Origin of the sequence: Chitinophaga sp., from assembly GCF_035538455.1 — a bacterium.
GTDB lineage: Bacteria > Bacteroidota > Bacteroidia > Chitinophagales > Chitinophagaceae > Chitinophaga.
Map to the genome: position 1 here is coordinate 1 of NZ_DATLKJ010000096.1, position 57,671 is coordinate 57,671.

At 44.2% G+C, this 57,671-nt stretch carries 45 protein-coding genes and 1 tRNA gene (1 of these 46 running past the window's edge); 17 read left to right on the forward strand and 29 right to left on the reverse strand.

What is annotated here, in order from left to right:
• Positions 1-75: 75 nt before the first annotated feature.
• Positions 76-2,469 carry an alpha/beta hydrolase family protein gene (locus tag VM802_RS11210; protein ID WP_325530383.1) on the reverse strand — a complete coding sequence of 798 codons (2,394 nt, stop codon included), beginning with the start codon at positions 2,467-2,469 and terminating at the stop codon, positions 76-78.
• Positions 2,470-2,549: 80 nt separating this feature from the next.
• Positions 2,550-3,251 (reverse strand): sterol desaturase family protein, encoded by a 702-nt coding sequence (locus VM802_RS11215; protein ID WP_325530385.1) that lies wholly within the window; start codon positions 3,249-3,251, stop codon positions 2,550-2,552.
• A gap of 66 nt (positions 3,252-3,317) precedes the next feature.
• On the opposite strand from VM802_RS11215, the gene VM802_RS11220 reads away from it, so the two are divergent.
• From VM802_RS11220 to tatA, 12 genes are all read left to right on the forward strand, one after another.
• Complete coding sequence (locus VM802_RS11220) at positions 3,318-3,992, forward strand: FadR/GntR family transcriptional regulator (protein ID WP_325530387.1); 675 nt, start codon at positions 3,318-3,320, stop codon at positions 3,990-3,992.
• 42 nt (positions 3,993-4,034) lie between these two features.
• Positions 4,035-5,261 (forward strand): MFS transporter, encoded by a 1,227-nt coding sequence (locus tag VM802_RS11225; RefSeq protein ID WP_325530389.1) that lies wholly within the window; start codon positions 4,035-4,037, stop codon positions 5,259-5,261.
• Positions 5,262-5,295: 34 nt separating this feature from the next.
• Positions 5,296-6,201 (forward strand): EamA family transporter, encoded by a 906-nt coding sequence (locus VM802_RS11230; RefSeq protein WP_325530391.1) that lies wholly within the window; start codon positions 5,296-5,298, stop codon positions 6,199-6,201.
• Between the two features lie 73 nt (positions 6,202-6,274).
• Complete coding sequence (locus tag VM802_RS11235) at positions 6,275-6,925, forward strand: tetratricopeptide repeat protein (RefSeq protein ID WP_325530393.1); 651 nt, start codon at positions 6,275-6,277, stop codon at positions 6,923-6,925.
• Positions 6,926-7,023: 98 nt separating this feature from the next.
• Complete coding sequence (locus VM802_RS11240) at positions 7,024-8,970, forward strand: TonB-dependent receptor plug domain-containing protein (protein ID WP_325530395.1); 1,947 nt, start codon at positions 7,024-7,026, stop codon at positions 8,968-8,970.
• A 21-nt stretch (positions 8,971-8,991) separates the two neighbouring features.
• Entirely contained in the window at positions 8,992-9,585 is a 594-nt protein-coding gene (locus tag VM802_RS11245) for a DUF6580 family putative transport protein (protein ID WP_325530397.1), read from the forward strand.
• Positions 9,586-9,748: 163 nt separating this feature from the next.
• A complete protein-coding gene (locus VM802_RS11250) occupies positions 9,749-11,068 on the forward strand; it encodes a DUF5074 domain-containing protein (protein WP_325530399.1) in 1,320 nt (439 codons plus the stop codon).
• A 72-nt stretch (positions 11,069-11,140) separates the two neighbouring features.
• Positions 11,141-11,650: a bifunctional adenosylcobinamide kinase/adenosylcobinamide-phosphate guanylyltransferase gene (locus tag VM802_RS11255; RefSeq protein WP_325530401.1), complete on the forward strand. Its 510-nt coding sequence runs from the start codon at positions 11,141-11,143 to the stop codon at positions 11,648-11,650.
• A complete protein-coding gene (cobT, locus tag VM802_RS11260; RefSeq protein WP_325530403.1) occupies positions 11,647-12,696 on the forward strand; it encodes a nicotinate-nucleotide--dimethylbenzimidazole phosphoribosyltransferase in 1,050 nt (349 codons plus the stop codon). Before VM802_RS11255 ends, cobT begins: the two co-directional genes overlap by 4 nt.
• Entirely contained in the window at positions 12,693-13,469 is a 777-nt protein-coding gene (locus VM802_RS11265) for an adenosylcobinamide-GDP ribazoletransferase (protein WP_325530405.1), read from the forward strand. The genes cobT and VM802_RS11265 overlap by 4 nt, the downstream gene beginning before the upstream one ends.
• Entirely contained in the window at positions 13,454-14,011 is a 558-nt protein-coding gene (gene cobC, locus VM802_RS11270; protein ID WP_325530407.1) for an alpha-ribazole phosphatase, read from the forward strand. The genes VM802_RS11265 and cobC overlap by 16 nt, the downstream gene beginning before the upstream one ends.
• Before the next feature lie 132 nt (positions 14,012-14,143).
• Positions 14,144-14,356: a Sec-independent protein translocase subunit TatA/TatB gene (tatA, locus tag VM802_RS11275; protein ID WP_325530409.1), complete on the forward strand. Its 213-nt coding sequence runs from the start codon at positions 14,144-14,146 to the stop codon at positions 14,354-14,356.
• Between the two features lie 135 nt (positions 14,357-14,491).
• Here the strand turns inward: tatA and VM802_RS11280 are convergent, their stop codons facing one another.
• From VM802_RS11280 to VM802_RS11295, 4 genes are all read right to left on the reverse strand, one after another.
• The gene (locus VM802_RS11280) at positions 14,492-15,811 is read right to left on the reverse strand and encodes a DUF5690 family protein (RefSeq protein WP_325530411.1); all 1,320 of its coding nucleotides are present in this window, start codon (positions 15,809-15,811) and stop codon (positions 14,492-14,494) included.
• Positions 15,812-16,047: 236 nt separating this feature from the next.
• Positions 16,048-17,634 carry a SusD/RagB family nutrient-binding outer membrane lipoprotein gene (locus VM802_RS11285; protein WP_325530413.1) on the reverse strand — a complete coding sequence of 529 codons (1,587 nt, stop codon included), beginning with the start codon at positions 17,632-17,634 and terminating at the stop codon, positions 16,048-16,050.
• Between the two features lie 26 nt (positions 17,635-17,660).
• Positions 17,661-20,870, reverse strand: a complete 3,210-nt coding sequence (locus VM802_RS11290; protein WP_325530415.1) for a SusC/RagA family TonB-linked outer membrane protein — start codon at positions 20,868-20,870, stop codon at positions 17,661-17,663.
• Positions 20,871-20,998: 128 nt separating this feature from the next.
• Positions 20,999-21,583, reverse strand: a complete 585-nt coding sequence (locus VM802_RS11295) for a helix-turn-helix domain-containing protein (RefSeq protein WP_325530418.1) — start codon at positions 21,581-21,583, stop codon at positions 20,999-21,001.
• 89 nt (positions 21,584-21,672) lie between these two features.
• Between VM802_RS11295 and VM802_RS11300 the strand changes: the two genes are divergently transcribed.
• Positions 21,673-22,239 carry a MarC family protein gene (locus tag VM802_RS11300; protein ID WP_325530419.1) on the forward strand — a complete coding sequence of 189 codons (567 nt, stop codon included), beginning with the start codon at positions 21,673-21,675 and terminating at the stop codon, positions 22,237-22,239.
• 47 nt (positions 22,240-22,286) lie between these two features.
• Positions 22,287-22,361 (forward strand) — tRNA-Arg (locus tag VM802_RS11305).
• 513 nt (positions 22,362-22,874) lie between these two features.
• Here the strand turns inward: VM802_RS11305 and VM802_RS11310 are convergent.
• Entirely contained in the window at positions 22,875-23,102 is a 228-nt protein-coding gene (locus VM802_RS11310) for a class I lanthipeptide (protein WP_325530421.1), read from the reverse strand.
• A gap of 258 nt (positions 23,103-23,360) precedes the next feature.
• Between VM802_RS11310 and VM802_RS11315 the strand changes: the two genes are divergently transcribed.
• Positions 23,361-24,488, forward strand: coding sequence for a hypothetical protein (locus tag VM802_RS11315; protein ID WP_325530423.1), 1,128 nt, complete (start codon positions 23,361-23,363; stop codon positions 24,486-24,488).
• A 62-nt stretch (positions 24,489-24,550) separates the two neighbouring features.
• Here the strand turns inward: VM802_RS11315 and VM802_RS11320 are convergent, their stop codons facing one another.
• From VM802_RS11320 to VM802_RS11380, 13 genes are all read right to left on the reverse strand, one after another.
• Positions 24,551-26,455 (reverse strand): ABC-F family ATP-binding cassette domain-containing protein, encoded by a 1,905-nt coding sequence (locus tag VM802_RS11320; RefSeq protein WP_325530425.1) that lies wholly within the window; start codon positions 26,453-26,455, stop codon positions 24,551-24,553.
• Between the two features lie 251 nt (positions 26,456-26,706).
• Positions 26,707-28,296, reverse strand: a complete 1,590-nt coding sequence (locus VM802_RS11325) for a hypothetical protein (protein WP_325530427.1) — start codon at positions 28,294-28,296, stop codon at positions 26,707-26,709.
• 200 nt (positions 28,297-28,496) lie between these two features.
• Positions 28,497-29,576 carry a mannose-1-phosphate guanylyltransferase gene (locus VM802_RS11330; protein ID WP_325530429.1) on the reverse strand — a complete coding sequence of 360 codons (1,080 nt, stop codon included), beginning with the start codon at positions 29,574-29,576 and terminating at the stop codon, positions 28,497-28,499.
• A gap of 1 nt (position 29,577) precedes the next feature.
• Entirely contained in the window at positions 29,578-30,513 is a 936-nt protein-coding gene (gene fcl, locus VM802_RS11335) for a GDP-L-fucose synthase (protein ID WP_325530431.1), read from the reverse strand.
• A 1-nt stretch (position 30,514) separates the two neighbouring features.
• Entirely contained in the window at positions 30,515-31,627 is a 1,113-nt protein-coding gene (gmd, locus tag VM802_RS11340; protein WP_325530433.1) for a GDP-mannose 4,6-dehydratase, read from the reverse strand.
• 61 nt (positions 31,628-31,688) lie between these two features.
• Positions 31,689-32,810 (reverse strand): glycosyltransferase family 4 protein, encoded by a 1,122-nt coding sequence (locus VM802_RS11345; protein WP_325530435.1) that lies wholly within the window; start codon positions 32,808-32,810, stop codon positions 31,689-31,691.
• Positions 32,811-32,841: 31 nt separating this feature from the next.
• The gene (locus tag VM802_RS11350; RefSeq protein ID WP_325530437.1) at positions 32,842-33,636 is read right to left on the reverse strand and encodes a glycosyltransferase; all 795 of its coding nucleotides are present in this window, start codon (positions 33,634-33,636) and stop codon (positions 32,842-32,844) included.
• Complete coding sequence (locus VM802_RS11355) at positions 33,621-34,499, reverse strand: alpha-1,2-fucosyltransferase (protein WP_325530439.1); 879 nt, start codon at positions 34,497-34,499, stop codon at positions 33,621-33,623. The genes VM802_RS11350 and VM802_RS11355 overlap by 16 nt, the downstream gene beginning before the upstream one ends.
• Positions 34,489-35,664, reverse strand: coding sequence for a glycosyltransferase family 4 protein (locus VM802_RS11360; protein ID WP_325530441.1), 1,176 nt, complete (start codon positions 35,662-35,664; stop codon positions 34,489-34,491). The genes VM802_RS11355 and VM802_RS11360 overlap by 11 nt, the downstream gene beginning before the upstream one ends.
• A complete protein-coding gene (locus VM802_RS11365) occupies positions 35,661-36,737 on the reverse strand; it encodes an O-antigen ligase family protein (RefSeq protein WP_325530443.1) in 1,077 nt (358 codons plus the stop codon). Before VM802_RS11365 ends, VM802_RS11360 begins: the two co-directional genes overlap by 4 nt.
• Before the next feature lie 138 nt (positions 36,738-36,875).
• Entirely contained in the window at positions 36,876-38,111 is a 1,236-nt protein-coding gene (locus VM802_RS11370) for an oligosaccharide flippase family protein (protein ID WP_325530445.1), read from the reverse strand.
• A 35-nt stretch (positions 38,112-38,146) separates the two neighbouring features.
• Entirely contained in the window at positions 38,147-39,238 is a 1,092-nt protein-coding gene (locus tag VM802_RS11375; protein ID WP_325530447.1) for a lipopolysaccharide biosynthesis protein, read from the reverse strand.
• A gap of 30 nt (positions 39,239-39,268) precedes the next feature.
• Positions 39,269-41,749, reverse strand: a complete 2,481-nt coding sequence (locus tag VM802_RS11380) for an SLBB domain-containing protein (protein WP_325530449.1) — start codon at positions 41,747-41,749, stop codon at positions 39,269-39,271.
• A gap of 559 nt (positions 41,750-42,308) precedes the next feature.
• On the opposite strand from VM802_RS11380, the gene VM802_RS11385 reads away from it, so the two are divergent.
• Both VM802_RS11385 and VM802_RS11390 read left to right on the forward strand, forming a co-directional pair.
• The gene (locus tag VM802_RS11385; protein WP_325530452.1) at positions 42,309-42,809 is read left to right on the forward strand and encodes an RNA polymerase sigma factor; all 501 of its coding nucleotides are present in this window, start codon (positions 42,309-42,311) and stop codon (positions 42,807-42,809) included.
• A gap of 148 nt (positions 42,810-42,957) precedes the next feature.
• Positions 42,958-44,082 (forward strand): acyltransferase family protein, encoded by a 1,125-nt coding sequence (locus tag VM802_RS11390; protein WP_325530454.1) that lies wholly within the window; start codon positions 42,958-42,960, stop codon positions 44,080-44,082.
• On the opposite strand, the gene VM802_RS11395 is transcribed toward VM802_RS11390, so the two are convergent.
• From VM802_RS11395 to VM802_RS11435, 9 genes are all read right to left on the reverse strand, one after another.
• On the reverse strand, positions 44,067-45,284 hold the full coding sequence (locus VM802_RS11395) for a sterol desaturase family protein (RefSeq protein WP_325530456.1): 1,218 nt from the start codon (positions 45,282-45,284) through the stop codon (positions 44,067-44,069). The genes VM802_RS11390 and VM802_RS11395 overlap by 16 nt on opposite strands.
• A 216-nt stretch (positions 45,285-45,500) precedes the next feature.
• Positions 45,501-46,913: an RtcB family protein gene (locus VM802_RS11400; RefSeq protein WP_325530459.1), complete on the reverse strand. Its 1,413-nt coding sequence runs from the start codon at positions 46,911-46,913 to the stop codon at positions 45,501-45,503.
• Positions 46,914-46,963: 50 nt separating this feature from the next.
• A complete protein-coding gene (locus VM802_RS11405) occupies positions 46,964-47,716 on the reverse strand; it encodes a hypothetical protein (RefSeq protein ID WP_325530461.1) in 753 nt (250 codons plus the stop codon).
• 116 nt (positions 47,717-47,832) lie between these two features.
• Positions 47,833-48,900 (reverse strand): AAA family ATPase, encoded by a 1,068-nt coding sequence (locus VM802_RS11410; protein ID WP_325530463.1) that lies wholly within the window; start codon positions 48,898-48,900, stop codon positions 47,833-47,835.
• 794 nt (positions 48,901-49,694) lie between these two features.
• Complete coding sequence (locus VM802_RS11415) at positions 49,695-50,261, reverse strand: DinB family protein (protein ID WP_325530465.1); 567 nt, start codon at positions 50,259-50,261, stop codon at positions 49,695-49,697.
• A 649-nt stretch (positions 50,262-50,910) separates the two neighbouring features.
• Entirely contained in the window at positions 50,911-51,993 is a 1,083-nt protein-coding gene (locus VM802_RS11420) for a PA0069 family radical SAM protein (protein WP_325530467.1), read from the reverse strand.
• Between the two features lie 68 nt (positions 51,994-52,061).
• Entirely contained in the window at positions 52,062-53,870 is a 1,809-nt protein-coding gene (locus tag VM802_RS11425; RefSeq protein ID WP_325530469.1) for a MutS-related protein, read from the reverse strand.
• A 77-nt stretch (positions 53,871-53,947) separates the two neighbouring features.
• Entirely contained in the window at positions 53,948-55,378 is a 1,431-nt protein-coding gene (locus VM802_RS11430; RefSeq protein WP_325530471.1) for a glycoside hydrolase family 125 protein, read from the reverse strand.
• 63 nt (positions 55,379-55,441) lie between these two features.
• Positions 55,442-57,671, reverse strand: partial view of a bifunctional YncE family protein/alkaline phosphatase family protein gene (locus tag VM802_RS11435; RefSeq protein WP_325530473.1) — the 3' portion only. Its footprint extends 200 nt past the window's final position; the window shows 2,230 of its 2,430 coding nt (coding positions 201-2,430); its start codon lies beyond the right edge, outside the window; the stop codon is at positions 55,442-55,444.

Genomic DNA, 57,671 nt, shown 5'->3' on the forward strand with positions numbered 1-57,671 from the left:
AACTATTAACCCTCAGCTATTCAGTAGCATACATTGCCCTGAATAGCTGAGGGTTAATCATATATACTGCAGCTATTATTTACAGTACTTCATCAGCCATTCATCCATTTCCCACAGCATATGCAGAATGCTTTCTTTAGCTGCATAGCCATGGCTTTCCTGAGGCAGAAATACCAGCCTTGCCGTACCGCCATTACCTTTGATGGCATTATACAAGCGCTCACTCTGAATGGGAAAAGTGCCGGAGTTATTGTCTGCCTCTCCGTGGATCATCAGCAGCGGTGTCTTAAGTTTATCAGCATAAGAGAATGGCGACATCTTGTAATATACGTCAGGCACCTGCCAATATGTACGCTGTTCATTCTGGAACCCGAATGGTGTAAGCGTACGGTTATAAGCGCCGCTGCGGGCGATACCGGCCTTGAACAGATTCGTGTGCGCGAGCAGGTTAGATGTCATAAAAGCGCCATAGGAATGGCCACCAACAGCGATGCGATCCTTATCACCGATACCCATGCCGGCGATCTTGTCTACGGCAGCTTCCGCATTCATAACCAGTTGCTCTAAGTAGGTATCGTTTGGCTCTTTGTCTCCCTCGCCGATGATCGGCATTTCAGTAGCATCCATCACCGCAAACCCACGGGTAACCCAGAAGATAGGCGAACCGTAAGTTACACGGGTAAATTTATAAGCAGAGCCGCGCACCTGTGCAGCATCGCTTGCAGACTTATACTCACGGGGATATGCCCACATCAGTACAGGCAGGCGCCCATCTTTCGCTGGGTCATAACCTTTGGGCAAATACAGCATTGCAGTGAGGTCTACTCCGTCTTTGCGTTTGTACTTCAGCTGTTGCTTCTGTACACCCAGCAGCAATGGCTGTGGATGCGGGAAAGCAGTGAGGGCTACGGCTGTTTTCTTACGAAGGTTCTGCAGGTAATAGTTGGCCGGAGCAGTTACTGATTCACGTGTGGTTACCACCATCAGCTTTGCCGGATCTATCACATTGGACACCTCTTCATAATAAGGCGCCTGTGAACGCCAGAGAATGTGTTGCTTACCATCTTTCAGGCTGAAGCTGGCCAGGAAAGGGCGGTCGCCTTCCGGAGATGCACCCGGCGCCTTCATCAGCAATTCATTCGCAGTGGAGATATATAATACGGGACGATTGTATTCATTCTTCGTCATCACCGGCTCTCCGGGATCATTGTAGCGGTCATTTTCAGAGCGGTCTATTACAGTTAGCGGCGCTTGTCCCGGATGGGAAGGATCAATACGCTGTACAACCACTTTCTGTTTAGTATCGTTAGAATACATTACCAATGCCGTCTGGCTGTTGCCCCAAGCGATGCCGGAGAAGCGGTCTACTGTTTTTGCCAGTTCAACAGGCGCTCCATTGAAAGGCGCTTCCTGCACATTGATTACATCGCGGAAAGGGACTTCTTTCTTTGGGTCACCGCCATCCAGCGCCTGTACCCAGTATATAGTTGCGGGAGCATCGTTACGCCACGCAAAAGCACGGGGATAATTGCTGGTAGCATCAAAGCCTTTGGGCCGCGCCTCATCCAGTGGTCTGCTGGAGAGGGTTTTCACCTTTTCTCCGTTAATCTTCCAAACTTCTGTTTCCGCGGGAAAACGGCTGCTACCTACCAGGTAAGAGTATGGACGATGCAGTGTTTCCACCAGCAGGTATTGTTTATCGGGAGACGGACTGGCAGTTGTGTAAATGCCCGGCTTACCAATTACCTGTTCGGTGCCGTTGCCTATAATCACCGGCTCAGACCGGAAATAATAATCAAACAGCTGTTCATCATACGGGTTTTTCAACATATCCTGAAAAGTGGCTGCAGGAGCAGCCATCCCGCTTGTCTGCTGAACGGTGGGACCTTCCGGCGCCAATGGTTTCTCCGGCGCCTTACCAACAGATGAAGGCACAGCCAATACAAAGATACGTTCTTCATCCAGCCATACCAGGTCGTCGTGTAAGGTAGTGTTCAGCCTGCGGTTGCTCACTTGCTTCGCGACACCGCTCACGACATCAGCTCTCCAGAGTGTGATAGAATTGTCGTCACTAACGGTGAAGGCTATACTCTTTTGTAGCGGAGACCAGGTTACATTGCTGATGCGTGCATTGGCAGGCAATCCGGTAACCATGTATTCCTTTTTGCCGTTCACTTCCTTAATACGAATGGAAGTCAGGTAGTTACCTCGGCTGTGACCAAAGTTTGCCGGGTTAATGCGCTCTCCTGCCAGACGGTATTCCGGCAGCGACAATTCTTCAATGGTTGGATAGGCACTGCGCTCCATGATCAGCATCTGATCACCTTTACCACTGAAACTTACGGCCGGTAATGGTTGGGCCATCGCCAGCTCCATAATGCTCTGCGGAGGTGTCTGATATTTTAACGCATCCTGGGCATAGGCACGGAAGGAAATAAATAACGATAATGTTAGAACCAGTTTTCTCATATAGCAAATAAACATTAAACACGCACGTATGAATCTGGCCAAAATAGAAAATTATTCCGGAGGAAGTGCCATTAATGTGATCAGCGGGATTGATAAGTACGAAAAAGACGATCCCATATGCTGGTATAAAAACCGAAGTTCTCTTTTTCCTGCTGATGATGATGGTGATGAAAAGAAGATGTACCGAGGTATTTAAAACCCGGCCATTGACAAACCCTTTCGGGCAACGGCTCCATACCCAGGTGTCCCATCATGCCGAAGAAGACATTTATGGCCAGGTAAATCATGATACCATAGATATTCATGCGGAAAAACAGGAGCAGCATCAGCCATAGTGCGCCAAAGCAAAGGGTTTCTACGGGATGAAGAATAAACAGGTCTATAGGCTGCGGATCAACGGCTTCATGGTGCAGCTGGTGCAGCCAGCGGTAGAGAAATGTTTTATGAATGATGTAATGAAAGATATACATCAGCAGATCCATGGCGAGAAACAGAAATACCGCATCTGTGATGATCCTGAATGACAGTGATGTAGTAATGATAATGTACCCCTGTTTCCAGAGCCAGTACCCTGCGTAGGTGACAACAGTATTCAGTGCACACGTGAGCAGGCAGATACCCCATTGCCGTTGGGTATACACAAACATCAGCTGACCAGGCTTCCCTTGCAGCGCATTACCCCAGGCCAGTACTCCCAGCATAATAAGGAGGTTCTCAGTCAGGAAGATAGACCAGAGTTGCCAGGCGGGCATTTGCAGTAAGGTATCCAGGATGGGTTGCATATCAGTTAAAATATCTGTTGTGTCAAAATTCCCAAATAATATCTACCTTTGCAAACATCTGATGATATGATGAATAGTTTAAGCAATCCGATAAAGCGTTTAAGTCTTGCCGAAGAAGTGGCAGGACGTATCCGGGAAATGATCATGTCCGGCAAATTTGCTGTTGGCGACAAGTTGCCCACAGAACCGGAGCTAATGCAGCAGTTTAGCGTTGGGCGTTCCAGTATCCGGGAGGCCGTAAAGGCTTTGTCGAATCAGGGACTGGTACGTGTGCAGCAGGGCCTGGGCACCTTTGTACTGACGCAGACCTGCTGTAACGAGCCGCTGACAGCCCGATTGCAGCGTGCTGCATTTGAAGAGCTCAATGAGGTGCGTTTCCTGCTGGAGGTGAAAATTGCCGAAAAAGCGGCGGTCAACCGCACCAGCAGAGATATTGAAAAGATGAAGGGCTTCCTGAAGAAACGCTATGAGTATGCTATTGCCAATGACCTTGAGCCATGTATACAGGCCGATATTAATTTTCATACCGCCATTGCGGAGGCATGCAAAAACGAAATGATGCTGGATCTTTATAGAACGGTAGCTAGCCACCTGAAACAGTCTTTCGTGCTCCGTTACGGGGATACGTCCTCATTTACCGACTCTCAGCATCTGCACGATGCGCTGCTGCAGAGCATTGTAGACAAAGACCCTAAGAAGGCATTTCACTGGGCTACCAAAATAAGTAGCCACTCCAAGTAATTTTTTTATTCTAAAACATCTGATGATCTGATCTCAATCAAAATGGAAACGACATTAACAGAGGAAACCAAAGCTATGGCCAGCAAAGCGGCGCAGCAAACTGCTTTCTCGATATTAATTGCACTGAGCTTTACACATCTGCTGAATGATACCTTGCAATCGTTGATACCAGCCATTTATCCACTTGTGAGGGAATCACTGCATCTTAATTATTCGCAGATAGGATTAATTACACTTACTTTCCAGATGTCTGCTTCGTTGCTGCAGCCATTGGTAGGGCTATACACTGACCGTAAACCACAGCCATATTCATTAGCAATAGGCATGAGCTTTACATTACTGGGATTAATCAGCCTGGCGTTTGCCCATTCATTTGTCATGGTGCTGGTATCTGTATGTCTTACTGGTATTGGCTCTGCAGTGTTTCATCCGGAAGCTTCGCGACTGGCTTACATGGCTTCAGGCGGTAGACATGGTATGGCGCAGTCATTATTCCAGGTGGGCGGTAATGCAGGCAGCTCCCTGGGGCCGTTGCTGGCAGCCTTGATCATTGCGCCGCTGGGGCAGTTCCATGTAATATGGTTTTCGGTAGCCGCATTGCTGGCCATCGTAGTGATGCTCAATATCAGTAAATGGTACAAGGCCAACACACACCGGCTGAAGCCGAAGAAAGTTGTACAACAACTCGACCAGTCGTTGCTCCCGAAGCGCACTGTTATCCTGTCGCTGGGTATTTTGCTGATACTGGTGTTCTCAAAATACTTCTATATGGCCAGCATGACCAGCTACTATACCTTCTACCTGATAGACCGTTTCCATGTGTCTGTACAAAGTGCGCAGGTGTACCTGTTCATCTTCCTTTTTGCAGTAGCAGCAGGTACTTTCATCGGCGGGCCTGTGGGTGATAAAATAGGCCGCAAGTATGTGATATGGATTTCCATACTGGGTGTAGCCCCGTTCTCTTTGCTACTGCCACATGCTAACCTGATGTGGACAGCCATACTCAGCGTATTCATTGGAGTTATATTGTCATCTGCTTTCTCAGCGATACTCGTATATGCACAGGAACTGGTGCCGGGCAAGGTTGGCATGATTGCAGGGCTGTTCTTCGGGCTGGCCTTTGGTATGGGTGGCGTTGGTTCTGCACTGCTGGGCAAGCTGGCAGATGCAACCAGTATCACCTATGTATACCAGGTATGCGCTTACCTGCCGTTGATAGGATTACTGACGGGATTTCTACCTGACCTGGAGAAATGGAAAAAGAAGTAATTCACTTACATTCGCAGGCTAAAATGGAAATGCTATGTGGAAAGGAATAGTACTTGTCCTGCTGGGTGCATGCAGTTTTGGTATATTATCCACAATTGTTAAGCTGGGCTATCAGCAAGGATTTACACTGGGAGAGCTTTGCAGTGTGCAGGCGGGCTTCGGAATGATAGCCCTGTGGACTATTCACCTGCTTTCACGCGCCAGGACATATGGCCTGAAAAATAAAGATGTGCGGACTTCCTTTATACTGGGAAGCTCCACCGGCCTGGTAAGTATCACTTATTACCAGAGCGTGCAATATATTCCGGCGAGTATCGGTATTATACTGCTTATGCAGTTCACCTGGATGAGTATGCTGGCAGAGTGGGCATTTTATAAAAAGAAACCTACCCCTATCCAGTGGATTGCCGTATTATTCATCCTCGCTGGCACACTGCTGGCTGGCGGCGTGTTTAGCGGCCAGAGCGTACATCTCGACTGGCGGGGCATCGGATTTGGCCTGCTGGCAGCCTTGTTCTATACCATGTTCATTGTAGTGAGTGGCCGCGTAGGGCACACACTTACACCGGTGCTTAAAAGCGCCTGGATCGTAACCGGCGCCTTTCTGTTGATTACGTTGATATTTCCACCAGTATACCTGGCAAACGGTCGTTTCACTGGTTCATCATTATGGTTGTGGGGCCTGCCCCTGGCTGCTTTTGGTACAGTATTGCCGCCGTTCCTGTTTTCTAAGGGGATGCCCCAGACAGGAGTGGCGCTGGGCGCCATTCTCAGTGCAGCGGAATTACCCGTGGCCACCATAGCTGCCACCTTGCTGCTCCATGAATCTGTGACGCCTTTGCAGGTTGCCGGTGTGCTGATCATACTGGGGGCTATCGTGGCAGCCAACGTGAGACGCACACTTAAGCCAGCAGCGACGGTTCAGGGGGTTAAAAGCTAAAACAATAAAAGCTCTTTTTTTATTTATCTTTGCCCCCGCTATTAGAACCAAGTGATTTACGAACAGTTTATTCATGAAAGCATTTAACTTCTTTATTTTATACCGTTTCCCTATCGGGATCGTGTTATTGTTGGGCGGAATTGCGCTGGGCTTCACTGTAGGCTGGTGGGAAGCCACCGTAGTGCTGGTGCTGGCCGTAATATGCCTCGTAACACACATCCTGTTCGGGCCTATGAGATTGGTACAGGAAGCGGTGGAAGCCGGAGACATTGAAAAGGCTACCGCCCTCATGAACATGGTAAAGTTCCCCAAACTGCTGTATAAGCCTATCCGTTCCGTATACTACTTTATGCAGAGCAATATGGCGATGTACTCCAACGATCTGGATAAAGCAGAAGCAACTATCCGCCAGAGTATACAGTCAGGCAGCCCGATGAAAGAATATGAAGGTATGCAGTACTTCCAGCTGGGAACAATTGCCTACCAGAAAAATGATCTGAAAACTGCTGACCAGAACCTGAAGAAAGCTGTGCGTATGGGTCTTCCGGATAAGGAAAATACCGCTGCGGCGCTGCTGACACTGGCCTCCATTGCTATGAGCCGTCGCGATTTCAAATCTGCAAAGGACTATTTCCGCAGGGCAAAAGCACAGAAGCCAACCACTGCGCAGATTGTAAGCCAGATCAAAGAAATGGATAAATACATCTCCCGTATGCCGGGCTGATAATAAAAGATGAACCACACCGGAAGCGGGGATAAAAGCAGATGACCTTCATCGTTTTCATCCCCGCTTTTTTTATATTCCTGATAGAAAAACAACTAATGAAGATAAAACTTTACTCCTTCCTTCTTTTACTTGCAGGCATCAGTGCCGAAGCACAGGACAGCAGTCGCGTGAGTCAGCTAAACGGGATTACGGTTACCGCCGTAAAAGGCCCGCAGAAAGCCAGTGAAACAGGCAAAGTGATCACTATTCTCTCACATGAATACCTGCAACAGAATAGCGGCAAATCCATTGCTTCTATCCTGAACGAGCAGGCTGGCCTCGTGATCAACGCAGCAGAAAACACCCGCGGCTCCGCCCAGGATGTATATATGCGTGGCGCTACCAACGGCAATGCACTAATACTTGTTGACGGACTACCCGTTAACGATGCCTCTCAGATTGCCAACACCTTTGACCTCAATTTCATCACCCCCGATATGGTGGAGCGAATCGAAATCCTCCGCGGGAGCCAGTCTACATTATATGGCTCTAATGCCGTTACCGGTGTGATCAATATCATTACGCGGAAAGCCGGCGACAAAAAACTGGGCCTTGGTGTTAATGTAGGTTATGGCAGCTACAAAGACCGTCAGGTTGGTGTGAGTTTGCATGGTCATCTGCAAAACTTCTCTTACCTGCTCGGCTACAGATACGAAAAAACAGCAGGCTTCTCTGATGCTTACGACTCCACACGTCATGCTGATTTTGATAAGGACGGATTCAACCAGCGCAGCGTGTTTGTGAAGCTTGGTCTGCAAGCCGGCGAACGTTGGACCCTTCAGTATCTCTTTAACTGGAGTCAGTACAATCACGATCTTGACGAAGGTTCCTTCCTGGACGACAAGGATTACAGCGGAAAGTTCAGATACCTGCTGAATGGCTTCAGCAGCGAATATAAATTCAGGAAGGGCAGCTGGCATATTCTTTACAGCTACCAGGACACCCGCCGGGAGCTAACAAATGATTCGGCTGATATTGCACCAGGGCCATGGTCCAGGAAATATGATTTCTCCCGCTTTACCTCCAGTACACACAATGTAGAGTCATATGTGAACTGGGACATTAACGACAAACTGCGGCTGATTGGCGGCGGCGCTTTCACTACCTCCCGCAATGACCAGTACAATAATACCTTACCCAAAGGTCTGGTAACTCCTTATACTGTACGGATTTCAGACGATAGCGCCCATACAAATCAAACCAGCGTATACGCGTCACTATTACTGTACAACATGAACGGTTTTAACCTGGAAGCTGGCGGCAGGCTCAATTATCATAGCATTTACGGGAACAATCAGACGTTTTCTATCAATCCATCTTACCTGATCAACAATCGTCACAAACTCTTCATCAACATATCTTCGGCCTACCGCGTACCCTCCCTGTACCAGCTGTACGCAACACCTTACGGTAACAAAGATCTCAAGCCGGAGCTGACGACCAGTTATGAAGCCGGATACCAGGCCACTGTAGCTCACGATGCCGTGGATTTCCGCATCACCGGGTTTGCACGCAACACACATGACCTGATCATCTTTTATTTCAATCCGGTTACTTTCGAAGAAGGATACCGCAATGCTGATAAGCAGAAGGCCTATGGCGTGGAAGTGGAAGGCAACTGGCGTATCACCCGCGACCTGGATCTTACACTCAATTACACCTATGTGGATGGCCGCATTACTCAGCGCCTGGAAAACAAGTCAGATACTTCCTACTACAACCTGTACCGTATACCCAAACATGCATTGAATGCAACACTGGGCTATCATATTACACCAGCACTGTATACAAGTGTGACCTACAAATATACAGGGCAGCGCTACCAGGGCCCCACGCCAATGGGGGATTATTATACCCTGGATCTCTATGGTGAATATAAATTTGGTAACTTGCTTAAAATTTTTGCCGGCTTCAGAAATATTACAGATTATCAATATTTTGATATACTCGGTTATAATTCCCGGCGATTTAACTTTAATACCGGTATTATTTTTAACTTGTAAACATAAAAACCAGCATAGATAATGTCATTAAAGAATCTTAATCCCCGGTTTGGTGTGTTGCTGCTGTTCATACTGGCAGCGGGCGTAATCCGTGTAGTATTGGGAGCAGATACCAATATGTCTCCTATAGCTATGTTCACACCAGTAGGCGCAATGGCCCTGTTTGGCGGCGCTTCCTTTTCTGAAAAATGGAAATCCTACGCGTTCCCTTTATTAACATTATTCATCAGCGATATTATCCTGATGCAGGTCTTCCACAGACAATATGCGGAAGGTCTACTGTATAAAGGCTGGATATGGAACTATGTGAGCTTTGTGTTCATGGTACTGTTGGGGCAGCTGCTCATTAAGAAAGCAAGCGTTGGCAACATTGTGCTCGCGTCCGTAGGTGCAGCCCTGATTCATTTCCTCTTCTCCAACTTCGGTGTATGGCTCAGCGGTTCTACAGATATTACCACCGGCCAGCCGTTCACCCGTGATGCTGCAGGTCTGCTCAAATGCTATGCACTGGCTATACCGTATATGCAGTACACACTGATCGGTAACCTGATCTACAGCACTATCTTCTTCGGTAGCTTTGAACTGGTGCGCCGCAGAATGCACTTCGCGAGATAGTAAAACTGATACCACATTTACTTTAGGGATTTTCTGATTTGCGGACTTCCTCTTTTTCGATGCACTAAACTGTTTTTTCTTTGACGAAACTGGTTATTGCATCCAAAAATGAAGAAATTCGTAACTCAAAAAATCCCTAAATATTTAAACACTAAATATAACCATGCACAAACTTCGACTTTCGTTTCTTCTGGCAATTGCAGCCATCCTGACTTTCACTGCCTGTCAGAAAGATAATAATGTTGCAGAAATAATTGTTCCTGTTATCAGCAATCCCGGCTTGAAAAACGGACTGGACACTATCAATGTGGGTGAAACCCGTGTATTGAGACCACAACTAACCAACTCCAAGAATCCTACTTTTCTATGGCTGGTAAACGGTACTGTCGCGGGGACTGATTCTACCTATACCTTCACTCCTGCTGCTACCGGTGATTATACCATCTCATTTAAGGTTAGCTCCGGTAATAGCCTGTCGTCTTTCTTTTACCGCATCAAAGTTGTTGACAAATACGATAATGGTTTCTTCATTGTAAATGAAGGTTGGTTCGGACATGACGGCGGAGAAGTGAATTTCTATCGTTATGGCGCCGACACGTTGCACCAGCGCATATTTGCGCGTGAGAACCCAGGTAAAACATTGGGTACCACCACAGAATATGGAGCTGTTTTCAACAAACGCCTGTACCTCGTATCTAAACAGGGTCCGCTGGTGGTAGCAGATGCTTACAATATGAAAGAAGTAGGCAGAATTGCGCAGCTGCCAGATGCTGGCAACGCATTCTGTGGTGTTGATAATAACACAGGTCTTATTTCCACGACCAATGGTGTATATCCCGTAAACCTGCAAACGCTCACAGTAGGCGCGAAGATCAATGGTGTGATTGGCCAGGTAGGAGGTATGATCAAGGCTGGTAACTATGTATTGGTAATGTCTCAGCAGAATGGCATCATCGCCCTCAACAGTAATGATTTCAGTGTCGCACAGACGCTGGTAAAAGCAGACGTTGGTTTCTGCCAGACCCCTGACGGCACGGTGTGGGCTGCAGCAGGTAAATCGCTGTATGCTATCAATCCACAGACACTGAGCGTTAGTAACATTGATGTTCCTTTTGATGTGTATGGTTCCTGGGGGGCATGGAATGCAGGTATGCTGAGCGCTTCCACAACAGAGAATGCGGTGTTCATCGGTAAAACCAATTCGTGGGGCGCCGGCGGCAGGGAAATCTACAAGTATGCAGTTGGTAATCCATCATCATTGCAAACTCCTTTTGCAACGCTGCCAGCAGGTCTGGAGCTCTATGGCGCAGGTTTCAGATATAATCCCAATAACAACACACTGATTGCAACTGCCGTGGAATCCGGCTATGGCGACCATTACCAGCAGAACACCCTGTTCATCTATCATGCAGGTACCGGTGCTACCCAGAAGAGCATTGCCTACACTGGTTATTTCTTCCCGGCTATACCAGTATTCAGATAATAGTAAGCAGTTAGCTACTGGTTGCTGGTAGCTAACTGCATGCTTCTCTCATCATATAAAATCTATCTCTACATGATCCATCTGATCACCGGCGGCGTAAGGTCCGGAAAAAGCAGATATGCACAGGACATGGCTTTGTCGCAGAGCGCACACCCTGTATATGTAGCTACAGCCAAAGTTTGGGACAACGACTTTGCGCAACGCATAGAAAAGCATAAAAATGACCGCGGGCCGGCATGGATCAACTACGAGGAAGAAATGTATGTGAGCAACCTCCCGTTGGACGGGCACACCGTGGTGATAGATTGCGTAACGCTCTGGCTTACCAACTTCTACACAGAAAATGAATATGATCCAGAGAAGACACTGGCCGCCATGAAGCAGGAAGTACAACTGCTGCATCAAAAAGCAGGCACCTTTTTTATCGTCTCCAACGAAATAGGAATGGGCATACACGCGGACACCGTGGTAGGACGCAAGTTTGCAGATGTTCAGGGTTGGATCAATCAGCATATTGCGCATATAGCTGATACCGTTACACTAATGGTATCAGGCATCCCGGTTGTAATAAAAAAGTCATGATGAAAGAAATTATAGTGACTCCGCTCTCACAGGAATTAAGAGAATCACTGCAAGACAAGATCAATCAGAAAACCAAGCCTCCCGGCTCACTGGGAAAGTTGGAAAAGTTGGCATTGCAAGCCGGATTGATTCAGGAAACGCTTACACCGGCGCTGAAAAAACCCGCAGTTATTGTATTTGCCGGCGACCACGGCATTGCCGCTGATGGAGTTGTGAACCCATTTCCGCAGGCCGTAACAGCACAGATGGTTTATAATTTTCTGCAGGGAGGCGCCGCTATCAATGTATTCTGCCGGCAGCATCAGTTGCAGCTCATTGTGGTAGATGCAGGTGTTAACCATGTTTTTCCGCGACATCCTATGCTCAAGGACAGGAAAATTGCAATGGGTACACAACATATGCTGCGTGGACCAGCTATGTCACAGGACCAGTGCAGATTAGCAATGGAAGCCGGGGCGGAAGAAGTAAGGATGTTACATGAAGGGGGCTGTAATATTATTGGATTTGGAGAGATGGGTATCGGCAATACATCTGCCGCAGCACTGCTGATGAGCCATTTCACCAGTATTCCTGTGGCCGATTGCACGGGCGCGGGCACTGGCAGTAATACACAGCAGCTGGCACAGAAGAAAGCTGTACTACAACAGGTGATCCAACATCATCCGTCACCACGCACCGCTTTGCAGGCCCTGGCCACTTTCGGAGGCTTCGAGATTGCGATGATAACAGGCGCCATCTTACAAGCAGCCGCACTGAAGATGATAGTGGTGATCGACGGGTTTATTGTAACCTCCGCCTTACTGGCAGCGGTGGCAATGCAGCCTGCAGTAAAAGATTATTGTGTTTATGCACACTGTTCTGAAGAGAAGGGACATAAGGCCATGCTAGGGTTCCTGGGAGTGCAGCCATTGTTACAGCTGGATATGCGTCTGGGCGAAGGCACCGGGGCCGCAATAGCCATTCCCGTTATACAAAGTGCCGTGCTGTTCCTGGAAGAAATGGCCAGCTTCAGCAGCGCGCAGGTATCAAACCGTAACAGCATATGAAAAAACAATGGCAGCTGATACTTACAGCTATCATGTTCTATACACGTTTACCCGTTCACGTTAACATGCCTCACAGCGAGGAGGCCCTCAATAAAGCTACCCGTTACTTGCCGCTGATAGGCTGGCTTACTGCTGCTATTATGACGGCTGTGCTCCTCGGTTTCGGAGAGATCGCTCCCAGAATGGTATGCATCCTGCTGGCACTGATTGCCGGCATATGGGTTACCGGCGCGTTTCATGAAGATGGCTTCGCCGATATGTGTGACGGCTTTGGCGGCGGCTGGACTAAAGAACGTATCCTGGAAATCATGAAAGACAGCCGGATCGGCACTTTCGGCATGCTGGGACTGCTGCTCCTGATGACGCTCAAATTCACCTCACTCCTCTCATTACCCCTGGATCACGTAGCGCTGGCTGTTTTCATTGCGCAGCCGCTCAGCCGCTTTGTGGCCGTTACCGTTATTTATACACATTCTTACGCCCGCGAAAATGAAGACAGTAAAGCCAAACCAGTATCCAAAGGTATTACCTTGCAGGACTTACTGCTGGCAGGTATTTTTGGCATTACCCCGCTCATTATCGCTATGATATACCTGCAGAATTATACCCTCCTTCTTATCATTCCGGCACTCGTGCTGGCCCGCTGGTATATGGTCCGCATGATGAGCAAATGGATAGGCGGTTATACCGGCGACTGCCTCGGCGCCGTTCAGCAGGTATCCGAAACAGTCATATATTTGTGCTTTTGCATACTCACATGGAAATATACCTGATACGCCACACCACTCCCGCTATCGAAAGCGGTATCTGTTACGGGGCTTCTGATATTGATGTAGCCGGTACTTTTGAAGAAGAAGTCGCACAGATCAAAGCCAAACTGCCTGCGGGCGATTTCGACGTATATACTAGTCCATTAATTCGTTGCCGGAAGCTGGCCACCACTCTATTTGGTGACAATATCACTACTGACGACCGCCTCCGTGAAATGCACTTTGGCGAATGGGAAATGCTGCCCTGGGATAATATTGACAAAGCTGCTTTGCAGGCATGGGCAGATGATTTTGTACTGGCAAAAGTACCTGGTGGAGAAAGTTATGAAGAGCTCTATACCCGCAGCATGGATCTGGTGACAGAACTGATAGAGAAAGGCAACAATACAGTGCTCGTTACACATGGAGGAGTGATCAGATCTATCCTGGCGCACGCTACCAATACCCCGCTGGTAGACTCATTCGACCTGAAAGTACAGTATGGACGGATTTCCCACCTGCATGTGGAAAACGAAGATATAAAAGTGATATTTTATAATTCATAACAATTTAAAAATCTGTTTATTATATCAAAATTTCTAAATATCTGGCTAAAAAACGGAAAAACTCGTATTTCGTGCTAACTTTATGTGTGGAATACACAACTCTATAAGTAGAACAACATAAAAACTGTGATAATGACAACTACATTTTTGAATATCCCGCTTTTGTTTCTGCAGGAAATTGGTATCAAAGAATTGCTGCTGATTGCGCTGGTGGTATTGCTTTTATTTGGTGGTAAAAAGATTCCTGAATTAATGCGTGGTTTGGGTAGCGGTATCCGTGAGTTCAAAGATGCAAAAGACGAGCCTAAAAAAGAAAGCAAACCTAATACTGACGCTAAGTCCTGACACTGACTCTTTGTGATTGTTTCGATTTTCACGATGTGTGCAGATCAAAGCGACTGAATAGTTGGAGATAAATAATTTCATAAGAAAGCCTGTTCTGGTTTACACCGGAACAGGCTTTCTTATGTCTGGTCGCTGTTATATCAGGGCAGCAGTAGCTTCTTGCTGACCAGGGGTATTGTTCACTGCATCATATCTTTTTTTAAAGTATAGGGAAGACACAATCATCATCACGATACCGGTAACACATACACCGAAAACCGCGTTCATGAAAAACTGGCTCCACGACAGATTGATCCCGCCACAATTCTTCGCCAGCATCACTCCTACGCTGCCGAGGTAACCAAACGAGTCGGCCACATACATAATAAAGCCAACATTGCTTACGTATTTAAATACTGCAATTAGTCTCTCAAAAAATATACAGTTAAACGGAATGTATCCCATATACAAACCCAATCCGGTGAGTGTCATCCACCATACAGGATCCAGACGATGCTGTCTGAAAAGAAGGGTGCTGATCAACGCAATGAGAAAACCTGTGATCACAATAAAATGATTCAGCATAAATGCATGGAAATTATTTTTTACAAACACCAGCATTCCCAGTATCACTATAATAGCCACAGATATGGGTATTTCTGTTTGGGTGAAGATGCCGGCTGCAGAACCAAATCCCAGGTCTTTCCAGATGTCGGCAGCAAAATTATCGCGCATATCACGCAGAACAGTAAGTAATACATAACTACCTATCAACAGTATTAACCCCGGTAAAAAAGCATGCAGAAACTTCTTCCGCTCCTGCTTATTCATGGGAGCACGTTTTGTGCGGAGAGCCTCATCTGCTGTGCTGGGAGCCGGAATCTGCTCCAGTAATAGAATAAACAACAGTATCGGTCCAATAAAAACCAGGCCTGTAACAAAGGGCATCCAGGTTTCCGATATGCCCCAGTCGACCACCGTCATTTTACCCACAGATTTCACAAACCCAGATGAAAAGATGAAACTGATTGAAAGCACCGCCCCCATGAACTCGGTGCTGCGCCTACCTTCCAGATAGCTGAACACCAATCCCCATATCATCCCTAATGGGAAACCATTGATAAAAAGAAATACAATATTCCAGGGAGCCGGCGCCAGCGCAAAACACAGCAACGCAATCCATGCAATCAATATCAGCACAATTATACTCTGTGCCCTCTTGTTGCCTTTCATTTCTGCAATAAACCTTATCCCATAAAATTTACTGCAGGCATACCCTATTGTCTGTGCTATCACCAGCCATATCTTGTAATCCACCCCCAGGAAAGACATTCCTTCGAAAATAGCCGCTGTAAAGGGCTTCCTGAAGGCATACATACAGGAATACGTTCCGAACGCTACCAGCGCGGCATACAGGGAAAAAGTAACATGATGCGCTCGCTGCAGCCGCCGCTGTATCCAGGGAATATTCAACATGATTTCAAAAACGATTTGGGTCAAAGGTGATATTCCTATGTAAACAGAATGTTAACAAACACTAAACTTATTATTAATTTTTGTTAACAACAAATATAGTAGCGGAGGTAAAAGCGAAAGGCCCTTCCTGCTGTGCGTTTCAGCAGGAAGGACCTTCCAATTTTTATTTCTAAACTATAAACCTTTACAATCTTCGCCCATCACAACAATCAAACTAATCACATAAATCACAGTTCTTATTTAATCAACCACATCTGAGCATTGATATCATCAGTACCAGAGCCAAATTGACTTTGCAGTGCAGATGTCCAGTTAGTGGTATTGGATGCTTTTTCGTTATCAGGATACTTGAAGCGTTTAGGGATCATACCGCTGTTGCCGGTACCGCTGCCAGTGCTGAATACTGGTACACCGGTTCTGCGCTGATTGAAATAAGCCTCCCAACCTGAGTTCTGGAAGAACGCCAGGTACTTCTGGGTAAGTATTTGTGTGAGCCCGTCAGCATTGTTGCCTTTATAGCTTACTGTCGGTTGCTTATAATACACGTTCTCAAAATCAAATGGGATGTCATAACGCACACCGCTATATGTTTTTGCCACATTGCCTGCAACATTCACCGGTATGCTATAAAAACCAAGAGAAGCCTTGATGCCTTTTTTATACCATGCCTCTGCATCTGCGTCTATCCAGCCACGGTTGGCAGCTTCCGCAATGTTGAAGCAAAGCTCCGCATAACCGATGATCACACCCGGTTCGGCGGTATAGCTGCTATAGTAGCGGCTGCGACTGCGTAGGGAATAAACGGCAGTATCCACATTCGACATTTTGGACGACATATTATCGAGGCTTTCACCAGACGGAGCACCTACATAAGCGGTAATGTCTGTAGGCTTTTTATGGAATTTGTTCAATTGCTCCGTAGCTGGTTCAGCTGTAACATAGGCCCTCGGATCGTTGAGCGAAACAAGTGTATTCAGGTAACTAGCCGACATGTTATAACGCGTAGCGTCAAAGCCCAGATTATCTGGGTTTACAGGGTATTTATTGATGTTGTTATAGATGAACTGCAGGTTCTGATCCATACTTTCTATCAGCGGGTATTTTGCCGGGTTGGAGATGATATCCTTGAACTGCTGTGCTATCTTCAGATCAGCATCTCCCGTTTTCTTACTTAATGCGATCAATACCCGTAAACGGAAAGTATTCACTGCACGTTGCCATTTGGCAAGGTCATTACCAAAATAAAAATCACCTTTCAGTATTTGTCCATCTGCACTGGCGCTTTTATCCGGGTTGGCAACCAGCGCGGTCAGCTGAGTGTTGGATTCTTCCAGCCAGCTGAGTATTTGCAGAAACACAGACTTTTGTGAATCGTAAACTGGTTCCAGATCACCCTTACCCTGAACAGCTTCCTTCAGCGGCAAATCGCCAACCAGGCTGGTCATGCGGTAGTAGAAGTATGCACGGAAGAATTTACCGAGTGCAGTATAAGGGTTTACGGCCTGACCACCAAGGCGGGCAGCCTCCTGTTCCATTTGCTGCACATTGGAAAGAGAGAAGTAATTACCGAGGTCTGCCCCGCTCCAGTCGTAGCGCTGATCACCGTAATAGTTATAGTTACAGCAATCGAACTGGTTCCAACGCATAACATTGCTCCACGGCTTGTCACTGTTGACATCACTCAACACACCACCCAAAGCCAGGCTTGGTGGAACTTTGGAAGGCTTGTTGGTATTAATGGAGTACTCGTCAAATTTTTTGTTGCAGCTACTGAAGGCAATACCAGTCAGCGCAGAAAGTGCAACTATTTTAAAGAATTTCATACAAAGCATGTTTAAATGGTCAGTGATCAGAAAGTAACATTTACGTTAAAGCCATAGCGGCGTGTGGTAGGTGTCTGCAGTGTAGAAGAGTTCTGGTCGCCGCCAGGATACTGATCCAGATCTACGTCCTTGTCCTTTGCAAAATAGAGCAGGTTCCTGCCTACGAAAGAAACGTTGGCCGCCTTGATGAATGTGCCTTTCAGCAGGCTTTGCGGTAGTGCATAGCCGATGGTCACCTCACGCAGTTTGGCAAATGTTTTACTGATTAAGTTAGCTTCGTTTGTTTTATAATAGATGCTGATATAATCCTGCAGGTATGTTTTGGTACCATTTGGAGCAAATTGCATTTTATCAGCATTGGTTACATTACCATAGTTGTCATATTGAATCGGTACACCGTTGCTGATCTGCACACCTTCACCCTGCCATGATTTCACACCTTTGTAGTCCTGATAACGGGCATCACCCATCGCGCCCTGTGTTGTGAGGATATTGCGGCCGCCGCGGAATGTCTGCTGCTGGATATAATCGATCATGCTACCGCCAACGCGTCCATCAAACTGGAAGCTGAGAGATACGCCTTTATAGCTGAAGGAGTTGTTGATACCCCATACCCAGTCAGGATTAGCGTAGCCCAGGAACTGGTTGGTAGGATTCACGATAGGACGACCATCTGCACCATTGACGATTTGGCCATCAGGAGTTCTAACGAATTTAGTTCCATAGAATTTATCAGTGCGGTCGCCCACACCCACGAATGCATCCAGTTTATCACGGCCAGAAATAATGCTTACATATTTCTCGTTGAATGTAGACCAGTTCACCAGTACATTCCAGTTAAGTCCATTCGGGTTCCTGAGAGGATTGGCATTCAATGACAGCTCTATACCCTGTTTACGTGTAGATACGCCGTTTAACTTATATGAATCAAAGCCGGTGCTGGCTGGCGTAAATATGGTATAGATACGCGGACCATTCTTGGCATTGAAAAAGGTTGCATCAAGACCGATACGGTTATTCAGGAAGCGGATGTCCATACCAACCTCAGATACCTTACTGGTGAAGGGGTCCAGGTTATCGCTGTAAAGTACTTTTGTAAAGAAGGCCCCAGCCTGGTTGCCATACACCTGTTTTACATCATACACCATAGAGCTGTACAATGGTCCATCGTATGCAGATTCATACTGTGTGCCATAACCAAGTGGGTAACTGGCTTCAGGTGTTGCACCAATGGTAGGAGCTGTTTGTCCACCTTTCACATTAGCATAAGAGCCGCGGAACTTCAGGAAAGAGATGGCTTTCGGGAGTTTTACATAATCAGATACTACTGTACTGAGAGATGCTGAAGGATAAGTATATGACTGGTGGCCAACAGGAAGGTTGGATGCCTTATCCATCCTGTCTGTCAAAGACACCGTTGCATATTTTCCCAAATCAATATCCACATAACCGTAGGCACTCAATACCAGCATATTTGCTTTATAGTTGGTTGCATACAACGGATCACGGGTATTGGCAAAGCTGTACCACCCTGGTGCATTCAGATAGTTGGTGCTTACGTAGCTGGAATTGTATTTATATGAACGTGCGTTACCACCCACTGAAGCATGCAGACGTATTTTGCGGGGGAAAGTGTTAGTATAGGATAACAAAACATCGGTATTGTTATCGAAGAGTGTACGTTTATCTTCCCTGTAATCACCTTTACCTTCCTCACGGCCATAAGGGTGCGCAGAGTAAGGCATCTTCTCATTCCTCATCAGATCGTAAGTGGAGATCTGTGTGCGGGCCTGTATTTCCAGGTTATCAGTAATCTTATAGTTCAGCTTCGCGTAACCGTTGATATCGGTTTTGTAGTGACCGCGCAGCCACTCGTAGCTCATAAACCAGGGGTTGTGATAACGCTGATATTCTGCGTAGATAGACTGAATACCCTCTTTACCAGGCTGCCAGTAGTTGCGCATGTCATCCATACTCCAGTCGGCGCCGGCCCATATCAGTGTATTATATATAATACTGTTGGGACCATAGGCTACATCCGGGAAATTGTCTGAGAACTGGCGGCTGTAGTTCATGTAAGCATCGAGACGGAGACGTGGTGAGAAGTTATATCCTGCAGAGATGTTGAAATTAGTGATATTGAGCTGTGTATTGGGTACAATACCTTTCTGATAGGAATTAGACAGGGAAAAACGCAGATCTGCCTTATCAGTATGAGAGGATACAGCGAGGTTGTTAGTGCTCAGCATACCCGTACGCAGGAAGCGTTGCAGGTTGTTTTTACCACGGGCAGTCCAGGGGGTACCAGTACGCTTGCCTGTGGCGGGATCTACGGGGCTGTCATACTGAGGAATGAGTTGTCCTTCAAATTTAGGTCCCCATACATCGTAGTCGGCATCGTTTACACCGGCACCTTTACCATCCACGAAAGCATATTTACCGTGGTCGCCTGGACCATATTCATCCTGTACCTTAGGGATGGCATTGAAGCCATTCTCGAACATAGTGCTGGAGTTAAAATCAATGGAGAAGCCTCTTGCGTCTTTTGATCCTTTTTTGGTGGTGATCATGATAGCGCCGAATAAACCGCGGGAGCCATAGAGAGCGGAGGCGGTGGCGCCTTTCAGTACAGTATAGCTCTCGATATCATCCGGTGAAATATTCCAGGTATCTGAGTTAATAGGAACACCGTCCACCACATAGAGAGTGGCTTTGTCGCCACGAAGCAATACCAGTGGTGCAGACAGCAGCTCAGCGGAAGCACCTACAGTGAGACCTGCCACCTTACCAACGAGGCCGTTCACCGGGTTGGGCTCACGGGCTTTGATGAGGTCTCCACCTTTTACTTCCTGTACGGCATAGCCCACACGTTTTACTTCTTTTCGTATGCCCAGCGCCGTTACTACGACTTCGCTGAGGGCTTTTTTGTCCGGGTCCAGTGTGATAGTAATGTTGTTGCCGTTGTTGACTGGCTGAAGAGCAGTGAGGTAGCCGATAAAGCTGACCTGGAGGATGTCTGTACCGGCGGCGGCGATACTGAAATTACCCGATGCGTCGGTTACTGCACCGCGGTTGGCGCCTTTAACCTTAACAGTGGCGCCGATGACCGGTTGGTTATTGTCTGCCCCAATAACCTTACCTGTAACAGTTTGCTGGGCGTTGGCAGCGAGCCCAATGAAAAGTAGCAGCAGGAAAGCATACAGCTGCCTGAGAAAGCGATGTAGATTTAAGTGCATGGCAAAATTAGATTTGCTTGATAAAAGTTTACCATGCAAAGGTTAAGCTCGTATATGATGCGAATGTTAAGTTATACTAAAGTTTATGTTAAGTATTTGTATATTATATGTTACAACGTCCAAATATGCTATTTATCGCTTTCCAGGAAGAAGTATACGACAAGAATAAGCGCATCATCATTACCGACATTGGCGGGTTTATGTCCAAGCCGGCCATCAAAGAAGAGTGAGTCCCCTTCTTCGAGGATATATTTTTCATTATCTATCAGGTACTCTACAGTGCCTTTGATAATATATTTATACTCATAGGCATCTGTTTTTACGATCTGGGAACGGCGTGCGCCTTTCTTCAGCTCGAGCATTACGATGTCCACAGGGAAGTTTTTGATACTTTTAGTGAGGACCCGTTTGTAGTGGAACCCTTTTGCGGGTTCCTTTTCGAAGGGCTGATAGGAAGACTGCTGTTTGATGATAACCTTGGCGCCTTTGGGTTGCTGGTCAATTTCGTTGAAGAACTCGTTCATATCGAGGTTCAAAGCCCTGATAATGTTGATCAGTACCAGCAATGAAGGCACTGTACGGTTGTTCTCAATTTGTGAGATCAACCCCTTACTTACTTCCGCCTTATCTGCCAGCTCCTGGATGGTGATCCCTTTGGCTTTCCGTTTTTCCTTGATCTTATTACTGATCTGGATAATTATGTCTTCCGTCATAACAGGTTTCAGTTATAGCAAAGATAGGCAGAAAGGCTTAAGCATAAAACCTTACCGCTTTCTGGTTATATTTACACAAAAGAAACAGCATGTTCAGTATCGACCAAATTCTGGCTATTACTTTTACGTTATTTGCTGTGATTGACATTGTGGGCTCCATACCCGTATTGGTTTCCTTAAAAGAAAAACTGGGACATATAGAGGCCGGCAAGGCCACGCTGGCATCAGGCTTCCTGATGGTATTATTTCTGCTGGTGGGCGAACCCTTCCTGAAACTGCTCAGCGTTGACGTACATTCGTTCGCGGTAGCCGGTTCCATTGTGATATTCGTGATCGGGCTGGAAATGATCCTGGGGATAGAATTCTTCAAGAGCGAAAAGGACACCCAGGCCGGAAGCATCGTACCAATTGCCTTTCCCCTGATAGCTGGTTCCGGTACACTCACCACTATTATGTCGTTAAAGGCGAACTTTGGCGAATACAACATTCTTGCAGGCATTATCCTTAACCTCATCATCATATTTATTGTGCTACGCTCACTGAATTACATAGAACGCCTGCTCGGCAAAGCCGGACTGATGGTAGTACGCAAGTTTTTTGGGGTGATACTGCTGGCCATCGCTGTGAAAATATTCAAAAGCAATATCAATCTTTAGATCAATTTTGGTTTTTTACTTATAAAATGTAGCTTTGCAGCCTTGCTGGCCTCGTAGTACAATGGATAGTATAAGAGTTTCCGAAGCTCCAGATTCAAGTTCGATTCTTGACGAGGCTACCAAAAAGATAATCCGCCCAATTTCAGCTTTACTGAGATCGGGCGTTTTTCATTACTGGACGTGGGTTTTAGAGGAAAGAGCGAAAAAGGGAAGTAAAGAGAAATTAACCGTCCGTGTACCCCGGCGTGTACCCCCATAGCGATAGTATATTCACCTTATTTATCAATTCCAAACATACGCCTACCCCTTCCTGATACCCATTACTACAAACATATCTATGGGATAGATCCGCATCAAGTCCCCCTTAACTTTGGTGTTAATTTACTATACATACGACTACCATATGGTAAAGCTATATCATAAGTAACCCTTTTTCTTCATTTCAATTTCACAAGGAAGAAGTGTTATCAAATTTTCAACCAAATTTTCAATCTGATTCTATCGGAGTAAAATGGCAAATGATCAATATAAATGTATTGCGAAGAGATGATCCGTCATAACATAAAAAGGATAGACCCAAAGTAAATCAATACTTCTGGTCCATCCTTTTTTAGCATTGCTGAGACTAGTTCAGCTTAACATCTGTCACGGATATCCGTCAGACAGTCAATAAAGCGAGTTTGCACAGGGCAGCTCGTGTTCGGTCTGTTGGACGTCGCCCCCGGGCAGTCGCAGATAGTTCTTACCCTGGTTTGACAACCAATAGTCGTCCAGTCGCCACCACCGGTAATAACGTTCTGCTGTAATTCAGCAATAGTTTTCTTGTGCAAGGTTAATTTTGAAATGAGTGTTTTCTTTTTCATACTATAGAATTTAAAAAAATAGAATGCTGGTTAACGAATAAGGCACTATTGCAATTCTTTTGGATTAACGTTCCTGGTATTTCATAGTCAACAATATTATTTTCCCTTTTATCTGAGAAAGCCCGAAACAATAACCTTATATTTCTCAAATTTGCATTAATACCTACTGCCTGACAATACCGGGATACAGGTATTTTAAACCTGTTAAGCCATACGGCATGATAATAACTGCTAATGATTCACTTTAAATATTTATCTATGAAAAAGACTTTCTTTACCCTTTCTTCCATTACCCTCCTATGCTTCATTCAATCAAGAGCACAGGCACAAGATCTGAAATCAGTAACTACCAATGGTAATACAACTGATAAGTTAATCCGTATAGAAGGTTCTGACAAAATTCCTGCAACAGGCTCCGGGCTGGAACTTTACTACATGAGTAACCAGGGGTATCTGCAAAGCCGAAACAGAGACGGGAATGTAAATACGGTACTCAATCTTGCCGGATCCATCATCAATACTACAGACAGAACGCTTATCAAATCTGCCCCCGATGACGGGACCACGGTTCTGCAAGTTAATGGCGGCGTTAAAACCTATGGTACTAACTATCGCGCCTTTTCGGCCAATATCCTCAATGGTTATGGCACAATAGATCTTTCAGAAAACAATCAGAGAAGAGCTTTCATGGGATATAACGCCGGTTATAATGCCTATGCCACCTTTGGCGTAGTAGATGACGGCGGAGCAGAAAGAGGTATTTTTATACAACGTGTATCCGGCAACGTTGGTATTGGTACATCTACTCCACAGGCTAAACTCGCAGTCGATGGGAACGTATTTACAAACGGTCAAATGAAAACCAGCGGATCTAATTATCGTGCGTTTACAGCCGACATCACAGGAGGATTCGGCACAATAGACATTTCAGAAAACAGTAAAAGAAGGGCCTTCATAGGATATATCACCAACGACAGCTATGCCACATTCGGCGTTGTCGATGATAATGGTACTGAAAGAGGGATATACCTGCAACGCGCCACAGGTAATGTTGGCATTGGCACCACTAACCCACAGGCCAGGCTGGCCGTCAACGGAGACATGTTCGCCAAAAGAGTAAAAGTAACGGTCACTGGCTGGCCTGATTATGTTTTCCAGGATAACTATCAACTTCCTTCCTTAAAGTCAACTGAGCTATACATAAAGGAACACAAGCACCTTCCTGAAATACCCTCTGCACAAGAGGTTTCCAAAGATGGAATTGATGTGGGTGAAATGAATAAAAAATTGCTGCAGAAAATTGAAGAGCTGACACTTCATTTGATCAGACAACAGAAGGAGATAGATGAATTAAGCAAGTGGAAAGAAAAAATGGAGAATAAATAGAGCACCACTAAATCATTATTAAGTAAGAGGCAAAACAGTATACTATTCTGCCTCTTACTTTACTAATTTTCTATCTCACTCAATTCCAACCAACGCATCCCTTTTTCATCAAGTAATTGCATGATCTCTCCCATCCGATGCGTCATGGGTTCTATCTTTTCAAATGATAGCTGGCCACTGGACAAATCTGCCTCAATGATTTTCTTTTCCTGCTCCAGTTGTTCGATGTCTTTTTCGAGCAGCTCAAATTCTCTTTTCTCCTTGAAAGACATTTTGCGGGCTTTCTGTCCAGCGGCGGGAGTGGTGTTATTCACAACAGGCTCCACTTTATCTTCTTCTTTTTTGAGCACTGATTGCTTACGTTCTTCTTCCCGCTCCCACTCTCGATACTGTGTATAGTTCCCAGGATAATCTCGCACTTTCCCTTCTCCTTCAAAAACAAACAAATGATCCACGAGCTTATCCATGAAGTAACGATCGTGGCTCACGATGATCACACAACCTTGATATTCCAGTAAAAAGGTTTCCAGGATACTGAGTGTGGGCAGATCGAGATCATTGGTTGGCTCATCGAGCACCAGGAAGTTAGGATTGCGGAAGAGAATGGATAGCAGATGCAACCTTCTTTTCTCTCCTCCGCTAAGCTTGGAAATATAAGTATATTGTTTCTCCGCCGGGAAGAGGAATAGCTCAAGAAACTGAGCGGCGCTTACTTTAGTACCATCTGCGAGCGGAAAGTTTTCGGCAATATTTTTTACAAACTCTATTACGCGCATGTCTTCCTTCACTTCAAGTCCCGTCTGGGAATAATTGCCAAATACAATTGTCTCCCCCACATTGATCTTACCGGAATCAGGTTGCTCGCTTCCCAGGAGCATATTAAGGAAAGTGGATTTACCTACTCCATTTTTACCAACAACGCCTACACGCTCTCCCTTTTTGAAAGTATAGTCAAATCCTTTCAGGATCACATGATTACCGTAGGCTTTATACACTTTTTTCAGCTCCAGTATTTTGCCCCCCAGCCTGGTCATCTTTACGTTCAGTTCCAACTGCTGATCCTGTATACGAGTAGCCGCCCTTTCTTTCACATCATAAAAAGCATCCTGGCGGGATTTGGACTTGGTTGTACGGGCCTTCGGTTGCTTACGCATCCATTCCAACTCTTTACGATAAAGATTCCGGGCCTTTTCCACGCTGGACTTATCACTTTCTTCACGAGCAGCTTTCTTTTCCAGGTAATTTTCGTAATCCCCCTTATAGATGAAAAGCTGCTCTCTGTCAAGCTCCATGATCTCATTGCAAACACTATCCAGGAAATAACGGTCATGGGTAACCAGCAACAAGGTTACACGTTCCTGGTCAAGGTAGTTTTCCAACCATTCGATCATACCAACGTCGAGATGGTTGGTAGGTTCATCCATAATGAGCAGCACATGTTTATGCTCAAACCCTATATCAATCAACACCTTAGCGAGGGCGACCCTTTTTTGTTGCCCTCCGGAGAGAGAGCCTACCGGTTGGTCTAGCTTATGGATATTAAGTTTGCCGAGGATCTGCTTCACCTTGGAGTCAAAATGCCAGGCATTGAGCTCATCCATCTGGCTGATAGCAGCAGTGAGCTTCTCCATATCCGGTTCATGATCAGCTTCGGTAAGCTGTTCATAGTTTTTGATAGCATTAAGAACAGGATTGTCGTGGTCAAAAATGTTTTCCAATACAGTCTTGTTCAGATCAAAACCATGTTGTTGTTCCAACATCACCACTGTCACGTCCTTGTGGATCCATACCTTTCCTTCATCCGGCACTTCCTTACCGCACAAAATGCGCAACAGGGTTGATTTCCCTGTACCATTGAGCGCAACCAGCGCAATTTTGTCTCCTTCTTCTATATGGAAAGAAATATCCCGGAATAACGGTTTGGTGCCAAAGGATTTTGTAAGCCCTTCTACTGTAACATAATGCATTCGGCGAAGTTATAAATATTCGTGAAAAGTCCATTAAATACTGAATTATGTATTTGATATTATGATTTTTTTCGTATATTCAATTAAGGATATAAGCGGACAGGTCGGGTTTTCCTGCACCTAATGAAAAAACTCTTTTTGCTGTCAGTTTTGTTTCGGCCTTTGTCCATTATCCTGCCCCTTTTTGCGTAAAAAATAAAAAGCCCTTACACGTATAGTGTAAGGGCTTGCGTGCTAATATAGCGAGTGCTTTAGAAATCGTAATAGAACTGTCTGAATGAACTTCTCAGCCCAAAGTTAAAGATCAGGTCTGTCTTGCTGCCGGTAATATCATTCTTCAAACGACGGGCAGCCAGGCCAGCTTCCAAACGCAAGTTATATTTAGGATTCAGTACATAAGCTACTGTTCCCTGAGCGTACAACAGGTTGGTTTTAATACCCTGACCTATCCAGTTGCCGTATTCTTTAGGATGCGTGGTATATGGCTTAGAAATGTCATGACCATAGTTTGTTTGCGCATCAGGATCATCCCCATATTTGGCGTACATCAACTCACCACGGCCATACCAACGTTTAATACGGTAGGTAGCAATCCCCAGCACTTCCCAGAAGTTGGCCCCCAACGGATGAGCCAGTGATTGATTGTAATGTTCGTAGTTGATGAGGGTACTTTTGTATGAATAGGTATATGGTCTTACTACATTCAGTTCTCCCTGCAGATCCAGGTTACTTACCCGGAACAGGTCAAACGAGCGGAAACCCAGCTGCATGGACTGTTTATTGGCCCACCAGCCTCTCCCTTTGAGCACTTCCTTCACTCTCATTTCGTCGAGGACTAACTGTCCGTAAATAGTGGTTTTGGGGAATAATTTGAATTTCGCATTCATACCCACCAGCGCATTATCTGAGGAGCCTTGTGAGAACTCAGCTGAGCGGAGGAAGATGATCGGATTCATATAGCTCCAGTCAAATCCGCGTTTGCGGCCAGAAGAATCTGCATCAGGCCAGATAACGGCGTCAAAGAGGCCAATAGTAAGCCGTTTGCTCACATTCCAGTCCAGGAAGTGGAATACCCCCCATTTTTTGTAGAAACCCAGGTCATTGTAAGCAGTAGCAAAATCTTTACTGTGCTTATCCATAAACTGCGCCCACATAGCGGTATATTGAACGCTTCCGAGGTTACCTGTAATCTTCAGGTAAGGATAGCTGAAGGTGATATCTGACAGGATCAATGAGCGATAGCCATCTCCGATAAAATTCTGTCCGTAACCTGCGGTGACATTCAGGTATTTGTTCGGCGTATAAGACAACAGGGCGCTTGCATAGTTGAAATCAAATGCCTTGCCTTCGCTATAGTCTTTAATTCCACCCTGCCCCGGAACAATATCATTTTTACGAATATACTGATCCAGGTAAAGCGGGAATTTACCCTGATTCTCATAAAAAGAAGATTCAAAATAGAATTTTGGACCAATGTTAGCCTGAATGATGGCTCCACGTGTATTCAACCACGTAGTCCTGCTACCATCTCTGCTTTTTCCAATCTGGAAGTCTGGCAGGAAGTCAATGAATACATTATACTCTTTGTTCCTGAACTCCAGCAGATGTTCATCAAATAGCTTTCTATGTCCCAGGCTGCGTTTGGTGGTATCGGGCCGTGTGTACATAGCGCTGGTGTCCACATGCAGGATAGGCTTAAAAGCCGTATGATGGTTATTTGAATCCAAATAGAGTTCCCGGATATTTTGTGAATTGTAAGGTACCACAACCGGGAGTTTTTCCTGTGCACTTACAGCACAGGCGAGCAATAGCATTGCTGTCATCCAAAAAAGATGCTTCATTAATTTTCTTTTGAGTTCAGTTTAAAAAACACACGAAGTCAGGCGTCACAAACACTTTATAATAACCTTGCAAAGTGGATAAGATCCACTATAGCCGAGGTTGCCAAGATGCAAAGATAATATTTTCAATAAATTAGGATGACAGTAAGGGAGAAAACAAAAATATACCCTGCCGCAATAACGGCAGGGCTATAAAAAAATTATAAATAATGAGATTGATTATTAGCTTTAAGAGACTCCGTAATCTTCTTGATTTCCTGTTCTTCTTTCTTAGGGTAGATCAACAATACATCGTTATCATCGACTACAATATAATCCTTCAATCCTCTGATTACAGCGAGTTTCTCTGCAGGTAAATGAATAATACAGTTTTCTGTATCCTGCAACTGCAAGGTGCTGGCTGAGATTGCATTGTTAGTAGCTTTTTTATCGGCCACTTCGTATAGCGAAGCCCATGTTCCCAGGTCACTCCAACCGAAATCAGCGGGAATCGTATATACGTTATCAGCTTTCTCCATGATTGCATAATCCACAGAGATATTGGGAGATAACGGATAATGGGCATCAATGAAACCCTGCTCCTCAGCTGTATTGTATGTACCTTCTCCTTTTTGAAAAAGATTGAACACTTCCGGAGCATGTTGCTTAAAGGCAGCCAATGCTGCTTTCACGTTCCAGATAAATATTCCGCCGTTCCAGACATAGTCTCCACTTGCCAGAAACTCCTTGGCAGTTTCAAGAGGAGGCTTTTCTGTGAAACGCTCCACTTTATGCAGACTGTTGCTTCCTCCCTTCTCATATTTAATATAGCCGTAACCAGTATCGGGTCGGGTCGGCGTAATACCTAGTGTAAGCAAGATATTTTTTTGCGCGACGACTTCCAGACCGGCTTTAATTTTATCAATAAAGATATCCTCATACAGAATAAAATGATCTGACGGTGCCACCACCATATTTGCATCCGGAGCACAGGCTGCAAGCTTGAAGGCAGCATACGCAATGCATGGCGCAGTATTGTTACGGGAAGGTTCACAGAGAACGTTACTTTGTTTTATGGCAGGCAACTGCTGTTGTACAAGTGATTTATATTGTTTATTCGTAACGATATAAATATTTTCTTCCGGTACAAGCTTTCGGAAACGTTCGTACGTAAGTTGCAGCAATGACTTTCCAATACCAAGTATGTCAATAAACTGCTTGGGGAAATTATTGCGGCTTTTTGGCCAGAAGCGGCTGCCAACGCCACCTGCCATGATGAAAACATGGTTATTTACTTTCATGTTATGCAGACCAGTTAGTCTTCGTTACTTCTTCATATACCCTACGAATACCTTCTTCCAAATTAATGGCAGCTTTCCAGCCATAACTGTGTAGTTTGGTTACATCCATCAATTTACGGGGAGTTCCATCAGGCTTACTGGTATCAAATACAAGTTCTCCACCAAATCCTACTATCTTCTGAATTAGCTTTGCCAGGTCTCCAATGCTGATATCCTCTCCTACCCCAATATTTACAAAGCCCTGCTCATTATAATGCTGCATCAGGTAAAAACATGCATCCGCCATATCGTCTGCATGGAGAAATTCGCGTTTAGGCGTTCCCGTTCCCCAGATAGTCACCCGTGGATCGTTATTCTCTTTTGCCTCATGCATTTTCCTGAGCATTGCAGGCAGCACATGTGAATTGACAAGATCATAATTGTCATTAGGGCCATATAGATTAGTGGGCATTACCGAAATGAAATTACATCCATACTGGGCCCGATAGGCATCGCACATTTCAATTCCAGCAATTTTTGCTATTGCATATGGCTCATTGGTAGGTTCAAGTGGACCTGTAAGCAGGTATTCTTCTTTCAGGGGTTGTGGCGCCATCTTTGGATAAATACAGGATGAACCGAGGAACATAAGTTTTTTAGCCCCATTCAGATAGGCCTGATGAATGACGTTGTTCTGAATCATCAGGTTCTCATATATAAATTGTCCCCTATAGGTATTATTCGCCATAATCCCGCCCACTTTAGCAGCAGCCAGAAAAACATATTCCGGTTCTTCCTGTTCAAAGAATTTTGCAACTGCAACCTGGTCACGAAGATCAAGCTCTGCGGAAGCACGCGAAACAATATTTGTAAACCCCTCTTTCTGAAGGCGTCTTACAATAGCAGAACCAACCATCCCACGATGGCCGGCAACATATATTTTATCCTGAAGATTCATACTATTCAAATTGATTCAATACCTTATAACCTGCATCTTTCAGGAGTTTTTCGCGTTTAAAAAGCTCCACGTCAGCAGCTACCATTTCCTTTACCAGTGCGGGTAATTCATATTTAGGTTTCCAACCTAATTTAGTCTTTGACTTGGTAGGATCCCCAATAAGCAAGTCCACTTCAGTAGGTCTGAAATAACGGGGATCGATGGCTACTACTTCCTGCCCTTCTTTAAGCGGAGAATCTGAGCTGGCTACGCTTACTACATATCCTTTTTCATCAACACCGGTACCTTTAAATTCTATCTTTACTCCTACCTCAGCGAACGCCATTGTGATAAAGTCTCTTACAGTGGTAGTTATTCCTGTAGCTATGACAAAATCTTCCGGTGTATCCTGTTGAAGGATAAGCCACATTGCCTCCACATAATCTTTGGCATGCCCCCAGTCACGCTTCGCATCGAGGTTACCCATATAGAGTTTATCCTGCATTCCCAGTGACAATTTTGCTACTGCACGGGTAATCTTCCTGGTAACGAATGTTTCACCACGCAAGGGGCTTTCATGGTTAAACAGGATACCATTACAGGCATACATGTTATACGCCTCCCTGTAATTCACAGTGATCCAGAATGCATACATTTTTGCAACAGCATATGGAGAACGAGGGTAGAACGGGGTTTTCTCAGATTGCGGCACTTCCTGCACCAAACCATAGAGCTCGGATGTAGATGCCTGATATATCTTGGTTTTATTTGTGAGTCCCAGCAGACGTACAGCTTCCAAAATACGAAGGGTGCCAATACCGTCAGCATCAGCTGTATATTCAGGAGCTTCAAAACTTACCTGTACATGGCTCATGGCTCCCAGATTATAAATTTCATCGGGTTGAACTTCCTGAATAATACGGATTATATTGGTTGAATCTGTGAGATCACCATAATGAAGCTTAAATCTCACATTATTCTCATGCGGATCCTGGTACAGATGGTCAATTCTATCAGTGTTGAATAATGAGCTCCTTCTTTTAATACCATGCACTTCATAGTTCTTCTTTAACAACAGCTGGGCAAGATAGGCTCCATCCTGCCCTGTAATGCCAGTTATTAGGGCTACTTTCATTTTGATTATTTAATAAATTTCTACAATATATTGATATTCCATATAAAATTCCAACTTGAAACTATAGCAACTCGAAAATTCGTTCCATATAGCCACTAATAATAATTTGTTCACTGAATTCGTTCATCATCTTTTTTCGGGCTTGTCTTCCCATATTTATGCGAGTCTCCTGATCAAGCAAAATGAATTTCTCCATCTGTCTGGCCAAATCGGCTTTATCTTTGGGCCGACATAGAAATCCGGTTTTCCCATCCTCTACTATCTGTTTACATCCAGGAATATTGCTGGCAATAATAGGACGTTCCAGTGCTGCACTTTCCATTAACACCATGGACATTCCTTCCCTGTAACTGGGTAAAACTACACAATGATGACTAATTAGGGTAGTTCTGACATCATCTTTGCTGCCAAGATAATTTACAACACCCTCATCAACCCATTCTTGCATAGTGGCCGCAGAAACAGCTGAGGGATTATTCACATTCAGAAACCCAAGCAAGTTAAATTCGACATCTGGATAACGCATCTTTATTTCCCTTGCAGCCTCCACATATTCCAATACCCCTTTATCATATAACAACCTTGCTGGCAACACAAATCTGAGTGGTTGTCCTGCTGGTATTGATGAGAGAAACAATCCAGGATCAAATTCAGCACAATTTACGCCTTCCCCGTTTATAACATGGGTTTTTGCAGGGTTAACCAGTCTATAACGGTAAAACACCTCCCGGTCTTCCTCATTCAGAAACCATACCTCTCCAACCAACCGAAATGCCATCCTGTATAAACGCCGTGATATCGCAGATACAATATTTTTGTTGATAAACGTATAACCCAACCCAGTTACAACACCAATTGTTGGTATTTTAAGCCTATTCGCTACATATGAACTGTAAATATTCGGCTTAATTGTATATTGTATAATTAAATGGGGGGTTACACTACGATATATTTCAAATAGCTCTCTTACAAATGCAATATCCTTGAATGCGTTTTTACTTTTCCCTTCCAGGGTTTTCAGAGGTATGAATTTTGTGCCAAGTGCCTCTAGGAGTTGTTGAAATTCATCCGATGGAGCAACAAGTATAACTTTCAGCCCCTGATTTACCAAGGCTGTGATCAAACCTTTCCTGAATTTATAAAAACTCCAAGCTGTATTGGAGATCAGTAATACTGTTTTCATATCAATTGCAAAAGTTATACTTCTATTAGACCTATACCACTCTTTTCTTGGTGAGCATGAACTTGCCCAATGAAACCAAAAAGGCTTTCAGGTACCTAAATTTTCCAGTGTAAAGGAATTCCCTCATAAAATAACCAGGAATTTCAGCGTACGCCAGCCTGGAACCTTGTGATGAATTTCCATGTACCCTGTATTTGAGTAAAGGAGTTTCCAAATTGGCAAACCGGAATTTTTCATCTCTGAGCGCTCTTATCCAGAGGTCATAATCCTCCGAGTTAAACCCTCCCAAATATCCTTTTAACTGTAGAATTGCAGTCTTTCTAAACACCACTGAAGGGTGCACAATAGGATTTTTGATCAATAGCTGCTTGCGTATTGTTGCATTCTCTAATGGCAAATTACGTTGACCCGTTATATTACCATTTTCATCGATTAACTCTACCCCAGATCCACATACAGAGACATCCGGATGAACATTCATATAATCGTACAGCAACTTCAATCTGTCAGGATGCGCAATATCATCTGCATCCATTCTGACAATTAGATCTGTTTTGGAACAGTCAATTGCATAATTAAGATTGAAGGTAAGTTGCGGTATAGAAGTCCTGAATAATCGTACTCTGCTGTCAGCTAATTTATTCAACCAAGCCCACAGTTCATCTGTACATGCATTTGCAACAATTATTAACTCAAATTGTTTAAAATTTTGCCGCAAAATGCTGTTTATTGCGTCATCCACATGACTGTTATATTGGTTCAAGCCCATTATTACGCTGATGAGTGGATTTTCACAAATACCTTTATTCATTATAACCGTATCCATCCTTCCGGAATTATATTTTTAGAAACAATAGAAGTATCAGCGAACCATTTCTCTGGTGCTACGATTATTTTTTCCGGATGATTATTCAACCAAGCGCCCCACCAGCTAAAAGAACTGTTGGCAATAATTTGATGGTTACATTGTGATATCATGTACATATCCATAAATGAATCCGATCCTTTATTTACATCCACCAGGTATACTTGCGCCCCTTTGAAATCCAGGTTGGCGTTGGCCCATTCGGTATCATCAGAAAAAATAAAAAAGCAAGGCGAATCCAGCTTTTCCTCCATCAACCCAATTGCGTTATTGTAATATTCCAGGGAACACACCCCATGATATTGTTGGTTTGATTTAATGCTGACATAATCACCACGGCGAACATGTATAGCAATGGAATTATTACGCTTCATTTTCTCCAGAATTGGCTGATTCTTTTCTAGATTCTGTAACTTGAATACAAACTTTTCCCTGAGTTCTTCTGCACATTCATTAAAGAAACTGGCAGATTGCCAATATCCCATCAGATACATCAAATTCCCAGACATTGGCAGCTCATTATACATACCAAATTTCTTTTCTACAAAAACAGATCTGCCATTTGGTAATAACTTCCTGATAAGTAACAGCTTTAATGGGAAAAACCTACCAAACAACCCCAACACCTCATCTTCAGATAATACCTCTTCACTGAATCCTTCGAAGCGTGGTATTTCGAATCCTTGATGCGTTTTCACCTTATAGGCTGATATATCCAGGCACAATTGAGCATTGTATCTCCTCGCAAGGGCATAACCACATGCATACTGAAACATTTGATTTCCCAAGCCTCCGAAAATCTTTACAACAATTTTACTGTTCATATTTATTATCTTTGGAACTATTCTCTAATTGCTGTACCAGATTGACATATCGCTGCGCATATACAGTCCAGTTATACTTACTAAGGCTGGCAGCCAAACCTTCTACAGCCAACTTTTCCAGCTCCAGTTTATGGTTAATCAATCTATTAATAACTGTAGGCATCTCTCCATAATTGTCACAGGTTTCTCCTCCAGGTATCTTACTAATACTACCACGGTTAATGCTGACAAAAGGTACTCCATTGGCAATTGCATCCAGAATAACCAAAGGCTGTGCCTCTGTTCGTGAAACGTTCAGCAGAAGAGATGCATTCAGATAGGCATCCCCAATTTCCTCTTTGGTCAATGAATCCAGGAGATAAATTTTCTTCTGTAAACCAAGAGGATAGTTTTCACATAGTTTCAACAGCTCATCCTTATAATCATTCCGCTTCGCTCCTATTACTACTAAGCTTACATCTTCTCTGTTTAATTTCCGAAGAATTTCCAATGCAGCCTGTTCATTTTTTAACCGAGAGTAGTTTCCCACTACAAGCAACATGAAATCGTCCTTCGGGATTTCATGTTGTTGTCGAAATGAATTGACGTTACCATTCTGATAAATATGCCCACCATTGGGTATTATAGAAGCTGCTAATCCTGGGAAATATTTATCTTTCAGCTCTCGGTCTAAAAAACGATCACCATCTGTATAGTCTTCCAGAAAGACAATGTGGTCAAGATGTTTAAATATTACTGGTACTAATGCTTTTTGATAATATTGCCAACGTATTTTGGCTATAAATGAACGAAAGTCAAAGGCGGTATTAGTAGATATTCCATGGCTCACCAGCACTTTTTTGGCGGGTAATCTATGTAATACTTCAATAGCCCCATCTACTGGCCATGCCTGCCAGCAATGGAAAAAAATCACATCAAAGCTGTTGTTCAACAGAAACTGTTCATAGTTCTCCTTACCAGCCACCGAATCCAGCAGACGTCTGTTTCCTGATAATGGTAATCGGACAATATGAATACCTTCATGGAAATCTTCCCTATTTTCACCGGATGTCACCACAGTTACATCATGACCAGATTTAACAAAAGCAAGCGCCTGCATATAAGCACAATTGGCAACACCATTTGATTGAGGCCAAAATGTAAATGTGGAAATCAATATTTTCATGTAACGGCCTTTGTTATATTTTTTCGATTATATGCAATAGGTGCCAGCAAATACAACCAGTAAACCATGTAGATAGTGCAACTTAAAAATGTTCCTGCTATCAGCACTGTAATAAAAACCGCCAATATAAGCCCATTACCGCTGGCATATAACAAAGATTTACCTATAATAAGAAGGAATATGGCCAATCCTAAAATGCCACTGAACAACAGAATCTCAACAAACGTATTGTGAGCAGTCATTTTTATATCATTATCCTTGGATTCAAGTACAAGTTCTCCGATACCATAGCCAAGAGGGTTCATAACTGTTTTCTTGAATGCGTCCTGGATCAAGGCAGACCGTTCTTCAGAAGAAGAGGAGGTATTTTCCCCTCTGTTCATGTTAGCGACCACACCGATTCCTAACAAAATGAACACTAAGAATGTAACAACCTTCTTATATATTGAAATATTTGACCTATAAAAAAAAATGGCAAAACAAACAAAAAATGACAGTAGTGCTCCTCTGGAAAATGTAAGTAGAATACCCGTGAAAATGAATATGAATAATATTAACCGTCCTGTTGTAAATTTATTAATGATCTTATAAGTCATAACGCCAACTCCTGGCAAAATATACAGTGCAAAATAATTGGGATCTCCTACCAGAAAATGCGCCCTAACAAATGAAAATCCGAACAAAGAAGCCATAATATCTTCGGTCACTTTTATAGAGCTATAATCGAGTCCTAACGCGGCGTCTCCATATGTCAGAAAGAAAAATTCCTGCAGGTAGGCCAGAATAGTAAATTGAACAGCTAACCAGACAGCAGATCTGATGTAAATATTTTCTCCATCAAAAAGAAATAGGGTTCGCAGGCTGTAAAAAATAGCAATTACACGATAAAGCGCAAATATTTCACCGAGGTGAACTTGTGCCTTACCATTGAAAATTAATACAAAAACGGAATAAATGAACCAAACATACAACACCAAACCAGTGATGGCAATCTTTGTGTTGGTTCCCCATACCAGATTCTCGAATATTGATAAGCCCAAAAGAACAAAAACCAGCAGGTTGGGCCAACTCATTGGATTTCCAGATTCCTTAACTGATAACGTCAGTGAGAATGGGGATAAAAAAAGTGTTAGTATAAAACAAACGAACGTTGCCAGGAAAATTTTCCTGAATATAATCAAACCCAAACTCTGACTATAATGCAACATACTCTACTTGTATTTATATCTCACCACAAAAAAGCCAAACACTACCACTACTAAGTAACCTGCCAGATATCCGGCAACAGCTCCCATTTCATTATACTTTGGTATTAAAATCAAATCTGTAATTACAGCTGCAGCCAATGCCAACATCCATTTTATGGTTAGAAACCTGGCTGCACGCATTTTCAGAATCAGCAAATTCAATCCGGCATCAATATATACCAATACCGAAATGAAAATGGAGTAACTAAGAATTCTGGAGGTTTCATTAAATCCTTTTCCAAAAATAATCTTCACGATGAATGGGGAAAGACTGGAGACTCCAATACTACCAGCAAGACTAATTCCCAACATAATCAGGAGTACCTTAAAGAGATTCTTTCGTACATTTTCTGCAGCTTTTATACTGAAGATATACATGGGAGCTACAGAAGATGCAATAATTGGAGCAATCAGCGAAAAGTTCTCAGTAATCTGCATAGCTGCACCATAGGTTGCAATTTTGTCAAATGACAAAAAATGCTTGAGCAACAACTGATCCACCCTTCTAAACAGCGCCTGCAATATAAGACCAACCCAGAAAACCCCTCCTAGCATTGCAATTTTCTTAATTAATCTGAGCCTGAACCGAAATACCAGTTTTTCCTTTCTGGCATTGAGGATATAATAAATCAGCAAACCTATACTTAGTATAAAGGTTTCCAGGAATAATGCTAAAGCAAAAAACAGAATCCCCAGTTTCAAATAGTATCCCACAATAATCAGTACCAATTTAGTGCACGTTGCAGCAATACTAATAATAACAGCAGGCCTGTTATAAGTTCTGGCTTGTAGCCATGCTGAAATAACACCAAATGGTTCTCTGAAAAAAAATGTGAGCCCCAAAATACTGGACACTCTTAATACATTCAGATCATGAATAACAAAAAAAACGAAAGATAACAGCAGAATATAGGCAAGTGAGGAAGCTAGAATCCTTAAAATAAAAACATTTATAAGTGTCATATGCTGCATCTCCCTTTTTTGGTTAACCAACATAGGTACAACTATTTCGGAACCGCATATAATTACTATGGAGCCAAAAATCGTAATCAACGACTGCACATATTGAAACATACCAAACCCCGTCTTGCTTAACCCCCTCGCCAGCAATGCGGAAATTAAAATACCAGATACAAGTTGAGTTCCCCTTTCCAACAGCATCCAGAAAATATTCTTAATAACTATTCCTCTGATATTCACAATATTACAAAGTTATTTAAGCAAAATTAACAGTATCAGCTCATTGCCTTTTTCAGGGCTCGTCTGATTGTCAGGTAAGATATGATGAATAGTCCGGCAACTAATGCTCCTATAATAATGCCTTTAAGTCTTCCAGTTTTTTCTTTCTCCAATGGGAGCACAGGTGTATCCACAATTTGTATAATAGGTGTTTCCTGTTCCAAAGTCATTTTGCTGATTTCCAAATTTTTGACCAGCTCGCCATATATTCCCTGAAGCATGACTTTATCTCGTGTAATCAACTCTGTACCAACCAAAGCAGTACGTTTTGCCGGATTCAGATTCAAATCCTGTGCTACAGCAGCTGAATATGTTTTCTTATTCAGTAATGCTTCTATAGAGTCAACCTTTCTTTGTAATCTATCAACATTGGATTGGCTACGTTTTGTCTTAGTGGCAAGGTAAAAACTGATAGCTTCTTTTACCACACGTTCCACAAACATTTTAGAAAATATTTCATTACCAGAAGTACATTTTACGTTGATAAACCCTAATTTCTTGTCTGGCTTACCAACTGACAATTTATCTTTCAGGATATCCGCATAAATAACCTGGAGCACACTATCTTGCAATCTGGAATAATTACGTGTTAACGGGTCTATTGCAGCACTCGCAGGTAACGTAATATTTCCTGCCGGCTGGTTTTTCCATTTCTCCTTAAATCCATTTATATCCAGATAAAAATCTGCAAGACTCATATTCTTCCCATCCACGCTGATAGGTAAAATAAGAGCCCTATTAACAATAAGCCTTGTTTTGAGAAACTCAATAATGTTTTCCCCCGTAAATACTCCTGCAGAGGAACTACCATTCAAATCTACTCCAAACTGGGAGGCAAGTCCGGCATAAGCCCCCAACGGGCTGCTTTTACTATCTTCTAATACAAAAGTCAGATTAGCTACATACAATGGCTTTTTGTACAAGGCATATATCAATCCTAATCCTCCACCAAGAATTCCCGCTAAAAAGACAATATACCATTTACTCAACAGATAGCGCCACCACTGCTGTAACTGTAGGACAAGATCTTTTAAAGAAATTTCATCGTCCTGATTAACAACTTCGGTGGAATGTTTTTGTAACTCCATTGTGATTTCTTCTCTTATTATGATTCAAATTTACTTCACGGTATTGAGTATCGTTACAATCACAAGAGCTATAGATGCCAGACCACTCGCCATTGCAATACCTTCTTGTCCGGTTAATCCCTTCTTCTCCTTCCTCGTAGGCACATAAATCTCCGCACCAGGCTTCACTTTTGGATAAGAGTTAAAGAAAAACACCTTTTTTGTGTTCTTGACTTCGCCATTTGCATACACGATATAACTTCTCCTCCTCAAAGCCTGAGATGTAAATCCACCAGCGCCATGTATATAATCTTTAAAGCTATACCTGTTATCAAATCTCACTTTCTTTGGGAAATACACCTCTCCGAACATCTGCACAGTCTGCAACTTCTTCGGTACCCGAATCACATCACCTTCTTCCAGCAGCAAGTCATACTTGGAACCGGGATGCTTCATGATATGATCGAGATTGATGCCCAACAATTGTTCTTTCCTTGCAACTGCTTCTTGCAGACGCTTAATGTCAGAGCTGTCCTGCAGTTTATTATAAAACACCTGCAGTTTGTTTGCCAGCAGCGCACTGTCACTTTCATTGATAAATGTCTTGCGCATCATTACCGCACCTTCTGCATAGGCTTCAGGACGAAGGCCGCCTGTTCGTTTAATTAGGTCAGATATACGTTCCGAGCGTGTATTAATAGCATACTCCCCCGGATATATCACTTCACCACCTATCTGCACATTCGCCTGAGTCGAATACACAGGTGAACGGCGTATTACAATTTCATCAAACGGTTGTAAGGCAAAAGCCTTTGCATCAGGGTTGTTGCTCAGATCTGCATTGATATCGAACCGCTGAATCACAGCTTTAATACTGTCTTTAGGATCGTATGAACCACTGCGTATCCTGCGGGAGATTTCCACACGCTGCGTAGAAGCCGCATCGCGCAACCCACCGGCCATTAAGATGAGGTCTTCCAGCCGCATGCTGTCTGCGTAGGTAAAGAAGCCAGGTTTATTCACCTCGCCATCTATTCTTACCTCATATTCTTCACGCAACTCAAATTTGGAATAGATCATTACGCTGTCTTCCTTCTGCAGGCGAATATTCTCTTTGCCTGTCAGTGCATGCTGTACATTGAAGTTCAGGAAGGCTGGTGTAAAGTCCGGTTGCAAACGGCGGATCAAACCTCTTGATAAAGCCGCCACCTCTTTTATACCATCTGCCCTTTTGATAAGATCAGCAACAGTCATGTTATCCTCCAACGCATAATTGCCCGGATGAAACACAGCACCGGAAATAGTAACACGATTGCTGAAACGGTTCAGGATAGAATCAACGAAGAACTGATCCCCCGATTTCAACCTGAATGCCCCTACATTGCCAGCAGGAATATTCACCACCTCCCTTTCTTTGTTATTCACACGGTAGGCACGGATAACATCTTTGAAAGCAACATCCGTATAACCGCCCGCATAATCAATAATCTGCTGCAACGTTTCATTCTCCTTCGCTTCAAAGATTGCCTGACGTTTCACCTCACCGGAAAGCTCCACCCTCGTTTTATAAGGATTCACTTTCACAATGTCCTGGTCCTGCAATACAATGTTATTGGTAAGATCTCCGTGGGCCAGAAAGTCGTACAAATCGAAAGTGGCAACAGGCGAACCATTGCGGATCACCTGTATGCTGCGGAATGAGCCATTCTCGTTAGGACCTCCCGAAACATATAATGCATTAGCCACCGTCGCCAGTGAAGGTATAGTATAAGAACCTGGGTTTACCACCTCACCAATCAGCAATACCCTGATACTGCGGATATTGCCCAAAGCAATCTGGACAAAAGTGTTTCCCGACTTAATACCACTATAAATTGACGATAATTGCTTGGTAATACGTACCCTGGCCTCTTCCATCGTCAACCCGCTTACATACACCGGGCCAAGGTTAGGAATACGGATATAGCCATCTGGCGATACCTTTAGGCGATGCTGCACCTCTGAATACCCATATACATCGATCAGCACCTCATCCTCTGCCGCCAGCCTATAATTGGGGGGAGTTGGCATTTTCAGGTTGGGCTCAAAAGTCAGGTTCTTATTATTAAATAGCTCTGATCCGAAAATGCGTTTCCTTCTTTTTGCAAGTTCCCTGTCCTCCCTGGTTTCATTTTTCTTATCAATACTCGGCTCATCAGTGGCATCCGCCACTTTACGCGAACCATATTGATCTTTTTTGGCGTCATCCTTCACACTCTTATCCAGTTCCTTGTCCAATCCCATCTGCTGGATACGGGCCTTCAACTTACTGATCTCAATATCCGGAATGCCCTTCTGCTGAGCATACGCGTCTATATCATTAAAAGCCACATTGCTCTTTTTCATTTCCGCCACCAGCTGCCGCACCTGGTCGTCAGACAAATTATCCACCTTCATCTGCCGAATCTGCTCTTTGGATAATATGGGATTCTGAGCGGTTACACAATAGCCAATAAACAGGAACAGCTGGATCAGCAATATTTTTTTGAACATGTATTAACTAGGATAAAAACTTCTCGAATATCTTTTTTGGAAACATACTTATTATGGCCAATCTGGTTACGATATTGCCAAATAAGGTGCAAATCTATTAAAAATAGTATATAAATGATAACAGAATCGGAATCCCTAACCGTTTTGTTTTTAAACTTTTAGCGGCATTCCGATAAACAATTATGCCAGAAAACCAATATTAGTAAAAAAACAGGTATATAAAAGGCGTTATAATTAATTTTAAGTAAATTATAATAACAATTAATTAATAATATATAATTATTATCAGATAAGATGAAAAATTGAAATCTTTTTTCCAGTTTCTCTCGTTAATACTCTCTGGTTGTCAATTCGCAAATTCAGTTTTCAGATTCAAAGACCACAGGTATTTTAACCACCAAAATTATCAAGCAAACTGTTCCGGTAAGCCCGGGAAAACTGTTGGTGTTCATAAGGCTCATTAAGCAAAATGTATTAGTAATTAAGTAGTTCTAACTGTCGTGTACGCTTGTGCTCATAGTTATCTTGTTTAATTTAGTTAAGGTAAAACTTAAACAATATGTCATCTGTTGAATTTAACACCTTACTGATAGGAAATGCTGATTTCCTCAAACCCTTTGCATTTACCCTCACCAAAGATGCTGAACAAGCTAAAGACCTCTACCAGGAAACCCTCTTCCGGGCACTATCCAACCAGGAGAAATACCTGGAAGGCACCAACATTAGGGCATGGCTCTTTACCATCATGCGGAATATATTCATCAATCATTACCGCAAAAAAGTCAAAACCCGCATGCTGGCCACCCCTACAGTAAGCGACTTTTTCCTAAACTACCATCTCACCCCCACCTCCAACAAAGCCGATGCAAACCTCAGTACAAAAGATATACAAATAGCCGTCTATCATCTGCCTAAAATCTTCAAACAACCATTCATACTTTACTACGAAGGATACAAATATTTTGAAATAGCCGATATGCTGCAGGAACCACTCGGTACCATCAAAAGCAGGATACACTTTGCCAGAAAACTGTTGAAAGCACAGGTACCCCGCTTCTGATAAATGGAAATCACTTGGAAAAGTATTTTGATATTTTTTTATTTTAGTATTTGGATGTTTAAAACCTTAGCAGAAGTGACGATGTGACAAAGGATATTAATCGCTGTATTTTTAAATACCAAAATAAAAAAATATCAAAATCACCACCGTGACAAATCCTCAACGCTTTCTGTCCCTGGACGTATTCCGTGGCCTCACCGTAGCTGCCATGATACTCGTTAACAATCCCGGCAGCTGGGAATATGTGTACAGCCCACTGGAACATGCCAAATGGCATGGCTGTACACCCACTGATCTGGTATTCCCCTTCTTCCTCTTCGCTGTAGGCAATGCCATGAGCTTCGCCCTCAAAAAATATGAGACCGCTGGTAACGCCGCCGTAATCCGCAAAATCCTTACCCGCACCCTGCTCATCTTCATCATCGGTCTGCTGCTGAATTGGTTCCCTTTTGTAAAATGGTCCGACACCGGCGAATTGATCATGAAACCACTCGACCGTCTGCGCATATTGGGAGTATTCCCGCGGATTGCGCTATGCTATGGCCTCGCAGCCTTCATCATTCATTACCTGAAGGATAAAGGCGCATTCCTCTCCGCCTGTATCATACTTTTCGTATACTGGTTCCTGTTACTCGCCTTCGGTACCGGTGACCCATACAGTCTTGAAGGATACGCCGGGCTCCCGTTGGATAAATGGTTCCTTGGAGAAAACCATATGTACCATGGCGAAGGTGTAGCCTTTGACCCGGAAGGTATACTGAGTACACTTCCCGCCACCTGTAATGTACTGTTCGGATACCTTGCCGGAAGATTCATTCAGGAAAAAGGTAAAACATATGAAATGCTGGCCAGACTCATGATTATGGGGTGTATCATGATCTTCGCCGCACTCTGCTGGAACCTCGTTCTCCCGATCAATAAAAAAATATGGACCAGCTCTTACGTCCTCTATACAGTAGGCATCGCACTCATGTTGCTGTCAATACTCATGTACATAGTAGAATTCCAGGGCAAAACGAAATGGACCCCGTTCTTCACCGTATTCGGTAAAAATCCGTTGTTCATCTACGTATTGTCAGGGATAGTAGTAAAACTGTATTTACTTATCAGGCCTGCACCAGGCCAGAACACCTACAGCTGGCTCTATGAAAATATATTCCGCCCCATAGGTGGCAATATGAACGGCTCACTGCTTTTTGCCCTGTTTCATGTATGCCTCTTCGCCGCTGTAGGCTGGTGGATGGATAAAAAGAAGATCTATGTGCGGGTATAACCATACACAAGCCTGAAGTATTCTTCCTTCAATCTCGACTGGAAATAGATCGCAGTAGTGATAATCAGGGCCGCCACGAAAGGCACCAATGGATGCGGCCAATAGTAATATATTGCCAGGCACAATACGGTATAACGCGCATACTCCAGATAAAATACCCAACGCTTCTGCTCCATGATAGCGCCACAATTGATAAGCGTAAGCAGGATCAGAAAGGTAGCGCATACCTGTACAAACACCGGTACATAATGCTCCAGCAATAAAAATATAAACAGTAGTGTGAGTGTGGCAGCCATCTGCCACACCACATAATTATTCAGTTTAGGCGTTTCTGTTATACTGCTGTTGCGCAGCAGAAATGTTTCTTCCAGTACCACACGTGCAGCAGGATCTACATGATCAGGTTTCCCAAAAACCACACGGAGTTTATTTCTCCATCCTTTTGTCTTGCGTACCGAATAGATCATCTCCAGTATAAAGTGAAAGTGTTGCCACAAGAAACTATTACTCTCCAACGATTTGGTAAGTCCATATACAGGCTCCTCTTCCTCTTTCTGAAACGTACCAAACAACTTATCCCAGATAATAAATACATCTCCGTAATTTTTATCCAGGTACTTCGGATTACTCGCATGATGTACCCTGTGATGAGAAGGCGTTACCAGTATATATTCCAATATACCGAGCTTACCGATGGTACGCGTATGAATAAAGAAGGGATACAACCCATGTACCAGCAATACACTGGTAATCATCGCCGGAGGGAAGCCAATTACCGGCAATATCGCCCAGAAACCAGTACGCACAAATGCCTGGAACACGGTAATCCTGGCAGATACTGTATAGTTAAACTCCTCGCTCTGGTGATGCACCACATGCGCACACCAGAACAGTGTAACCTCATGTGCAAGCCGGTGATACCAGTACCAGATAAAATCAGTACATATCAGCAGCGCTACCCATAGTAATACCGATGCCTTTATGTCAAAAACTGCAAAGTGACGATACAGGTAATCATACACGAAATAAAAAACCCCTACCGTGAATGTGTCCAGCAGCCGCTCCGCAATGCCCACACTGAGGTTGGCAATTGAATCATTAAACCTGAAATAGCGTTTCCCGTTTTTCTTAGCCACCAGGTATTCAAGACCAATAAAAGTCAGAAAGAATGGAACCGCCAATGCCAGAAAGTTCAGATGCATTAATAATAATTTTAGTCCGGAAAAATAATGATGCACAGGTTTCCCTACATGGCGCCAGCACATGCAAAGGGCATTTTTCTATATCATTGGTGGCTGATAAGTCGTACAATATTAAGTAATAAATTTCAATTATCCCACTAATTTTGTAGACTAATAAGAGCAAGAAAAGGAAGACGAAATGTCTTCCTTTTCTTGCTCTTATTAGTCTACAAAATATCAATCTTCTCTTGGGCCATCGCCATCAGCCATCCTCACCAGCTTTGGCTGGAATTGTCCTACCACCTCAACAAGATCAGCCTGCGCAGCCATCACCTCATGTATATCCTTATATGCTGCAGGTGCTTCATCCAATCCACCGCCAATCAGTGTTACACCATTATCACGCAGCATCTTTCTCAGTTCCTCAGCAGTAATCGACTGAATAGCCTTGGTTCTTGACATCTGTCTTCCGGCGCCATGTGATGCGGATGATAAGCTCTCTTCCTGCCCTTTACCGCGCACAATAAACCCAGGCGCTGTCATAGATCCGGGAATAATACCCAACACACCCTTACCCGCCGGAGTAGCCCCTTTACGATGCACAATCAGCTCTTTACCCTGATGCTCTTCTTTCCAGGCAAAGTTATGATGGTTCTCAATCCTCGCCAACATAGTAGCCCCCATGGCCTTTATCAGACGTTTATGAATCAGGTGATGACATGCAGAAGCGTAATCACCGGCCAGATTCATCGCCAGCCAGTACTCCTGCCCTGCTTCCGTATTCATATCCAGATAAGCCAGGTGCTGCGCTTCCTTTGGAAGCGGACACACGTCCTTTGCCACACGGGTGTAATGCCCCGCAATCTGCGCCCCAAGACCTCTTGACCCGGAATGAGACAATAACGCTACATATTTGCCCGGAGCCAGCTGCCATTCATTCTGTGCATCCAGTATCTCCACCACGCCCCATTCTACAAAGTGATTACCGGAACCTGAAGTACCCAGCTGTCCGGCTGCCTTACCAGTCAACGAACGCAGGAACGGAATTTCATTAAACTCCTTTCGTTCCAATACAGGATCTGCGTCATTATTCTTCCATTCCGCCCCGGCGCCAAATTTTGTAAAGCTGATCAGCTCTCTTTTATAATTACTTTCCTTCGTCGCTAGTGTATCCACCGGCAGATCCAGTATGCTCAGACACATCCGGCAACCGATATCCACCCCTACGGCATAAGGTATCACTGCATTATCAGCAGCCAGCACCCCGCCTATAGGCAACCCATAACCCTGATGGGCATCCGGCATCAGAGCGCCTGCAACGGCTACCGGCAAACGAACCGCCATCTTCATCTGCTTCAAAGCGCCTTCTTCAATAAAAGAAGCGCCATACACACTATAATCAACAGCCTTCTCATTCAACGGAATTGTCTTATTTTCCACCGGAATCAGCGGCGCCGCAATCTTTAACAATACTTCATCCTCCGCATACTTCGTCGGATCAGCCAATATCTGCTTCAGCAAATCTTCAGCCTCCTCCTGTGAAAAATCAGGATAATGCTCTTCTATAACGGAAATGGCTACACTGATTACCGGCCCTTCCGGATAACCAAGGTTTCTCAATACTTTCCCACTCAGTTTAATCTTTGACATAATTGGATGTTTGGGTTATACAATAACAATATAAGTAAATGCATTATGCATTAATCATTTTCTCCGTACCATTCTGCCTCTAATGTCTGCAATAAAGTACGGAATCTGAAATACTCTTTCGGCTTTGGAAAAGTCAGCCAGCTTCTGCGTGAAGATCTCTTACCCCGCGTCAGCTTCCAGATCCTGTGCTGAAGGTTCCGGCCGTCGATATAGCTTCTCAGCTTATCTATTTCCGATTGTAAATCAGGAAGCGCCACTCTTCTCTCCGTGATCATATATGGTCTTACACTCAGCACAAAACGCCACGGCTCTTTAAACACCAATCGTATGGTGGATTTACTACAGTCCTTGCTATCGGGCATCTCTCTTTCTTCAAAGCAAAGTGCCTCCGCTTCGCTAAACTTCAACTTTGCAAAATGTTCGTATGTAGGTTGAAGTAACTGCTGAGGCTTCACTACGTAAATCTTTTTACCACGCGATCTTCTTCTTATTCTAAAATCCCTGCGATGGCTGTGATCATAAGTATTGATCTTATTAAGAACCTCCTGGTAAAAATCAGCTTGTTTACCTCTTGCTACATCTTCCCGCAACACGAAAGATCTTATGTAGCCATTCATTATAGGCGGTATCAACGGTTCAAATCCCCGGTTGTGCCATGTATGCCATTGTTTGGTTCGTAACCTGCTCAGCTGCAGCAGGTCTTTATCAGCTTGTTCCTTAACAGCTCTTTTGCGCCGTCTCTCTGTCCTGATGCGTGAGACGGCAATATAATCTTCGATTTCCTGAATTAATAACTTGTCCATAATGTTGGGTTAAATCACTCGAGACTGTCTCCTGTAAAAGCAGGAAACCCTTTGCATAATTGGTGTATATGGACAAGTAATTCTTTTTCATAATTGTAGTTTTTTTAATTAAAATATCAATTCGTCACTTCTATCAGGCCTCTTCTGAAACCTATTGCATGATTTCTGCTTTCTTCGAAAGAAGGTTCATGCTGATTGGCTATTTCTGCAATGCTCATGGGTCTTGTGATTACTGAATCAAAACCCATATGCTGCGAAAGCTTCTGCGCTTTGGCCACCGGCAGGCGTTTGAACTCATACCTCGCAATCAGACGGCCTTTCCGGAGAAGCGCACTGTCTATCGCCGAAAGCTCACTATTGAAAGAACATACCAGCTGGATATTGAGACAATCCGCCAGCAGACCGTCTGAGAGATTAAGCAGGTTGGATACAGATGAATTGCCGGAAAACTTCCTATCCATTATCACATTCTCCGCATCTTCAATTATTACCACACAATTCGGATTATCTACCAATAGCTCCATGAACTCCGGGTTCATGATATTATTCGCCAGATCAGGAGATACAAAAAGTATACGCTTCTTTATTCTCCCGATGAGATAGCGCAGGTACGTTGTTTTTCCGGTACCAGGCAATCCATGCAACAATACGATGCCTTTGTCTTTATCTTTTCTCAGGCGTTGTTGTATAATCTTGTCTACCTCTTTAAACTCGTCTGCATAAAACAGGCCTACATCCAGTTTTGTGCGCTTTACCTCCAGGCTTTTCAGCTCCAACCCTTTGCGGCCACTGGTGATCAGATTTATTTCGTGCGGCTCACGGCGTTGCTTTTCCTTATAGCGTGTAACCGTTTCTGTTATCTTCTTTACCAATGTCTCATCGGCGCCATCGTGAAGTATCTCACACCAAGACTGCCAGAAAGCCACAAGGCAGTTATTGTTCAGTACTACTATCGTCTGATTATGCCGGTATTTTTTCTTTTTGCTATCATAATCAGTATACCGGTAAGTATTTACAATCTTATCTTCAAATCCCTTAATAAAAGCTACTGAAGCTTTATCGCCGTCTATGTCGAATATATTGTTAATGTTAGGAATACTGTTAAAGTGGATGGTATAAACTCCTTTCGGATCAAAATGCTCACCATCGCGTATGTCAATATTCTTATTCACTGCTGCGTTCATTTACCTTCGTTTTAAATGTTAATCTTTCCTGATAAGGATTTACCGGGGCCTCGCAGGCCCGCGGCAAACCGTATTATCATCGCAGCCGGAACGGGTCACGACTGTTTTGGGGAAAGTTACAAGTTATCCTGTTGATAACCTGAAAATGGGGATTAATTGCAAACAGAGACGAAAAAAATATTTTTAAAGGAGTAAGCGGAGCAGGATTACTCCGCTACCTGTTTATTGTACCTCCTCAAATAATCTCTTAATACAGGCACAAAAAAACCCGGCCTGTTACACACGGACCGGGTACTAACGTTAACGAATATACTACGTTAAGACATACCTCGTCCGTTTGGCTCCGGATATTCCGTTACCATCTCTAACTCCCTTACTACGGCCGCTTTCAGACCACGTCATCAGGATAATTAATGTGCCAGCTGCTAATTTCTTCATCGTTTGTCGGCAAAAAAAAAGCCCGGACCAATTGATCCGGGCTTTTTGCTATATAGACAAATACTATAATCTACCTGTATATACAAAACGCCCGGAATACGCCATAGTCCTGCTCTATGCGGGAAATGGGTGCACCCATATGTAGATTAAAGCGTTTCATTTTTATTCGTTTGTTTGTTATAATTTTTAACGACGCAAAGATAATACGATATATTCTGATTCTGCAAATTTTGAAGAGACTTTTTTCTGTTTTTTTTCTATGTGATAAAAATAAAAAAACCGGAAGTAGGTGTACTTCCGGTACTTCTAATCAAACAGAGGATTAACAAGAATAGACATCATGGTCGACCATAAAATCAGATCAGCACAGCGCTTTCTTCATACTCCTTTTCCAGACGTTTCATCTGTCGGATATGGCGCTCAATATGTTTTGTAAGGAAATAGATGTATTGATAAATATCCAGTTTGCCCAGATGATTTACAGACATGTTGGTGAATACCAACACTCCTTCACCGTTTTTGAGCAATGATAAATTATACATGCACTGAGCATACTGCTGTTTTAGCAACGCTTTTACTTCCTGCATATTTTTAAGGCCAGTAGGCTCCATGTGCTCAGGTCTTACCCAGCCAAAAGATTTACTGCCTATGATATCGATCTGTTCAAACTTCTCACCGTAATTCGCTGGAAGAATAACGGTATGACCACTTTTCTTCCGCTCCAATGCACGGCGTGTACTTTTGTTAATGATCAGCAGAAGAAAGTAATTGGTGAGCGCGATGTGCTCCAATACCTCCCTGATACTCCACTGATCGCTGTCTGGTTTGAAATGCAGCAAAGCCTGGTCTTTTTCAAACCAATGGTCTAACTCCCTGAAATTGGTGAGTAAAGCCTCTCTTACAACTTGAATTACGTTCCTCATGTTACAAACATTTTGGGGTTATGCACCGTACCTCTTCTTTTCATCAAATGGGTTAGCACATAACATTCTTAAAAAATTATTATCCGTCAGCGACAGGGTTCATGTGCACAAAAAAACCCGGCCGTATTTACGGACCGGGCTAATAATGTGAAGCTGAGCTTACACTAATAACATACCTGGTCCGCATGGCTTTTTTAAGGCAAAGCCATCCCGTTTACACCATGAGGTGTATTGTTTTATATGTCCAGTTATCGTTTGGATCTCTTTCAATGTCGTCATTTCATTACTGCTTCAAAAGCAAAAGGTCCCGCAACCTTTTAGTGCGGGACCTTTTTGTATCGTTTGATAACTTACTATCGTTAACAATCGGTGCAACATGCCCGCAATCCGTCCTTGACCTGCTTCTGCTTGCAGGCCATCGCGATAATCTTATATGTTGACAGAAGTTGTTGCACTTAAAATTTTTATTGTTGTAACAAAGATAAATTTTATTTTTTTTATTACACAATAATACAGCCTACTTTTTTTATAGAGTTAACAATTAATTTAAATCACCGATGTGGAGCAATGTCAGACCCGGTCATCCCGTTCACCCAAAAGCTTACCTGTATTGACTTTTCGGTTCCAAAACGGTACCCCCCTTTTATTTCTAAAATAGGCTTAACTGATTTGTTGGTCTCCTGAAGGAAGTAGTATTAAACTCAAAGCGCTCCATGTTCATGCCATTCTTCTTGATATGTATACGGAACTGTTGTTTGATCAGGTCCGCGATATTGCCTGTACCCCGCATCCGGCGGCCAAATTCGCTATCGTTCACCTGGCCCCCATGCATGCTTTCGATCTGGTGCCATACTTTTTCAGCACGGTCCGGGAAGTTTTTATAAAGCCAGTCTTTGAAGATGACCTTCACAGCATCATTGAGCCTCACTACTGTATAGCCTGCATACTTAGCACCGTTGGCTGCTGCTGTTTCCAACAATCGCGGCATCTCAAAGTCATTGAGTCCGGGAATCATGGGAGCAGTCATAACGCCAACGGGTATACCCAGATCACTGAGATCCTTAACGATCCTGAAACGCTGCGCCGCAGTCGTGGTGCGCGGTTCCATCTTCTGCCTCAGGTCCTCCTGCATAGTAGTGACAGACACATATACACATACCAGGTTTTCCTGCGCCAGCTGCTGCAGTAGGTAACGGTCGCGCAGTACCAGTGAGTTCTTGGTAATGATGCCAACCGGCTGCTTGTACTCCAGTGCAATCTCCAAAAGCTGGCGGGTAAGCCACATCTTCCTTTCTACCGGCTGATAACAGTCTGTATTCCCCGACAGAGAAATAGGTTTGGGCGCCCAGTTCTTGTTATCCAGGAACTTCCGGAACAATTCTGGCGCATTATGCTTAACAATGATCTTTCGTTCGAAATCGAGGCCGGCACTCAGCCCCCAATACTGATGCGCATTGCGGGCATAACAATAGATACAGCCGTGCTCACAGCCCTGGTAAGGGTTCATGGAGTACCACATGCCCACATCCGGGCTATCTACTTTATTTACAAGGTTCTTGGCATGCTCTTCAAATACCTGTGTAGGCACGTCAGACTGCCACCATTCATCAATACCTTCCACATGCTCCTGTACATACTCCCCCTTCAGGTATTTATTCCTGGGATTGATCTGCGCTCCGCGTCCTTTATAGTAGGGATTCTCTGCTGCACTTTCCTGGAACGGCAATGTCATAGGCTAATATTTTTAGTAAAATTACTAAAAATATTAGTTAATAAATATTATTATTTCAGTAAAAATTATTAAATGATCTCCATCTGCTTCATCAGGAAGGTAGCGTTCTTGTTGCGGGCAATGCCCGCCCTGATAGTATAGTCGAAGAAAAGATGATCTTCCCGGATCGTACTTTCAAAGCAATAGTTCCTGATCCGGTTGGGGTAGGCTTCCTCCAGACGGCCCAGCTCAAGGTCGTGCGTAGCGATCATCCCCAGACAGTTATATTGCAGAAAATGCTCAACCAGACTGCGTGAGCCGGAGAGCTTGTCTTCTGAGTTAGTACCCTTCAGGATCTCATCCAGGATAATAAATACCCGGTCTCCTGTTTTCAGCTGCCTGATAATATGTTGCAGACGCAGCAACTCGGCCTGGAAGTAAGAAGTGTGGCTGGCGATGGAATCTTTGATACGCATCGAGGTCATGATGCGCATAGGCGTGAACATCATCCGCTCTGCGCATACCGGTGCTCCACACATAGCCAGTAGCAGGTTGGCCCCTACGCTGCGCAGGAAGGTACTTTTGCCGGACATATTGGAACCGGTGATAATGAGGAAGCTGGCGTCTTTTCCAATACTTCCGTTGTTCTTCACTGATTCGGCGGCCGGAATCAACGGATGTCCAAGTGCTGTGGCTTCCAACACCATGGTATCTTCTTTGGGCTCCGGATAAACATATTGAGGATGATTGAATGCAAAAGTGGCCAGGCTGTTCCATACTTCCAGCTGTTCTATCACGCCAAACCAGCCAGCTATATCAGACCGGTGGCGCAACTTCCAGCGTTCCAGCCTCAAAATGCAATGCAGGTCATACAGTATGATGGAATTGAGCACAAACCCTACAAGCAGATTAAGACGCTGATCAAACGCACTGCCGATGCGCGACAGGCTGTGCAACGCTACATCAGCCTCCATGGCCGTTTCCCTTTGTTGCTGGAGCAGCACTGATGTGTTGAAAGGTCTGTTTTTGATGAGATGAAGCAGTATAGAAAACTTCTCCAGGATGCGTTCCTTGCGCGACATCAGGTTGTACTGGGCCATCAGTTTTTTCTGAATACTGGCAAGGAAACCCCAGTTGAACATCAATATAATCAAAAGCGGCAGATATGTTCCGCTGATAATATAATAAAGCAGTGTAGCCGTCACCAACAAAGGGCTGAGCCATGAAAGCACCAGCGCTTTTTTGCTATACAGGAAGTCAAAAGGCATTTCCAGCCAGCGCGCTATCTCTTTCCTATCAGTGTCTTCTTCTCTGGCCAGCATAGCATTAGCTGTGAGCAGCTGCCTGAATTCCACATCCGGCGCTAAGGCTTTCAGGGCCTCCTGCGTATTGAGAATAATGCCACTTTGTGACAATGGCTGCCGCATCAACGCAGCCAGCCTGACTTTACCGGAGAGAGTACCGGTCCGGTTAATAAATTGAAACAGCGAGGCCGGTCCGAAAACATCAAGATCACTACTGAAATCGTGTCCGTCTTCAACAAACTCCCGGCCGTCTTCAAAAGACGGCTGCCAGGTGGAGATCTGCTGCAGCTCTTTCTGGTTGAGATCCAGTAAAGCCTTCAGCAACTCCAGCCTGTCTTGGGATTTACTGTAACGTACCAGGAAATACAGAAAAGAAACAACACCCGCCCCAACTACCAGTAACCACCAGGCCTGCTTTCCATTTCTGAAAAAAAGAACGCTCCCCAGGACAACCAGGAGAAAACTGATCAGCCGTGCCCACGACAATGCAGCTGTCAGCTTCTTTTCCTTGCTGATAGCCTGTTGAAATTCATTTATTCTTTGCTCATAGATGCCCGCAGGTGTCATGTGATCTTTTTGGTTCGTTTGATACAAAAAAAATGGTTTTTGCATTATGTCTCACAATTTAGAACATAATGCAAAAACCTTTGCATCCGGAAATCCGAAAAATACTAAGCGTATTGTCTCTTCAGCAGGTCAGGATATTCCTGGCTTACTTTGAGAATCAGCTCGCCAAAGAGGGTGTTAGCCCAGGCAAACCATTTACGGGTAAATTTGGTAGGGTCATCCTTCTGATAGGATTCATGAATAAATCCGGTGTTACCGTCGGTATTACGCAGCGTTTTTATGCACGCTGCAATCTCCTCCTTATCATGACTGGTAAGCGCTTTCATAATGACGCTCATCGGCCAGATATAATTTTCACCGGTATGAGGGCTTCCTATACCGTCTCCATATTTTCCTTTGTAAAACCAGGGATGAAAGCTGCTCCATACAAAATGCCTGGATGCCTGGTACAGCGGATCTTCTGCAGTAGTATATCCCAGGTATGGGATAGACAGCAGGCTGGGTACATTCGTATCGTCAATGAACAAACGGTTTCCATAACCATCCACTTCAAAGCCGTACATATTACCCAGCTTGGGGTGCTCTACTATAGCATATGCCTTGATAGCGCGATCCACTTCATCTGCCAGGTCAATACACTCCTTCGCAAAGGCGGCATCTTTATATATGCTCTCCGTAATCTCAGCGAGTTGTCTCAGTGAAACCACTGCAAACATGTTGGACGGGATCAGGAAAGGGAACACCGTAGCATCATCCGAAGGGCGGAAGATCGATACAATCAGTCCTACCGGCAGCATGGGCGCACCATAACCAGAGTTAGGCACGGTATCAGATTGCCAGGCAGTAACACGCTGGAACTTGTAAGGTCCTTTCCCGTTCTTACGTTGCTGCTCTTTAAATGTTTTCACAATGGCATGCGCCGCCTGTTTGTATTTATCATCAAACACCTTAGTATCACCGCTTATCTTCCAATAGTGGTAAGCCAGGCGAACAGGATAACACAGTGAATCTATTTCCCATTTACGTTCATGCAGCTCCGGCTTCATATCAGTAAGGTCTTTCTCCCACTCGCTGCCTGTAGGACCGTCATTGAAAGCATTGGCATAAGGATCTATGAGAATGCATTTAGTCTGACGGTTGATAACACCGGCAACCATCTGCTGCAGTTTCGCATCCTCTTTCACCAGCGGCAGATAAGGCCATACCTGGGCAGATGAATCACGCAACCACATAGCATTGATATCACCGGTAATGACGAAGGTATCCGGGCGACCATCAATCATTTTATGATTCACAGTGGTATCAAGGGTATTGGGGAAACAGTTTTCAAACATCCACGCCAGTTTCGTGTCGGCAATCTGTTTCTTTACAGAAGCTATCGTTTTCTCAACAACTTCGCTAGTGAATTTGCGCTGTGCCAGCGGCGGACGTTGTGATGCATATCCATCCCAGCCTAAAACCGTTTTGGGCACGCCCAACCCAACAGCACCTGCCAGCAGCGCGCTGTTCCTGATAAAATCTCTCCTTGCTACCATACTGTTTTTACGTTTAATAAAGGCTAAAATAGAAAAGTTTCCCGGATTTGCTTAATCGTTTTATCAATCGTCATCGTCCTCTTCTGCCTGAAGCTTCACAAAAGCGCTGCGGCGAGGCGCAGGCATTACCGCATGCTCACCATGGATGGCCTTCCACACCACTTCATTCAGCTCCAGATCCGGTACCCGGTCTTCATACGCAAGGTCAAAAGCAGCAGAACGGCGGGCGCTTTCATTCCAAACAGTATTTCTTTCCTTTATATCCACATTGGCATCAAGCGCTTTAAACGGCGTGAGATCAGGCCGGGAGGTAAACAGCTCCCACATAGGCGTGGCAGCTGCATCATACTGGCTCATAGGAGGCAGGCCAAGTATCAGCTCCATCGTGCGCAGCATACCAGAGGTAGAATACATGTTATGGTTAACAGTTGAACGCTTGATATATGGACTGATCACATAAGCAGTAGAGCGGTGCGCATCTACATGGTCCGGCCCATTCTGGGCATCATCCTCCAGAATAAAGATGGCACTCTCATTCCAGATTTTGCTATTCGAAATATGCTCAATCAGCCGGCCCACCGCCAGATCATTGTCTGCCACGGCCGCATAAGGAGAATAAGCCCCCTTGCGCATGCCGCTGGTATGATCATTTCCAAGACGAATAGTATTGAAATGAGGTACAGCACCGATCGCCAGCAAGGAATCAAAGTCGCGCTGCCAGATCTGCTGACGATCTATATCCAGTACACTCAGGTCAAATGATGGGTAATCGATGCAGAAGTTATTCTCCAGGGTTTTCAGCGTCGCCTTCCTGTTGCCTGTAAACTCGCCGTAGGAACGAAACGACACACCACCACGTTTACAATAGTCCCAGATAAAGCCCTTCTTCGGATAAGCCACCTTCCTGCTGCCCTCATAGTCATAAGTGCCGCCACGACCGCCGTAGCTGGTTGGCCAGGTCTTTTCAACATAATCCGTTGCATAAGCGGCCGTACTCCAGTTATGTCCGTCAGCGCTCACTTCCGCATCTACATAAAAATTATCCAGCAATACATAATCTCTCACCAACTTATGCTGATTGGGCGTGATCCGGTCAGGGAATATACAAAGGCTACTGTCGCCATTACCTTCATTTATATCACCCAGCACCTGGTCGTAGGTCCGGTTTTCTTTAATCACATAGAACACGTATTTGATAGGAGATGGCTGGCCAGCCACACGCGGGATAGGGTTACCCTCCTCTCCTGCTGCCATCTTCTCCTTCTCTTTGGTATAAGGCGTGTTCTCATATACCAGCCTGGACCACTTACCCAGCAAAGCTTCCCCGGGTTCGTTAAATACAGACAGCGTTCCTTTAAACAACCCTGCAATGTACTGTACCGGTTTATCTTTCCTTGTATTGGCTTCGTGCGACCCGCTCGCGTCCTTACGGCTTATGGGATTGGGGCCTTCAGGGTTAGCCATTGATGTAAATCCTTTTCCGTTAGCTACCAGCATTTTCTTACCAGTAACCCTCACACAGGTAGGATACCAGCCTACAGGAATAAATCCTTTAGATCTGCTCTTCCCGGGTGTTTCTACATCAAACACTGCCAGACAATTATTATCGGCATTAGCGATATACAATTTCTCATTGTTTGCCGATAGCGCAAGTCCATTGGTAGTGGAACCTGCGGGCGCATCAGGGTATAGTGCGGTCTGCAGGGTCTCAATCACTTTTTTATCAGCAGTAGTAATCACAGACACAGAGTTATCATTCGCATTGGCAACGTACAGGTGCTTACCATTCTTCGATAATATAATTTCATTAGGATGACTACCTGTTTTTATTTCTCCGGTAACCTGCTGGGAAGCAGCATCAAATACAGCCACCGCATCACCTCCCCATAGGGTTATGTAAAGCGTATTGTTATCTTTCGACAGCACACAAGTGTATGCCTCTGCTGATAAAGGGATACGTTTATCTATCTTTTTCGTAGCAAGATCAATAATATACAGACTGTTATTTTCTTTGGTAACTACGTATAGTCGGTTACGTGAATGATCTATCACCATCCCGGTAGGGCATATTTTGTCTTTAGGCCAACCCAATCCCAACCGGATACTGTCTGCTACCTGCAGCTTATTCTGATTGATACGGTACTGCCAGACTACATTATCATTGGCGCCGGAGGCATACAGGAATTGCTCATCCTTGCTGAACGCCAGTCCCAGCCATGACTTTGGTATAGTCACCTCATCCAGCAATACTTCTTTTTGTACATCAATCAGCTGTATGGTATGCTTACTCTGC

Coding starts and splice junctions, on each gene's coding strand:
- VM802_RS11210 (WP_325530383.1), bottom strand. CDS start 2,469: ATGAGAAAACTGGTTCTAACATTATCGTTATTTATTTCCTTCCGTGCC.
- VM802_RS11215 (WP_325530385.1), bottom strand. CDS start 3,251: ATGCAACCCATCCTGGATACCTTACTGCAAATGCCCGCCTGGCAACTC.
- VM802_RS11220 (WP_325530387.1), top strand. CDS start 3,318: ATGATGAATAGTTTAAGCAATCCGATAAAGCGTTTAAGTCTTGCCGAA.
- VM802_RS11225 (WP_325530389.1), top strand. CDS start 4,035: ATGGAAACGACATTAACAGAGGAAACCAAAGCTATGGCCAGCAAAGCG.
- VM802_RS11230 (WP_325530391.1), top strand. CDS start 5,296: ATGTGGAAAGGAATAGTACTTGTCCTGCTGGGTGCATGCAGTTTTGGT.
- VM802_RS11235 (WP_325530393.1), top strand. CDS start 6,275: ATGAAAGCATTTAACTTCTTTATTTTATACCGTTTCCCTATCGGGATC.
- VM802_RS11240 (WP_325530395.1), top strand. CDS start 7,024: ATGAAGATAAAACTTTACTCCTTCCTTCTTTTACTTGCAGGCATCAGT.
- VM802_RS11245 (WP_325530397.1), top strand. CDS start 8,992: ATGTCATTAAAGAATCTTAATCCCCGGTTTGGTGTGTTGCTGCTGTTC.
- VM802_RS11250 (WP_325530399.1), top strand. CDS start 9,749: ATGCACAAACTTCGACTTTCGTTTCTTCTGGCAATTGCAGCCATCCTG.
- VM802_RS11255 (WP_325530401.1), top strand. CDS start 11,141: ATGATCCATCTGATCACCGGCGGCGTAAGGTCCGGAAAAAGCAGATAT.
- cobT (WP_325530403.1), top strand. CDS start 11,647: ATGATGAAAGAAATTATAGTGACTCCGCTCTCACAGGAATTAAGAGAA.
- VM802_RS11265 (WP_325530405.1), top strand. CDS start 12,693: ATGAAAAAACAATGGCAGCTGATACTTACAGCTATCATGTTCTATACA.
- cobC (WP_325530407.1), top strand. CDS start 13,454: ATGGAAATATACCTGATACGCCACACCACTCCCGCTATCGAAAGCGGT.
- tatA (WP_325530409.1), top strand. CDS start 14,144: ATGACAACTACATTTTTGAATATCCCGCTTTTGTTTCTGCAGGAAATT.
- VM802_RS11280 (WP_325530411.1), bottom strand. CDS start 15,811: ATGTTGAATATTCCCTGGATACAGCGGCGGCTGCAGCGAGCGCATCAT.
- VM802_RS11285 (WP_325530413.1), bottom strand. CDS start 17,634: ATGAAATTCTTTAAAATAGTTGCACTTTCTGCGCTGACTGGTATTGCC.
- VM802_RS11290 (WP_325530415.1), bottom strand. CDS start 20,870: ATGCACTTAAATCTACATCGCTTTCTCAGGCAGCTGTATGCTTTCCTG.
- VM802_RS11295 (WP_325530418.1), bottom strand. CDS start 21,583: ATGACGGAAGACATAATTATCCAGATCAGTAATAAGATCAAGGAAAAA.
- VM802_RS11300 (WP_325530419.1), top strand. CDS start 21,673: ATGTTCAGTATCGACCAAATTCTGGCTATTACTTTTACGTTATTTGCT.
- VM802_RS11310 (WP_325530421.1), bottom strand. CDS start 23,102: ATGAAAAAGAAAACACTCATTTCAAAATTAACCTTGCACAAGAAAACT.
- VM802_RS11315 (WP_325530423.1), top strand. CDS start 23,361: ATGAAAAAGACTTTCTTTACCCTTTCTTCCATTACCCTCCTATGCTTC.
- VM802_RS11320 (WP_325530425.1), bottom strand. CDS start 26,455: ATGCATTATGTTACAGTAGAAGGGCTTACAAAATCCTTTGGCACCAAA.
- VM802_RS11325 (WP_325530427.1), bottom strand. CDS start 28,296: ATGAAGCATCTTTTTTGGATGACAGCAATGCTATTGCTCGCCTGTGCT.
- VM802_RS11330 (WP_325530429.1), bottom strand. CDS start 29,576: ATGAAAGTAAATAACCATGTTTTCATCATGGCAGGTGGCGTTGGCAGC.
- fcl (WP_325530431.1), bottom strand. CDS start 30,513: ATGAATCTTCAGGATAAAATATATGTTGCCGGCCATCGTGGGATGGTT.
- gmd (WP_325530433.1), bottom strand. CDS start 31,627: ATGAAAGTAGCCCTAATAACTGGCATTACAGGGCAGGATGGAGCCTAT.
- VM802_RS11345 (WP_325530435.1), bottom strand. CDS start 32,810: ATGAAAACAGTATTACTGATCTCCAATACAGCTTGGAGTTTTTATAAA.
- VM802_RS11350 (WP_325530437.1), bottom strand. CDS start 33,636: ATGGATACGGTTATAATGAATAAAGGTATTTGTGAAAATCCACTCATC.
- VM802_RS11355 (WP_325530439.1), bottom strand. CDS start 34,499: ATGAACAGTAAAATTGTTGTAAAGATTTTCGGAGGCTTGGGAAATCAA.
- VM802_RS11360 (WP_325530441.1), bottom strand. CDS start 35,664: ATGAAAATATTGATTTCCACATTTACATTTTGGCCTCAATCAAATGGT.
- VM802_RS11365 (WP_325530443.1), bottom strand. CDS start 36,737: ATGAGTTGGCCCAACCTGCTGGTTTTTGTTCTTTTGGGCTTATCAATA.
- VM802_RS11375 (WP_325530447.1), bottom strand. CDS start 39,238: ATGGAGTTACAAAAACATTCCACCGAAGTTGTTAATCAGGACGATGAA.
- VM802_RS11380 (WP_325530449.1), bottom strand. CDS start 41,749: ATGTTCAAAAAAATATTGCTGATCCAGCTGTTCCTGTTTATTGGCTAT.
- VM802_RS11385 (WP_325530452.1), top strand. CDS start 42,309: ATGTCATCTGTTGAATTTAACACCTTACTGATAGGAAATGCTGATTTC.
- VM802_RS11395 (WP_325530456.1), bottom strand. CDS start 45,284: ATGCATCTGAACTTTCTGGCATTGGCGGTTCCATTCTTTCTGACTTTT.
- VM802_RS11400 (WP_325530459.1), bottom strand. CDS start 46,913: ATGTCAAAGATTAAACTGAGTGGGAAAGTATTGAGAAACCTTGGTTAT.
- VM802_RS11405 (WP_325530461.1), bottom strand. CDS start 47,716: ATGGACAAGTTATTAATTCAGGAAATCGAAGATTATATTGCCGTCTCA.
- VM802_RS11410 (WP_325530463.1), bottom strand. CDS start 48,900: ATGAACGCAGCAGTGAATAAGAATATTGACATACGCGATGGTGAGCAT.
- VM802_RS11415 (WP_325530465.1), bottom strand. CDS start 50,261: ATGAGGAACGTAATTCAAGTTGTAAGAGAGGCTTTACTCACCAATTTC.
- VM802_RS11420 (WP_325530467.1), bottom strand. CDS start 51,993: ATGACATTGCCGTTCCAGGAAAGTGCAGCAGAGAATCCCTACTATAAA.
- VM802_RS11430 (WP_325530471.1), bottom strand. CDS start 55,378: ATGGTAGCAAGGAGAGATTTTATCAGGAACAGCGCGCTGCTGGCAGGT.